The sequence below is a fragment of the Pedobacter sp. 22163 genome (genome assembly GCF_052045595.1).
Lineage (GTDB): Bacteria > Bacteroidota > Bacteroidia > Sphingobacteriales > Sphingobacteriaceae > Pedobacter.
In genome coordinates this window covers 403,700-461,370 of record NZ_JBQEPM010000005.1, presented here as the reverse complement: position 1 = coordinate 461,370, position 57,671 = coordinate 403,700, and the positions used below count along the sequence as shown (strand labels likewise).

The window sequence follows — 57,671 nt, the reverse complement described above, 5'->3', positions numbered from 1 at the left end:
AATGGATAAAGCCACGTTCTCTGTGGCAAAAAAATAATCAAAAAAAATCCCGATAACTTTCGCTATCGGGATTAATATGATCAGTTAAAAAGAACTAGCCTTTTTTAGCTTTGCTTTCTTCGCCTTCTAATTGCGATTTCAATTGAGCCAATACGTCTAAATCTCCTAAAGTAGATTTCTCTACAGAATCTTTAACTTTTTTAACAGCAGTTACAGCAGCTTTAGCTTCTTTTTTCTTAGTTGCTCTTTCTTCTGCTACAGCTTCAGCTTTAACTTCTTCCCAAATACGGGCGTGAGAAACAACGATGCGTTTAGCTTCTTTGTTAAACTCGATGATTTTGAAGTCGTTAGTTTCTTCAGCTTTAACTGAAGTACCGTCTTCTTTAACCATGTGTTTAGTTGGTACGAAACCTTCTACACCATATGGTAAAGCAATAACAGCACCTTTATCAGTTACTTTAACAACTGTACCTTGGTGAACCGAATCTAAAGTGAAGATCGTTTCGAAAGTATCCCAAGGGTTTTCTTCCAATTGTTTGTGACCTAAGCTTAATTTACGGTTATCAACATCAAGTTCTAAAACAACAACGTCTAATACATCACCAACTTTAGTGAATTCGTTAGGGTGGTTTACTTTCTTAGACCAAGATAAATCAGAGATGTGGATTAAACCATCAATACCTTCTTCGATTTCAACAAAAACACCGAAGTTAGTCATGTTTTTAACAGTTGCTTGGTGCTTGCTTCCAACTGGGAATTTAGCAGCAACTTCTTGCCATGGATCGTTAGATAATTGTTTAATACCTAAGCTCATTTTGCGCTCATCTCTGTCTAAAGTTAAAACTTCAGCTTCGATCTCATCACCAACTTTTAAGAATTCTTGTGGATTTCTTAAGTTTTGTGACCAGCTCATTTCAGAAACGTGGATTAAACCTTCAACACCTGGGATGATTTCTAAGAAAGCACCGTAATCTGCAACAGTTACGATTTTTCCTTTTACTTTAGAACCAACCTGGATGTCGGTGCTTAAGTTCTCCCAAGGGTGTGGAGTTAATTGTTTTAAACCTAAAGCGATACGTTTTTTCTCATCATCGAAATCTAAAACAACCACGTTGATTTTTTCATCTAATGATAATACTTCTTTTGGATGCTCTATGCGGCCCCAAGAAATATCAGTAATGTGAAGTAAACCATCAACACCACCTAAATCGATGAACACACCGAAATCAGTAATGTTTTTAACAGTACCTTCCAATACCTGACCTTTTTCTAATTTAGAAACGATCTCTACTTTTTGGCTTTCTAAATCGTCTTCGATTAACACTTTATGAGAAACGACTACGTTTTTAAACTCATGGTTAATTTTAACAACTTTGAATTCCATTGTTTTACCCACGTATACATCGTAATCGCGGATTGGTTTAATATCAATTTGAGATCCTGGTAAGAAAGCTTCAACGCCCATGATATCAACAATTAAACCACCTTTAGTACGGCTCTTAACGAAACCGTTGATGATTCTATCATTTTCAAGAGCCTCGTTAATTGCTTCCCATGATCTTTGGGTTTTTGCTCTTTTGCGAGAAAGGATCAATTGACCGTTAGCATCTTCCGGTGCTTCAACGAAAACGTCAACTGAATCGCCGATTTTAAGATCTGGTGTATCACGGAATTCAGAAGTAGAAACTAAACCGTCTGATTTGAAACCTACGTTTAATACTACATCTTTGTTGTTGATTGAAACAACGATACCGCTGATGATTTCACCTTTAGTGATCTGATTGAATGTTCCAGCATACATATCTTCAAACTTTTTACGGTCTGCATCATTGTAATTACCGAAAACTTTTTCATCTGCATCCCAATCGAAATCTTCCGATGGTGTAGCCAATGATGATTTGATCGATTCGATCGAAACTGAATCAGCTTCTGATTCAATAGTTTCTTTTTCAGTCAGGCGTCCGCCTTCTCCCTGAAGTTCAGCTGTTTTAGCTGCTAATTCTTTTTCTGCTACTTGTTTTTTAGCCATTAATTAATTATCTCCTTTTTTCCCTATTTAGGGACTGCAAAGGTAAAACTTTTTTTAATTATAGAAAAGATTTTTTTAATAAATCTTGCTGATTTTTAGCTCTTTATAATTTCCCTATCTTAGACGGGTGCCTGAAAGGTGGGGTGGTTATTTCAGTTTATCACATGTTTTTCCAAAATGTAGCTGTTTTATTTTAGCGTTTAATCGCTTAGTTATGCTAATTATTTGAAAATGAGCGTCCCGTATTTCTTCGGGAGCAGCAGCCCTGCTATCGCTTATAGTCCTCACTACGTTCCGGGCTATTCCGCTCTATCAGGTTTAAAAACAAGGGCTGTGCACAAATACCCACCAAACGTTCCTAAGGAACGAAACACAAATAACATCTGTTATTTGCTACCTAGCAAGCGTCCCGATGGGACGGCATGTAAAGTTGCTAAAGTTGCCGGCTCGGCTTCAATTTGCAAATCGACCAATTAGGAGGCGTGTGGTTATTTTTTAAGACTAAGCGTCCCATAGGGACGATTCATGGGTAGAAAAAAAAGGTTCCGTAGGAACGTTTGATATGTTTTTCGGAATTCTATTTTTTCGTAAAAGTCCCTCTTGTAAAACCTTCGCCAACTAATGTTTGATCATCTCTGATTAATAGCATTATGGTGTTCTGCTGATCGTAAAGTTTGATCATATCTCCCTCTATAACGTATTTAGAAGTGAAAATCGAATCAGTATAGGCATCGGTAACGGCTACTGAATCTTTCGATTTAAAATTGAAGGTTTTGTACTGTATATCTTCATTGCTTGCAAAGGTACCTGTTACTACTTTTAACTGTATAAAAGTAATGTAGCAAAAATACCCGGTTACCAGAATTACGATTACCGAAAAACCGATCCAAAATTTATTGCCGCTGGCATATTTGATCGAAAAGTATAAAATGGTAATCAGTATTAAGGCCACAACCGTAAAAAAGATAATGTTCGTATAATCTTTGTTTTCTTGGGGTACCGATGCCGAAATGTTTGTTTTTTCGGCTGCTGCCTTTACAGGAGAAACCCTGACCAAAAATTCTTTACTCACCCACCCCTCACCATTGGTAACCTTAATTTTATAGAAGCTTGTATTTGATGAATCAATCACGGCAACATTTTCATCTTTAGGCAGGTATCCAACAATTTTGCTTTTCGGGTCAGCTTGTTGCCTTACGCGTAAATCGTCTGCAGTTACGCGATACATGTCGGCACTTGCTGCCGTTTGAGGCGTAGTGGTAGGCTGTGCAGTATTTGCCTGAGGAGTTGCTGGCTTAACCGGAGGAGCAATTTTTTCGATAAAATCTTTGCTTACCCAACCTTCGCGGTTTTTAAACTTTACTTTGTAAAACTTGGCATTTTTGGCATCTAAAACCGTAATGTTTTCATTTTGAGCAATATTTCCAATAACCTTACTTTTCGGATCACTGCTTTCCCTTACACGCAATTTGTCCGCCTTAACACGATATGTTTCTTGTGCATTTAAACGGTTAGTAAAAATAAAAAGAGCGATGAGGAGGAAGAAAATTCTAGTCATAAGTATTGAATTCTGCGAAACAGTTTAATGGGTAATTGCAAACACGCTATAAGCAAAGACCGTGCTAAGTGTTTCAAAATTAGAAAATACTTTTAATAGGTGGGGATAAGATTGAAAAAAGGTGCTGCTCCTTTCCTGAAAATCTTCTTTCAGCAGCGTCAAAATATCTTATAAAACAGATAAGTGAGACTACCAGCTACCGCCAGTACCGCCACCGCTGCTACTGCCACCACCCCAGCTACTGCTTGATGAAGAAGAAGATGAGCTGCTGCTTGATGAAGAGGAGCCTGATGACGAACTCGATTTGACCAACATGGCCAATGTGATCCACTTTATAAATTCTGTTTTTTTACAAAAGCTACATTCGTTTATCACCTTCGCTTGCCCTTCGTGACTGTAAGTGGCCTGTTTAACTGTAACACGTTCATTCAGTTTATATGTCCTAAAAGCGCATTCGGGGCATTCAGTATAACTGTTGTATTTTTCCGCTGGCCATGCCTTAATAATATGTTCTTTATGGTCTGTGCTTTCCCAGATATCATAATCATAAGCTAAAACAACTTCTTCTTTACGTTGCCCCGCAGTTAAAAACGGTTTTCCTTCTATATTGATATCGCGGTCTACCCTGATCATTGGGTTGTTTTTACTATCCAAAACTGGTTTAAAACGATCAATCGTTTTAACGCGCTTGATAAGGTGGAGTATAATTGCAATTAAAATTATAGGAGAGAAAAGAACTAACCACCAGTTTTTTTTGTGGAAAGCCACAACCGCATCAAAGAAATTTTTGTCGTCCTGGTGTGCTTTTCTTAATGCCGACAGATAGAAAAGGTAACGAAAGAAAAGCAATATGGCCAGGATAGAAAAAAGAATGTAAGGGATATGTGCTAATTTTATCTTTTCGAACAGCTCAAAAGCACCAGTAAAAACAAAAATAAAAATAGAAACAAATACAATAAAAAAAGCCACTCCACAGCCTTTAGCTATCGTAGCGTCATAACTATTTTTCTTGTCAAAGCCTTTTAGATTTAAACCATTTTTGGCTTGCCTGTTCACAATTTTGAATACCCCCCAAAATACCAGTAGGATAATTCCCGTAGGAAGCCAAAAATTTTCGAGTGGACTGCTGCTTTCGTGTTGAGTAAAAAACTGATTGAGCTCTGATTTATGTTCAGGGTTTAAAATGATTACACCAATGGCATTGATGGTATTTGTTATCCCGGTGCTGAAATCATTCTGCCTGAAAGCTGGTAAGAGGTTCTGCTCGGCAATATGTTTAAGCTTTACATCTGGCAATACACCTTCAATTCCCGTTCCGGTAATGAACCGGTACTTTCTCCGATCTTTTGAAATAAATAACAATAAGCCATTATTGCTGGTTTTTGAACCAATTCCCCAAGTGTTAAAAAGCTCAAATGCAAAATCGAAATCTTCTTTATCATGGTCAAAATCGTTAACAACCACCACAGCTACCTGAACATTGGTTTCATGCTCGAACTGGGCAATGGTATTATTTAAGTCAGAAACCGCACTGCTTCCCAAAATGCTATCGGGATCACTTACATAACCTCCACCATTGTTTTTGGGGTCTGGTATGTCTTTTACTTTATAAGCAGTTTGCCCAAAAGTAATATTGGCAACTAAAAGAAAAAATAGCAGGGCAAGGGTTTTAAACAAATGGGTGTTGAGCATCGTATAAATTTAGGTGCGAGGTTTTTACATCATGATTTAACAACTAGGTAACAATATGTTTTACTCTTTTAATATTTTAGCCAATACCTTATCCAGTTTCGCTTTATCTTTCATGTACGCTTCCAAATCGTAAAGCTGCACGGCTTTAAATTCTATTGGGTGACTTTCGCTCTGTAAAGAAATATAACCAGATGTTAATGCTTTCCCGTCTATTTTAACTTTCGGGTCGAAATTAGAAACATTGCCTCCACCAATTTGAGGTTTAGTGTATTCTAAAACCACTTCGCCTGCTATAATGTGTTTTACAACCGAATCACCCAAAACTAAAAATTCTGCCGTTACCCATTGGTCGCCGGCATAGGTTTTCGATTTAGAATCTAAGCAGTGTCCGGTAAATAGTTTTCCATTATAATCAATTAGCGTTCCAGGTGTGCATACGTTACTGGTATGGCGTTCATGTTCACCATCTCCGCCAAGAATTTGGGCTTCAATCGAAATCGGGAAATCCTGATCTTTCAACATCGTTGCCGGATCCTGGCAATGTAACATGGCACCACTATTTCTGGTTGCCCAGCCTTCACCACCTTTAGCCTGATCGCCAATAAAGCGGTAGGTTACTTTTAAAAGATAGGCAGAAAAAGGTTTTTTGTAGAAAATATGTCCGTATTGTTGGTCAAATTCTTTATATCCATCATAACTCACCTTCATTAAGCCATTTTCTACACGAAAAGTATTGGCATAATTTTCTTTGTAGTCATGTTTGGCGATTTTAATGTTCCAATCTTTTAAATCTTTTCCATTAAAGAGATTGATCCAGCCTTTTTGGGCATTGGCATTGAGGATAGTGAGCGATAAAAATAATACCGCAAGATAAATTGATTTTAATTTCATAGTAACATTTGGGTTGGGTGCTAAAAATATGAAATTTTTTTGAAGTCAAAGGCCAATAGCCAGATAGTTCATGGTTGATAGTCTTGTAGCCCATAGCTTGGAACCAGTTAACCGGCTAACAATTAACCCTAAAGACACGTTATTTCGACTGGAGCGCCGCGGAATGGAGAAATCTATTTAGTCTGAAAATCCCTAGCCTTAAGACGATTAACTAAGCCATGCATTGGGATGCAGCGATAGATGTCGGTTAACCGATTTAAACAATTAACCATTAATTAATTTAACTAATGACTAGTGAACCAATGAACTAATGAGCCAAAAACGGTTGCACTCTTTCCAATGCAAAATCTAATTGTTCTTCCTGTGTAAGATCGGTATTATCTAAAATAATGGCATCATCAGCCCTAACCAACGGACTTTCCTTACGGGTAGTATCAGCATAATCGCGATGGGCAAGATTTTCAAAAACCTCTTCCAGCGTAGTTTCGTTATTGCCTTTGCTCTCCAGTTCCTTAAATCTGCGTTCAGCCCTGATTTTCGGATCGGCCGTCATAAAAAATTTCACAGGGGCAGCAGGAAAAACGGTAGTGCCAATATCACGACCATCCATGACGATGTTTTTCGATTTACCCATACGCTGCTGTTGCTTCACCATTTCATGACGCACAATTTTATGTGCCGAAACCTCGCTTACATTTTCAGAAACGGGCATTAAGCGGATTTCATCAGAAACTTCTTCACCATTAAGGGTGATATGGGATTCGTAATCACGGGAGTGGAAATTCAGTTCGATATGCTGTAAAGCATCAACAACTTTAGCATCATCAGTAATATCGATGTTATTTCTTAAGAAGTATAATGTAACGGCACGGTACATCGCTCCGCTGTCTACATAAATGAAGCCTAATTTTTTAGCCAGTGCTTTTGCTAAAGTACTTTTTCCGCAAGATGAGTAGCCATCTATTGCTATTACCAGGTTTTTCTTCATCGTAGCGCAAAGGTAAAAAATAGAAACAGAATGCTGAATTTTTTAAAGGTATAAAGATAGATTCTAAACAAGATGATGCTAAAACATTGATTTGCTGGATGTGTTTAATTATAAAATAAATACACGATTATGTTGTTATCTGAAAGAATGTTGGCGGCCCTGAATAACCAGGTTAAGCTGGAAGCCGAATCTTCACAAGTTTATCTGGGAATTGCTTCATGGTTAGAAACCCAGCCAGGTTTAGAAGGTTATACCGAATTTTTCTACCGTCAGAGTGAAGAAGAACGTCATCATATGCTTAAACTGATTCATTATATCAATGATCGTGATGGGCATGCGATGATTACTGCCCTTGAAATGCCCAAAAATTCTTTCGGACAGGTTATAGAGGTATTTCAGGATTTTCTGGATAATGAATTGTTGGTATCAAAAAGCATTAACGATTTGGTAGAGCTTTCGCTGAATGAGAAAGATTATCTCACATTTAAATTTTTGCAATGGTATTTAGATGAACAACTGGAAGAAGAAAAAATGGCGAAAACGATGTTAGAGAAACTTCAATTGGTGGGCAGCGATAGGGGAGGTATTTACCAATTGGATAAAGATATTGTAGGGTTACGTACCAAGGTAAGCGAATCGAAAGAGGGAGAATAACCTGTTTTTATTCTTGTTATTCAAAGTTATGATAATAAATTTAGACAAGGACAAAATAGGGAGAACAGATTTTTTAATATATTAGATGAAAATTAATGCACGACATTTAATATGCTAATAAAGCGCTACTCAATTATTTTTCAAGCGGTACTTACAATATTTTTATTATCCTGTTCAAAAAATAAAGTTACTCCGGAAGATGTAATTGCCGGTAATAATTCATGCCTGGCTGATCATGGAGTTTATAAATCTATTAATGAAAACGAAAGCTATGATTATTTTTATGATGTCGATGGTCGGTTAATAAAGATAAAGAATAATTCTTTTGGGATAGAAATCTCATATACTTACTCAACCTCAGAAATTATTGTAATTGAGCCAAATAATATTCAATATTATAAATTGGATGAAAAAGGCAGAATTAAGAATAAAACAAGTAATAAAGGTGAAAACATCGAATATAGCTATAATGTTGAAGGTTATTTAACTGAGGTAAAGTATATTGATAATTGCAATAGCAATTTAAATATTATAGAAAAATATAGCTATCTAAATGGAAATTTAACCTCTTACCAGATAAATGATGGTAAAGCAATAATTATTGAGTATGGATCAGAACTAGCTGTTGAGAATTTTTTTATTTATGAGAAAAAAATCAACCTTCCATTTGTGTTGTACAGTCCATTAAAAAGATTTTTTGGTAAACTTTCTAAAAATTTACCAAGTCAGAAAAAAATATCTTCAGGCGCTGAAACTTATAATTATGCAAAAGACGTTGGTGGAAATGTAAATAAATTGGTTGTGAAATCTACCGATGGCATTGACTTTACAATCGAAAAAAACTATACCTGTAAATAGAGCTAAAAAAGAATGACCTGTTTTTATTCCTGTTACAAATAGTTACTTTTGCGGCATGTTGCCTACAAGAGAAGAAATTTTACGGTCTGTTACTTTCAAAACTTCCAGAAGTGGGGGTAAGGGTGGACAAAATGTAAATAAAGTTTCGAGTAAGGTAGAATTAATTTTCGACCTGGGAACAGCTTTTTATTTAGACGAGGACGAAAAGACACGTTTAAAGGAAAAACTGGAAAATAGACTAGATACTGAAGGACTGTTACATATTGTTTCGCAAGAGGACAGGAGCCAGCTACTCAACAAAGAGAAAACAGTTGCCAAGTTGATAGAATTGTTAAAGCGATCGTTACACGTTCAGAAGAAGCGAAAAGCAACTAAAATCCCTAAAGCAGTTATTCAAAAAAGATTAAAGAATAAGGCCGTAAACGCCGATAAAAAGGAGAGTCGTAAAAGACCATCAATTGATTAAAGCCTACGGCCAGATTTCTATTTTAGTTCCAATATTTACAGCATAAAACAATTCGTCTACTTCGTTATTGGTTAGTGCCATACAGCCATTTGTCCAATCGAAAAATCGTTGAAACTTGCCGATAAATCCTAAATGGTTCCTGATCCCATGTATTTTAATATCACCACCGGGATCTTTACTAACTAGTTTTGCCTTTGCAATATCTTTTTTATTTGGGTAAGATACTCCAAGGTTTTTATAATAACCACTATTTGGGTTTTTGGCATTTATTACATAAACTCTCTCAGGTGTTTTCTCATCACCTTCGAATTCTTTATGCCCAACTGGGCTGTCTCCCAATGAAATCTGATAAGTTTTAATCAATTTCTGCTTTGAATAAGCCAATAATTGTCTGTTTGACTTTTTAACAATGATATAATCGATTTCGGTATTAGTTGGTAATTTATTTTCGGGGTATAGATTGTAAATAACGGCACCAATAATGAAGAACAAAATGATAAAAAAGATTGCTTTTTTCATACGCTGCAAATTCTCAATTAACCAATTTAAACAGTTAACCTATTAACCTAACTCTTCCCAAACCGATAATACAAACTTAAACCGCCATAATTCTGTGCTTTAGCCACACTTTTAACTTCTTTGGTTTTAAAAATAATATTGAAATCGGCAGTAAATCTTTTTGAGCTATAATTTACACCAAACTGTTGCTCAAAAACAATCGGTTTTACCCCAAAAGTTAACGGACTGTTATCGTTAAAAAGACTTCCCTGTATGGTGGCATCGTAAGCAACAAAGTTTAGCTGTGGTTTTACATAAAAGAAAAATTCCGAGCTGTTTAAGCTTTTGGTTTTTGAATTTCCGATCACCGCGTTGTGATAAGCACTGTTAAACAATTGATTTAGTTTGCCGGCCCTGAAAAGCACTGATGCACCCAAACCCGAAAAAGTTGTTCCTAAGTTGGCATAACCCTGGGCACTGATATCCACAATGGGATCTTCTGGTCTAAAAAGTAACTTGCTATAATTTGCGGCAAGGTTTACGGCCAGTTCATTTTTAATCTGGTAATCCCAACCTGCAGGGGTATAAAAACCTACGGTTTTATGTAGGAAACGTTGTGCTGTTTGGGCAAGCGAGTTAGGACCAACCGTTCCCAATTCTACACTGGTTTTTAAAACGCTCTCATTTTTATAGAAAACCGAATATGCTCCACCTGCATAAAGATAACCTGCAAAAGGCCTGTCCTGATCTTCTTTGTTAGGAACCTGGCCCCAATAAGGCGTATACATTTTCTGACCGGCAGAAATTTCGTAGGTTTTTTTCTCTATTTTATCTGAAAGCTTTTCTGTATTAATGGCACGGCGGAAATAGATAAATAATCCGTTGGTATAATATCGATCGTTTAAAGTAGCCAAATAAGCATCGTTTTCGGTTTTAAAACCAAATTCGTTTTTAAAAGATTGAGCGAAACTGGTTGAAACAACCAAACAAAAAACTATAGTGAATAAAAATGATCTCATAAAAAAGCCCAGGCAATTTACCTAGGCTATAAAAGTATTTATTGTAATTGGATTTTTGATTGTTAATCCAAAAGAATTAGCAATTAGTTTACAATCGGTGCAATTTTAACACTTAAATCCAAAGGTTTTTTAACCTTGTTTTTGGTTAAAGCCAATTCAATTACTTCACTCATTTCGGTTACATAATGGAATTTTAAATCCTTGATGTAACTTTCCTTAATTTCTAAAATATCCTTACGGTTGCTTTTGCAAAGGATAATTTCTTTAATGTTTGCTCTTTTTGCAGCTAGGATCTTTTCTTTGATACCACCAACCGGAAGTACTTTTCCACGTAAAGTAATCTCTCCAGTCATGGCTAAATGCTGTTTTACCTTACGTTGTGTAAATGCCGACGTTAGGGCAGTAAGCATTGTTACCCCAGCCGAAGGACCGTCTTTTGGTGTAGCACCTGCAGGTACGTGAACGTGAACATCCCAGTTGTCAAATAAACTGTAGTCTATATCAAATTCGGCTGCGTGGGCGCGTAAATACGCTAGCGCGATAACCGCCGATTCTTTCATTACATCACCAAGGTTACCGGTTAAGGTTAATTTTCCTTTTCCTGGGCTTAAACTCGATTCGATGAATAAAATATCACCTCCTACGCTTGTCCAGGCTAAACCTGTTACTACTCCAGCCACTTCATTGCCTTCGTATAAGTCTTTATCGTAAATTGGGGCACCTAAAATGCGCTCTACATCATCATTGCTTAAATTTGAATCGTAGGTTTCTTCCATCGCAATTTTGGTGGCCACACCACGTACCAAAGAACCTATTTTTTTCTCCAAACCACGTACGCCTGATTCTCTGGTATAATCTTCAATCACTTTTTCGATCAGTGGAGTTTTTAAATTAATATCCTTGGTTTGTAAACCATGGTTTTCTTTCTGTTTAGGCAACAGGTATTTTTTAGCGATTTCTATTTTCTCTTCAATCGTATATCCGTTTACTTCAATAATCTCCATACGATCTAACAACGCAGGTTGAATGGTACTTAAAGAGTTTGCTGTTGCAATAAACAGGATGTTGGATAAATCGTAATCCATTTCTACATAATGATCGTAGAAGGCGCTGTTTTGTTCAGGGTCTAATACTTCAAGCAGAGCTGATGATGGGTCGCCACGGTGGTCGGTTCCTACTTTATCAATCTCATCCAAAACAAAAACAGGATTATCTGCCCCCGCTTTTTTAATAGATGAAATAATACGACCTGGCATTGCCCCTATGTAAGTTTTGCGGTGTCCACGGATTTCTGCTTCGTCGCGGATACCGCCTAAAGCCATACGCACATACTTACGGCCTAAAGCTTTTGCAATAGATTTTCCCAAAGATGTTTTACCAACTCCCGGAGGGCCAACCAAACATAAGATTGGCGCTTTCATATTACGCTTTAATTTTAAAACGGCTAAGTATTCTATAATACGTTGCTTAACTTTTTCTAAACCAAAGTGATCTTTATCTAAGATACGTTGTGCTCTTTTTAGGTCGAAATTATCTTTTGTAAACTCGCTCCAGGGTAAATCTAAAAGAAGTTCCAAATAATTTAACTGAACAGAGTAATCCGGTGCAGCAGGGTTCATTCTACCCAATTTATCTAGTTCTTTATCAAAATGTTCGGCAACTGCTTTTGCCCATTTTTTCTTCTTGGCTTTTTCTTGTAAAGCGTCGAATTCTAAATCGGCAGAGCTGCCTCCCAACTCTTCCTGAATGGTTTTTAGCTGTTGATTTAAAAAATAATCACGTTGTTGCTTGTCTAAATCGGTACGTACTTTCGATTGGATCTGATTTCTCAGCTCCAGCATCTGCAATTCGACCATTAAAAGCTCCATTACCTTTTGTGCTCTTTCCTGCAATTTATCCATTTCAAGGATTTTCTGCTTATCGGCCATTTCGGCATTCATATTTGATGAAATGAAATTGATCAAAAATGAATTGCTCTCGATGTTTTTAAGCGCAATACTGGCTTCACTTGGAATATTCGGTGAAAGCTGGATAATCTGTGCAGACATTTCGCGGATAGAAGCGATTAATGTTTTAAACTCTTTATCTGCTTTGTGCTTTTGTTCTTCGAATTTTTTAACAACTGCTTTAATGTAAGGTTCGTTCTGCACCTCTTCAATTAAGCTGAAACGTTGTTTGCCCTGGATAATTACGGTAGTATTTCCATCAGGCATCTGCAACAACTTAATGATGTTTGCAACCGTACCAACCGTGTTAAGTTGCTCAAAAGTAGGGTCTTCAATAGAAACGTCTTTTTGAGAAACAACCCCAATAATCTTATTTCCTTTGTAAGCTTCCTTAATTAACTTAATTGATTTATCTCTTCCAACCGTAATAGGAATAACTACTCCTGGAAATAAAACTGTGTTTCGCAAAGGCAATATGGCCAATGTTTCGGGCGTTTCCTCATTATTCATTTCCTCTTCGTCTTGCTGAGACATTAAGGGAAAAAATTCGGTATCCTCATTTATGATTGGCATTGCTGTATGGAAATCAAATATATCTTGTTTACTCATTATCACATTTTCCGCTAACGACAAACTGGCAGTTTAATCGTATTCACTTTGTTTAATTTTGTTATTAAGTTAATAAATTCAACTCTTGTGCCAAAGTGAAAATAATATTAATCTTATGTTAAAAAGGCAGATTAATATAAATGTTTTCGCCAATATCATATAAAGCATATTTTAGCGTTTAAGCTAATGTTTAGGGCATTTGGTTTTGAATGAAAGAAAATTAAAAACTTTTAAATTATCAGAATAGGATTATATTGCAAAAAATTTCTCCTATAAATTTGGTTAGGCGTTAGATTTGTTAAACTTATTACTCATACATGAACTATTTTAAAAAGGCGATTTTAGGATTAATTATTTTTACATCAACTAGTAGTTTTGCACAAAACAATTACGAAAGAAGCATGCAGGCGATGATGAAAGGTGATTATAAAACAGCCGCGATACAATTAGAAAAAGCTGATACTAAAACTCCTGATAATGCAAACGTGCTTCAGATGCTTGGATATTCTTATTTCCAAAATCGCGAATATGAGAAGTGTATTGCAACTTACAGCCGTTTATTAACCATCAAACCATCTGAAGTTTCTGCATATTACTACCGTGGAATAGCAAGGTTAAAAATCGCTAACGATCCTAAAGAATCGTTAAATGCCATGCGCGAGAACTTTTATTTGGCATCTCTCAAAGATTTTACAAAAGCCATAGAAATTAATGGTGATGAGGATGCCCAAATGTTTCAGAACCGTGGCTTAGCTTATAAGGATTATGCAATTTTCAGATCTTTTAAAGCGAAGAAAAAAGAAGAAAAAGCGGCTTGTGTAGCTTTGTTCAATAATTCTATCGCTGATTTTCAGAAAGTATTAACCTTGCAGCCCTTAAGAAAAGATATTATTGATTGGGTAACCTACGATAAGGCGCAGATTGCAAGCCTAAAATAAAATATAACCTTTAAAGAAAAATGGGACTTAAATATTTTCAAGTCCCATTCTTTTATTTCAGCTTTCCAACAACTGAATATTTTTTTTCCTTTAACAATCTAATTTTCTGTTGTTTTTTGATTGTGTAAAGGCTATCCGGACAATAGGTTAAAGTATCTTGAGATTGGTATAAGATATTTTTATTATCGATAATGATCTCTATTTTGCCAGCTTTCTCACCATTCCAGGTTATAGAAACCTTCTTAATAGGGATTTTTTTATTATCGGAAGTATAAATATCAACGCCATCTTGTTCTTTTGTTTTAAAACTTCCTTTCCACGATGTTTTATTAATGTCGGCGTTAACGAAAATGGCTAATTCTTTTGCCCAGTCGGCAATTTTAGCTGTTTTGCTTTCAGCTCCCCCATTTATACTAACGGTTTTATTCACAATGGGATTCAGTTTTTGTAGGCGCGAAATTTCCTTTCCAAAATACCCTTTTATATCAAAATACAATAAATCTGTATTTGCTTCAGCTTCTTTTCGCTGATTGCAGGATAACAATGCCAAAGCAAATACCAGGATATGAAGTTTTTTAATCATTATACTAACACATTTCCTGTCATTTCTGCTGGAATAGCCACACCTAATATTTTTAGAATAGTAGGAGCAATGTCGCCTAATTTGCCATCTGCAATGGTTTTATAATCGTTATCAATTAAAATACAAGGAACCAGGTTGGTGGTGTGCGCAGTATTGGCAGAACCATCTCCATTTACCATAAATTCGGAGTTTCCATGATCGGCCAAAAGAATAAACGAGTAACCATGCTCCAAACCTTTACTTACCACAGTTTCTGCACATTTGTCTGCAGTTTCTACCGCTTTTACCACAGCTTCAAAAACACCTGTGTGGCCAACCATATCCGGATTGGCAAAGTTTAAGCAAATAAAATCAGCCCACCCGGTTTCCATTTCTTTGGTAATGGCCTCCGTAATCCCCGCGGCACTCATTTCAGGCTGAAGATCGTAGGTGGCTACTTTAGGTGAAGGAATTAAAAGGCGTTTTTCGTTTTTAAATTCGGCTTCCCTTCCGCCCGAGAAGAAGAAGGTTACATGTGGGTATTTCTCAGTTTCTGCAATGCGGATCTGATTCTTATTGTTGTCGGCCAGAACTTCACCAATGGTTTGAGCTAAATCATCTTTGGTGAAAATTACATTTACTTTTTCAAAACTCTCATCGTAGGTAGTCATGGTAACATAATACAACGGCAGCTTGTGCATCTGCTGTTCTGGGAAATCTTTTTGTGTTAATGCGGTAGTGATTTCACGACCTCTATCGGTACGGAAATTAAAACAGATTACTACATCATCATTTTGAATCGTCGCAACTGGTGCACCATTATCCTGTGTTAATACGATTGGTTTTAAAAACTCATCAGTTACGCCATCAGCGTATGATCTTTTGATCGCGGCCAAAGCATCCTTGGTTTTTTCGCCAATGCCGTTTACCATTACATCGTAAGCTTGTTTAACACGCTCCCAACGGTTATCGCGGTCCATTGCATAATAACGGCCAACCATGGTAGCCAGTTTAGCATTGGTGTTTTGGATATGGTTTTCCAGGTCAGTAATAAAGCCTAAACCAGAGTTTGGATCAGTATCGCGGCCATCTAAAAAAGCATGAACAAAAGTGTTTGGTACGTTTGCTTCATTTGCGGCATCACATAAAGCTTTTAAGTGTTCGATATGTGCATGCACACCACCGTTTGAAACCAGACCGATGAAGTGAACCGCTTTATTGTTCTGCTTAGCATAATCGAATGCACTTACCAAAACCGGGTTGCTGTGCAATTCTCTGTCGGTAATCGATTTGTTGATTCTTCCAAGTTCCTGGTAAACTACCCGACCTGCGCCTAAGTTCATGTGCCCAACCTCAGAGTTTCCCATCTGTCCGGCAGGCAAACCTACTGCTTCGCCAGATGCTTCAAGCTTAGAATTTGGATATTTCTGTAATAACGAATCGAAAAAAGGAGTGTTGGCAGCATAAGCAGCATCAGAATTATCTTGTTTTCCGTAGCCCCAACCATCTAGAATTATAAGTGCGAGTTTTTTATCGTTTACCATTTTTATTGTAAAATTTATTGATCCACATTAAAACATTTTCATGTATAACATGTTTTAGTGTTTTGTTTATATGGCAAATATAACTTTATTGATGCTTATACAAATGAAGAAATCCTTTTTTTGATACGCTAATGGCATAATTTTAGCTATAGGGTTCTGTATAAAATACAGAAATGATCCGGAGCTTATTTTTACTCATTATTAGTTTGTCATCATTATACCATCCTGCAGCTCTTCAGGCAGATATTATTGATGATTTATCCTCGTATTTTAAGGCTGGCAACTCAAAAGAAATTGCTAAAAGTTTCGCCTCAACTATCGAACTTATTATAGTTGATGAAGAAGATGTATACTCTAAAGCACAGGGTGAACAGATTTTAAGAGATTTTTTTGTTAAACATCCGCCGATAAAAACAAGTATTTTTCATAAAATTAATACGAATCCAAACTATCGTTTTGGTGTGATTATTCTAAATACCGCCAAAGAAACCTTTAGGGTTTCCATCACCATGAAAAAATTCAATACCAGCTTTTCGATTACTGAATTAAGGATCGAACCGGCAAAAGATTAATTGGCTAGGCAGGACTTACGAAGTTTTGCTACCGCTATGCCTGTGCCAACTTCGTAAACCGCGGAGGCTAGAAACTTCTGAAGTCAACAAATCACTTTAACGCTTCAGTAAATTGTCTGCTAACAAATATTTCTTATTTTTGCGGCATAAAATCTACATTTTGGATACTCAACTTATACATCACTTCATAAAAAATGCCCTTGCCGAAGATGTTGGTGACGGTGATCATACTTCACTTTCAACAATTCCACCCGGAACGCAGGGAAAAGCAAAACTGATTATCAAAGAAGATGGTATTTTGGCTGGGATTGAACTGGCTCTTGAGACTTTTAAGGAAGTCGATGATACTTTAAAAGTTGATGTACTGCTGCAGGATGGTGTAGCTGTAAAAGTAGGCGATATTGCCTTAACCGTTTCTGGAAGTACACATGCTATTTTAATTGCGGAGCGTTTGGTTTTAAACTGTATGCAACGCATGAGTGGCATTGCAACTAAAACCCATCGGATTGTTTCTTTATTAAAGACAACTAAGACCAAAATTTTAGATACCCGTAAAACCACTCCAGGACTTCGCTATTTAGAAAAATGGGCTGTAAGGATCGGGGGAGGTGTAAATCACCGCATTGGTTTATATGATATGATCTTAATTAAAGATAATCATGTAGATTATGCAGGAGGAATTTCAAACGCCATTACAGCCGCTAAAAAATATCTAGTAGATCAAAATAAATCACTTCAGATTGAAATCGAGGTGCGGAACCTGGAAGAGTTATCTCAAGTTTTGGCTATTGGTGGCGTAGACCGTATAATGCTTGATAATTTCAGTTTCGAAAACTTAAGGGCTGCGGTTAAATTAATCGACGGTAAATTCATTACGGAGGCTTCTGGAGGCATTACTGAAGAGAATGTTGCCGAATATGCTGCTTGCGGAGTAGATTTTATTTCGATGGGCGCACTTACACACTCTGTGAAAAGCCTGGATATGAGTTTAAAAGCATACTAAAGTGATTTGCTATAAAATTAAAAGCTTATTTTTTGTATCATTGTAGGCTATGGTTACGGTTTATTCTCTCAGCGCGTTATTAATCGCCTATCTTTTTGGATCTATACCAACAGCTGTATGGCTTGGTCAGGCCTTTTATGGGGTTGATGTAAGGGAGTATGGAAGTGGCAACGCTGGCGCAACCAATACTTTTAGGGTATTGGGCAAAAAAGCAGGGATTGCAGTAATGATCATCGATATTGCCAAAGGTTATACTGCAACCAATCTGGCCTATTTAATCGGCATGTCGGTAACCGGACCACAAAATTCAGTTGTTTTTGTCAATTATCAACTCGCACTCGGTGTAACCGCAGTAATGGGGCATTTATTTCCTGTTTTTGCAGGTTTTAGAGGCGGAAAAGGTGTTGCTACACTTTTTGGAATGATTTTGGCAGTTAACTTCGAAGCATCTATGCTTTGTGTTCTGGTTTTTGTGGTTGTATTGTTGTTAACTAAATACGTTTCATTAAGCTCCATTTGTGCAGGATTTACTTTTCCGCTCAGTGTGGTGTTTTTGTTTCAGGTTTCCATCAAATCGGAAGTGCTTTATGGCATGGTGGTTTGTATTTTAATCTTAGTTACGCACCAAAAAAACCTCGAAAGATTGCTGAAAGGCAAAGAATCTAAAGTGTATTTGTTTAGGAAGAAAACTAATTAATTAACAAAACACATTTCATTAAAACTTATTTATAGGCTTACTGTTTAATCTTCGGTTTTGCCTATCAGTATTTACTAATCATTTAAAATCGCATTATGAAAAAGTTATTTTTAACAGCAAGCGTTGCTGGAGTATTATTATTTAACTCCTGTTCTACCGTTCCTTTAACAGGCCGTAGTCGATTTGATTTAGTGAGTAACGACCAGGTTTTGCCAATGGCTTTCCAGGCTTATAGCACCTTTTTAACGGAGAATAAAAATACAGTTTTACCAGCCTCGAATGCGCAGGCTTTGAAGGTCAAAACCATTGGTAGCAGATTAATTACGGCTGTAAAATCGTATATGAACAGCAATAATTATGGCAACCTAATTGCAGATTACCAGTGGGAAGTTAATGTGGTACAGAATAACGAAAAAAATGCCTGGTGTATGCCAGGAGGGAAGATTGTAGTTTATACCGGCATTTTACCTGTAACACAAGATGATGCTGGTTTAGCCACCGTAATGGGCCACGAGATTGCCCACGCTATTGCAGGTCACTCAGCAGAACGGATGTCGCAGGAAATGGTTGCGCAGGGTATTGGTGCAGCAGCAGGTGTTGCATTATCTAAAAACCCAAAAACACAATCTATTTTTAATACGCTTTATGGTGTAGGTACACCAGTGGCGATGTTAAAATTCAGCCGTAATCAAGAATTAGAAGCCGATCGTTTAGGCTTGATTTTTATGGCCATGGCCGGATACAATCCACAAAATGCCACTGCTTTCTGGAATAGAATGTCGGCGGCATCGGCAGGTGCTCAAAAACCAGCCGAGTTTTTAAGTACCCACCCAAGCGATGCTACACGTATTGCACAGATCCAAAAATATTTACCTGAAGCACAGCAGTATTATAAGAAATAGGTTTAAGGTTTAAGATGCAAGGTTTTGCATGAGGCAGAATTTCTACCTTTTTTGCTTTCCGTCACCCTGAATTTATTTCAGGGTCTTTCTAACATTATTTGGTCTTAGCGTCGCGCTAAGATCTTTTTATGAATTAAGGTTTAAGATATTGGTAAGTCTTAGCGAGATGCTAAAACTAGAAAATTTTGGGTTAAAGATTTTTCACTGCGTTCAGAATGACATATTATATAAGAACAGATGAGAACAACTGAACAAATTAACTGCCCAGTACCTTCAAAATTGCACTGGCCTTCAGTAAACACTCTTCGTATTCTGAAACAGCATTGCTTTGGTAGGTAATGGCTCCTCCAACCTGAAAGGATAAATAACCAGCTTCAGCATTGTACAAAATACTCCTGATAACCACATTGAAATCGAAATCACCATCTGGACTGATGCAGCCAAAGGAACCGGAATAAATACCTCTTTTGGTTACTTCATAGTCTTCAATTAATTTCATTGCTTTAACCTTTGGTGCACCTGTCATAGAGCCCATTGGAAATGCATTTTTAATGGCGTCGATAAAGTGAATCGATGGATTTAGTTCACAGCAAATGGTAGAAATCATTTGATGGACCTGTGGGAAGCTGTAGATGCCAAATAACTCGTCGACGGTAACGGAACCCTTAACGGCCGATTTAGTGAGGTCGTGGCGTACCAGATCAACAATCATTACATTTTCTGCCTGCTCTTTAATATCATTCCTGAGTTGCAGCTTTATGGCTTCATCTTCTGCTAGATCAGAACTTCGTTTTGCAGTGCCCTTTATAGGTTGTGAAGTGAGTTTCGATCCACGTTTGCATAAAAAACGTTCTGGCGTAGCAGATAAAATATATTTACCCTGAACTTTAAAATAACCAGCAAATGGGGTAGGAGAAACCTGGTTTAACACCTCGAAAGTTTGAACGGGATCTATTTTTATATTTTCAGCAAAAAACTCCTGACAGAAGTTAACTTCATAAATATCGCCACGAATAATATGATCTCTTAAAGCTTCAACTTTTTGAATATACTGATTTTTCGACAAGCGTTGTGTTATCGTTATATTCTTAGATTGGATTTCTGTTTGATGCTGAAAGGAATCTATCTGAGCTAAAATCGATTCAGGGCCAATCAGAACCTCGGCCTTCCCATTTTTGAAGGCTATGAGGTACTTCGGAACAAAAAAGTATAGATCTGGGAAATTTAAATGATCCGAATTATTAGAGTGAAGGTCTTCTATTTCGTTTTTTAAATCGTAGCTGAAAAAACCGAAAACCCACTGCTTATGCGTAGCATAAAAGCTTTTTAGTTGATCAAACGCATCACCTACCGCGCATTTTAGTTCATGATGTGCATCAGCAGCGATAATGAAATCGTAGGCCGAGTAGGCATCTTTGTAGTTATTTGAATCTAAAAAGCAACAAACTTCGAACTGGTTGGCCCAATGCAAAGCTTTTTGTTTAAAATGGGATATGTTTTGTGTGGTTTTCAAGCTGCGGCAAAGGTAACTAAACGCTACATAAGTGGAAAGATACTCAGGATACAATATTCAATTTAATCCATTTCACTGGACAACGTTTGAAAACAAGTATAAATAGCAAAGAATTAATACTTTTTAGGATTCATTTTGGTGTGTCTGACCCTTAAGATCCTTATGGTTTGATTTTCGTTTCGATAAGAAACTCTAAAATGATGTTTTTCAAAAGCACGGTATGTTCCGTCATTGTCTTTTTTATGTTGATCAATTTTATGCTTTTCGGGATGGTCAGCAATATCGCCCACTCCTTTAGTTAGGTCGTTGATAACTTTTAGAGCACTTTGAATAGACTCCGTGCTGATGTATTCGTATATTTTCTTTAATTGATTCTGGGCTGGTTTAGTCCAGACAATTTTGAGACTATTTTTTACCAACTTTTAATCTCATTTAATAGTTGATTGTGGGTTATATAGTTTCCTTTCTTGAATTCTGTTTCTGCAGCTAAGAGTTCGTTATTGTAGTGTTCGATGGTAATGTTTGGGTCTTCACTTTTACGCTTTATAAATGCTTTAAGCATTTTAATAACAGAACTTTTTTCGACATTGTCTAGCTGAGTAAAATAATTAAGCATTTCGCTTTCTAAAATAGTTGCCATAATAAAATGTTTCTACTCAAAAATAACTAAATAGATGCTGATAAACAAGTTGCTAAGTTAATTTGCTATCAATTGATAAGAGTTGTCAACTTTCTGGCGCTTCTGTCATTAAAGTTGACAACTCTGAAATGAAAAAGCAACCCATTATGGATTGCTTTTTTTTATAGGTCGTCATGCTGAATTTATTTCAGCATCTAATAGACCCTGAAATAAATTCAGAGTGACGAAAATAGTATTTTAACGTAATTCTAAAGTTTGTGCTCTATCTGGTCCTACTGAAAGGAATTTGATCGGCACTTCTAATTCTTTTTCCAAGAACGCTATGTAATCAGTTAATTTAGCTGGGATTTCATCTACAGAAGTAATTTTAGTTACATCGGTAGCCCAACCGTCAATTGCTTTCAATACTGGTTTTGGTTCGATTGAAATGATGTCATACGGCATGTAATCAATTGTTTCGCCATTGTATTCGTAGTGTGTACAAGCATAAATGGTATCGAAAGTATCCAAAACATCAGCTTTCATCATAATTAACTCGGTTACACCGTTTAACATGATGGCATATTTTAATGCAGGAAGATCGATCCAGCCACAACGACGGGCACGGCCTGTAGTTGCACCAAATTCGTGGCCTAAAGCGCGTAAATTTTCGCCAACTTCGTTATCTAATTCAGTAGGGAAAGGACCACCACCAACACGTGTGCAATATGCTTTGAAGATACCATAAACAGCACCTACTTTATTAGGCGCAATACCTAAACCAGTACAGGCACCTGCAGTTGTAGTATTACTAGAAGTTACAAAAGGATATGAACCAAAATCTACGTCCAACAATGTTCCTTGTGCACCTTCGGCTAAAACCGCTTTTCCTTCTTTTAAGAAACCATTTACATAATGTTCGCTATCTACGTGAGGGATGGTTTTTAAGAATTCGATTGCTTCAAAGAATGATGCTTCTTTCTCCACTAATTCATATTCGAAACCTTCGTAATGAGAAAGGATTTCAGTATGTTTTTCTACCAATTTAGCATAACGCTCTTTAAAGTCAGGTAGTGTAGTATCGCCAACACGTAAACCGTTACGGCCGGTTTTATCCATATAAGTTGGACCAATACCTTTTAAGGTTGATCCAATTTTATTTTTACCCATGCGTGCCTCGTTAGCTGCATCCAATAATTGGTGGGTTGGTAAAATTAAGTGTGCTTTACGGGCAATCACCAATTTGCCATCGGCAACAGGGTCATGACCAGCTTTTTTTAAATTATCTAACTCTCTTTTTAGGATAATAGGGTCGATTACTACACCATTACCGATAAGATTCATGGTTTTTTCGTTAAAAATTCCTGAAGGGATTGTATTTAAAACGAATTTTTTGCCATCGAACTCTAAAGTATGTCCGGCATTTGGGCCACCCTGAAAACGGGCAATAAGATCATATTTTGGACTTAGTACATCAACGATTTTTCCCTTTCCTTCATCACCCCATTGCAGGCCGAGAAGTACATCTACTTGCGTCATTATTTAATAAATTAAGCTGGTTTTATTTGTATTTTGATTTAATTTTCTACAATCTTTGCGGCTGTTGCTGCGCTTTCGTTTACTTTTCTGGCCATACTGCAATCAGAGCAGAAACCATAAAGATTTAACGAATGGTGTTTCACATCAAATTTTAAAAGATCACCAACCATGGTTTGGATCTGGTGGATGCGTGGATCGCAGAATTCTACTACTTTACCACATTCGATACATATTACGTGATCGTGCTGGCGGTAACCATAAGATTTTTCGAATTGTGCCATATTTTTACCAAACTGGTGTTTGGTAACTAAATCGCATGAAACCAGTAACTCCAATGTATTATAAACCGTAGCACGACTTACGCGGTACTTTTGGTTTTTCATGTGGATATAAAGGGTTTCTACATCAAAGTGATCGTTTCTTGAATATATTTCTTCCAATATAGCGAAACGCTCTGGTGTTTTACGTAGATTTTTGTTTTCTAAATAAGCCTCAAAAATCTTGCGAACGAGCTCATTTGTTTTTTGTTCAGACATAGTTTTTAAACTCCATTCAAAGGTAGGTAAATTGTTTTGAAAAATGATTACACCGATGAAATGATTACATAGATTTGAATTGTTTGATTGTTATATTGTGACTTCGGACTCCGGACTAAAGACTTCGGACTAATTAGGCATCAAACCTCGTTACTCCGGTAACACCTCTAACTTTTAATAAATTTTTGATCAGGTTTTCCAGGTGTTCGGTATCATTTACAAAAATCATAATCGAACCATCAAAAATCCCTTCGTTGGTATCAACAGTAATCGATCTCATATTTACTTTAAAGTCGGTAGAAATAACCCTGGTGATGTTATTGATCAAACCTACATCATCAATGCCTACAATGCGTAAGCCGGTTAAGAAAGTTAATTCCTGCTGTTTGTTCCATTTGGCTTTCACTACGCGATAACCATAATTGGCCATTAGCTGCGCAGCGTTAGGGCAGTTGGTACGGTGTATTTTAATACCTTCACTCACGGTAATAAAGCCAAAAACATCATCGCCGGGAATTGGGTTACAACAGGCGGCCAAGGTATAATCGATGCGCTGCATATCTTCACCAATCAATAAAATATCAGATTCTCCACCTTTAATTTTACTCTTGATTCCGTCAACTGAAAGATTTTCCGGACGTTCTGGTCCACGGTTTTCAACTTCTTTCTCACTCGATAGATACTCTTTTATATCTTTTAGTTCGATCTTGCCAAGGGCTACATTTACAAAAAGCTCTTGTGTAGAAGGTAATTTAAAGAAATAACTTAGCTTTTGTAGATTATCAGTATTGTAGGTGATTTTTAATGATTTCAGTTTTCTTTCTAAGATTTCCTTGCCATTTTCGGCAATTTTCCGCTTTTCTTCTTTTAAAGATGACTTAATTTTCGATTTCGCCTTGGCCGTAACCACCACATTTAGCCAATCTTCTTTAGGCGTTTGTTTGCTCGAGGTGATAATCTCAACCTGATCGCCATTTTGAAGCTTATACGAAATAGGAACCAGTTTGTGATTCACTTTAGCGCCTATACAGGTTGCACCTACATCGGTATGGATCTCGAAAGCAAAATCTAATGCAGTAGCGCCTAAAGGCAACTGGATTAAGGCCCCTTTTGGCGTGAAAATAAAAATCTCATCCGAGAAAAGGTTCATCTTGAAATCGTCCAGGAAATCTAAAGCGTTGGCTTCCGGGTTGCTCAGCATTTCGCGAACTTTCTGGATCCACTGATCCAGACCATTATCATTACTCGATTCTTTATATTTCCAGTGTGCAGCAAAACCTTTCTCTGCAATTTCGTTCATGCGTTGTGTACGGATCTGTACCTCAACCCATTGTCCGCGTGGCCCCATTACCGTAGTATGCAAACTTTCGTAGCCATTTCCTTTTGGTGAGGAAACCCAATCGCGTAAACGATCTGGATTTGGGCGGTATAAATCGGTAACAATTGAATAGGCTTTCCAGCAATCGGCCTTTTCATTTTCAGGTGCCGAGTCCAAAATAATCCGGATGGCAAAAAGATCGTAAACCTCTTCGAAAGGAATATTTTTCTTTTTCATCTTGTTCCAGATGGAGTGGATTGATTTCGGCCTGCCGTAAACATCTGCCACTAAACCCTGTTCGTGAACAATTTCATCAATCGGTTCGACGAATTTTTTGATGAAAAGCGCACGTTCGGCCTTTTTCTCATTTAATTTTTTTGCAATGAATTTGTAAGTGTCAGGGTCGAGATATTTCATCGAAAGATCTTCCAACTCTGATTTAATGGCATATAAACCCAATCTATGGGCTAATGGTGCGTATAAATAAATGGTTTCTGAAGCGATTTTAAGCTGCTTGTGGCGGGGCATAAAATCCATAGTACGCATATTATGCAAACGATCGGCAAGTTTGATCAGGATTACCCTTACATCATCAGCCAGGGTAAGCAGCATTTTACGGAAATTTTCGGCCTGTAACGAACTGTTGGTATCAAAAACGCCTGATATTTTGGTTAAACCGTCGATAATTTTAGCGGTTTTCTTACCAAATTCGCGTTCAATATCTTCTAAGGTGATATCGGTATCTTCTACCACATCGTGCAATAAGGCACATACAATAGAAGTTGTTCCAAGGCCAATTTCTTCAGCAGCAATCTGCGCCACCGCTATTGGATGGTAAATGTATGGTTCGCCAGATTTTCGACGCATGTCTTTATGGCTCTCCAGTGCCATATCGAAAGCTTTCCTGATTTCTTTTTTATCGCCCTTTTGTAAAGTAGATTTGCTTGCCCGTAGTAATGCCCTATATCTTTTTAGAATCTCTTGCTTTTCCGCCTCTAAATCAATCACTAACTCTGTTTTCATTTGTATTTTTTGCGTAAAAATTGCGTCTTATTTATGAATAAAACTTATATTAGTTTTGTGAAACACCTAATATATGAAATAACACCTAACTTTGTAAAAGTATAAATTTATGAAAATTAAAGGGCTCTTTTTTCTTTGTATTGTAATGATTTGTAGCATTTCGCTATGGGCCCAGGATCCTACTGCCCCTGTATTTCCTAAAATGGGTAAAAGCGATACGATTAGAGTAGCCTCAACAAATGACAATGGTGTAATGATTCCATGGATGCAGCTTAACGAAGTATCTATTTACGCAGCTAGGATCTGGAAATCCCCGGCAGAACAGGCTGCATATAATCGCTTAAGGTATAATGTATTAAAAGTAATGCCATATGCACTGTTTGCAAAGCGCAGATATGAGCAATTAGAGCAGGATATTGCCCGTACGCCAGAGAAAAAAGAACAGAAACAACTGGTTAAACAATGTGATAAAGAAATTAAAGACATGTTTAACCGCGAAATAAAGGAATTAACCATTACTCAAGGTCAGATTTTAACGAAACTGATTGACCGTGAAGTGGGCAGAACAACATACGATATTGTAAAGCAGACCAAAGGTGGTTTCGCTGCATTTTCTTATCAGATTGTGGCCCGCGTGGTAGGACATAATTTAAAAAGCACTTACGATCCGAATGAGGATAAGGATATAGAATCTATTATCCGTACTTCAGGATTTTATCAATAACATATAATGCAGGAACGCATTCCGAATATTTATTCATTTAAGGTTAAAAAAATTAATGGCGAAGAGCAGCCGTTATCAGCCTACCGCAATAAAGTTATTTTAATTGTAAATACCGCATCAGAATGTGGTTTTACACCACAATTAAAGGAATTACAGCAGCTAAAAGACGAGATTAATAGTCCTGATTTTGAAATTCTGGGCTTTCCTACCAACGATTTTGGAAAACAGGAACCGCTTAATGGATCTGATATTGCATCTTTCTGTGAGATTAACCATGGCGTAAAGTTTCCGGTTTTTGATAAGATTATGGTACGTGGTGCACATGCCCACCCACTTTATCAATTTCTGAGCGATAAAAAACAAAACTCAAAATTAAGTTCGAAACCCCGTTGGAACTTTCATAAATACATCGTAAATAAAAATGGAGAGTTGGAAGATTATTTCTTACCCTTCACCAAGCCATTGAGTTCGAAAATTAAAAAGAAAATTCAGCAACTGCTGAGTCAAAATACCCAATAATTACATCATGAAGTTAGATATTTTAGTTATAGCCGTGCATCCTGATGATGCAGAGCTTTGCTGTTCAGGTACTATTTTAAAACATATTGCCCTTGGTAAAAAAGTTGGAATTGTAGATTTAACCAGAGGCGAGCTGGGTACGCGTGGTACTGCAGAAACAAGAGATGAAGAGGCTGCAGACTCTGCGAAAATTTTGGGTTTGCATGTTCGCGAGAATTTGAGAATGAGGGATGGGTTTTTTCAGAATGATGAATCTCATCGTTTAGAAGTAATTAAAGCCATCAGAAAATACCAGCCAGAAATTATTTTAAGCAATGCGCTGGAAGATCGTCACCCCGATCATGGCAGAGCTGGAGACCTGGTGTACGATTCAGTTTTTTTATCAGGTTTGCCAAAAATAGAAACGTCGATAGATGGTGTTAAACAAGAAGCGCACCGCCCGAGGTTATTATTGCAATATATTCAAGACAGGTACTTAAAACCTGATATCATTGTGGATATATCTGACCACATGGATAAGAAAATCGAATCGATCAAAGCTTTTAAAACCCAGTTTTATAATCCTGATGTAGATGGCTTGCAAACCTATATTTCTTCTCCAGAGTTTTTTGAAAGCGTAATTGGCCGTTCGAGAGAATTTGGTAAAAGCATCGGCACCACTTTTGGTGAGGGCTTTACCTCAAGGAAATTGTTGGGGGTTGATAATTTGTTTGATTTAAGGTAGAGAATTTCTTGAGATTAGTCCCTTTATGAGATCGTCACCCTGAATTTAGTTCAGGGTCTTTCTTGTATAAACTTTCTTTTTAAGACCCTGAAATAAATTCAGGGTGACGACTGGCGGTTAGAAAAATCCGCAGTCCAACAAAACCGCCCTTCGTTTGTTATTCTCAAAACGAATAATAATGGCGAATATATTCTCTTCTCTCAAAAACGCGTACAATCTTTTTAAACATGTAGATTTCGATAAGTTAGAAGCTTTATCGAAAAAAGTCGATTTACCCAAAATGGTCGAAACCATATCCAATCTGGATGATAAACAGATTCAGGGGATGATGAAAATGATGGGTGGATCGGGTAAAAAGCGAGAATTACCCCCAATTGAAGGTGATTTTTATCATTTGGGCGACGAAGCGCTCAAGGATGAGGATCGCGAACTCCAGTTAAAAGTGCGTGCTTTTTTAGAAAAAGAAGTAAAACCCATTGTAAACCATTACTGGAACAAAGCCGAGTTTCCTTTCGAAATTATCCCAAAACTTGCTGAGCTTAATATCTGTGGCTTAACCTATAAAGGTTATGGCTGTCCTGGGAAATCGAATTTGATGGAAGGGATTTTAGCGATGGAAATGGCTCGGATAGATACCTCAATTTCAACTTTTTTTGGCGTACAGAGTGGTTTGGCTATGGGATCGATCTATTTATGTGGATCGGAAGAGCAAAAACAGCAGTGGTTGCCATTAATGCAGCAATTTAAAATTATTGGTGCATTTGGGCTAACCGAGCCGGAAGTTGGCTCAGCAGCGGCTGGAGGCTTAACCACAACCTGTAAAAAAATAGATGGTAAATGGATTTTAAATGGTCAGAAAAAATGGATCGGTAACGCCACTTTCGCCGATATCTTAATTATTTGGGCACGAGATGAAGAGAGTGGAGAAGTGAAGGGCTTTATTGTAAAAAAAGATAATCCGGGTTTTGCCGTAGAAAAAATGCAGGATAAAATGGCTCTTAGGATTGTGCAGAATGGAATTATCACCTTAACCAACTGTGAGGTAGAAGAAACAGACCGCCTGCAAAATGCAAACTCATTTAAAGATACAGCAAAGGTGTTGCAAATGACAAGGGCAGGGGTAGCCTGGCAGGCTGTTGGTTGCGCCCGTGGTGCTTACGAAAATGCATTGGATTATACCCGCACCCGAAAACAGTTTGGTAAACCTATTGCATCTTTTCAATTGATTCAAAACCATTTAGTTGAGATGTTGTCTAATTTGACGGCCATGCAAACATTATGTTTTAGGCTGTCACAATTGCAGGATCAGGGCTTGTTGAAAGACGAACACGCTTCGTTAGCAAAGGTATTCTGTTCGTTACGTACACGTGATGTGGTCAGTAAAGCAAGAGAGGTGATGGGTGGAAATGGTATTTTACTGGAATATAATGTAGCGCGTTTTGTGGCCGATGCTGAAGCAATTTATTCGTACGAAGGCACAAAAGAGATAAATACCTTGATTGTAGGTAGAGCTATAACGGGATTTTCTGCTTTCGTTTAGAGCAGGAGAAACTCACGAAGTTTAAAGGGCTAATGTGCATGGGAAACTTCGTGAGTTTTGAGCTGGGGTAATTAGTTGCTTGCCATTCTGGGCGTAGTCGAAGGCTGATATAGTATGATAAATAGCAGGATTTTTAGGGTTAGGAAACGAATGTCAGCATTTCATAGGTGCTGTAGTCCTGCCATTCGCTGTAGTCCCGACGAAAAGTCGGGAGCTGCCGCTGCTGTCAGGTTTACTGAACAGCGGTTTCTTTTCAAGGCACAAAACATTGTTCATAAACCCGATTGGAATGGATGCCGATTTCCTTCAAATTGGCAGGAGGGAAAGCGGGACTGAAAATGCCAAGTACACAGAACCCTTCATTTCCAAATCAATAAGACTAAATATTTTTGGATATCCCTTTCAAGTTTTACACTTCTATTGATACGGATATTTATTAAACGCTGTCTGGCTCATTGCACTTTTTTCAAATAAAGCAATACAGTTTTTGTTAAAAGATGGATCGAAGTTTATTGCTCCAGGCTGTAATGTATTTGGAATATTTCCGTTTTGCATAAAGAAATAAACTTTCGTATTGCCGTATTTGGTATGGGGCATTAAATTGCCATAATCTTCCATTTCTTTCCATACCGAATCTTTAACCGTAACGATATAAATCCGCTGTACCGGACCAGTATTGTTTGCATTTCTATACTTGGTAACTTCTTTAAAACCGGCTTTCATGTCCTCAATCCCAGGCTGATCAAAAACAGCCTTAACCATGAAAAAAATCAATACTAAAATACCTGCAACTAAGAAATAAACGAACGATTTTCTATTCATGCCTACAATAAAGGCAATATTTTTTTCATAACCGTCAAGCCTTCGTCAATATGTTTTTGCTCAATGCAAAGTGCCGGGCGAAAGCGTATCGTTTTTTCACCACAACCTAAAAACATCACATTGTTTTCCAATCCTTTGCCAATAAATGCATTGCGCATTTCTTTTGTAGGGAAATCAAAAGAACACAACAAACCTCTGCCACGAACATTTGTCATTTGATCAAATTTATGCGATAGGTTTTCTAGTTGATCTCTCAAGTAAGTACCCACTTTTTCAGCATTCTCACAAAGCTGATCTTCTTCTACAATTTGTAAGATCTGCGTTGAACGAACCATATCAACCAAATTGCCTCCCCATGTTGAGTTAATACGACTTGGCACTTTAAATACATTAGTTTCAATTTCGTCTACCTTATTGCCGACAAGGATACCGCAAACCTGCATTTTTTTTCCAAAAGCGATGATATCTGGTCGAGCTTTTTCACTAAAATGTTGATGGCACCAGAATTTACCTGTTAACCCAACGCCGGTTTGTACTTCGTCATAAATCAAAAAGGCATCATTTTCATCGGCCAAAGCCTTAAGTTGGATCAAAAATTCTTCACGCAGGTGATTATCTCCACCTTCAGATTGGATTGGCTCTACAATTATAGCACAGATATCGTCTTTATTATCTGCAAAGGCTTTTTTGATCTGTGCTAAAGATGTTTCTTCGGTTTGAATGGCATGATTTAAATTATTTCCCGAAAGTGGAAATTTAACTTCCGGAACAGCCACTCTTGGCCAATCGAATTTGGCAAACCACTTGGTTTTATCGGGTAGGGTATTGGTTAAGCTTAAAGTATAGCCGGTTCTGCCATGAAAAGCCCTTTCGAAGTGTAAAACCTTAAAACCTTTTTCTTCAGTATATCCTTTTGCAAAGTTTTTTTGAACTTTCCAGTCCATGGCTACCTTAATTGCATTTTCTACTGCTAAGCCTCCACCTGCAATAAAAAAAGCATGTGGCAGGTAATCAGGAATACCGACTTTAGAAAATGTTTCAACAAATTGTGCATACTGCTGGGTGTAAACATCAGAGTTCGATGGATTGGCTAATGCAGCGAGAAGAAGATTTTTTTTAAACGCTTCATCATTGATCATTTTAGGGTGGTTATAACCTAAAGGAACGGAAGCAAAACAAGTGAAAAAATCGAGTAAAGTTCTGTTGTGTTTAGCATCGTAAATGTAAGCACCATGACTTTTTTCCATATCATAAGTCAGGTCGAAACCATCGGCCAAAATGTGCTTACTTAACGATTCGTTAACGCGATCTGCAGGTACTGTTAATTGATACATAAATTTGGTTTTGGTATAATTCAAATTTAGTTAAATGTGCCTAAAATCAAAATTTAAGCACTTTTTGAGCATTTTACATAAAAAATAGGTTTAAAACGTTTATTGTATGATTTATAAAAAATACCCCATTATTTGCTATTTATATACATATTTTTTAACTTAGGGGAAAAACAAGGGGAAAAACTAATGTGCGTTTAAATGAAATCAACGAAGGTTTTGAAAACATGGAACGATATCGAGTTCAAGCTATATGTTCCGAAGAAAATAGACTCAAATAACAAGATAGAGGTGCATTTTTCATTTTTGAACCCGGAAACGGGAAAAAACAAGAACATAAAAAAAAGCACAGGAATTGACAGATATGCGTCAAAAAAAATCTATACCGAGCAGGCTAACACCTTAATTGAAGCAATGATTGAACTTTTGACGGCAGGTTGGAATCCCATAAGTGACACCTATCCAGACTATATCAAACTTACCAGTCAGAGCAAAACAGGGGAGTGTATTAGGTCCTGGATACAACTGCGGACTCTTGATCTTGAAAACGGAATAATTGGTCAAGAAGAACTCAAAACAACTGTCTTCTTGTTTAACTTCTATTCCGACTTTCTTAAAAAGAACAATGTGTATATGCAGAAGCCTTCACATTTTACCGTTAACGATATTAATCTCTTTATGCGTACTATGGAAAGGAAAAGAGGCTTATCACCAGTTACCTACAATTCCTATCTGTATCGGCTGAATTTTTTCTATAAATTCCTTTATCATGAACGGGTTATTACCTACAATCCATGTTCAGTCGCATTTAAATATAAAACCAAAAACTTAAAAACACGATTTGAAATATTTGAACCTGAGGAACTGCAAATGGTGAGGGAATTATTGGTGAGTACTCCCAATTATCGTGATCTTCTAATAGCATGTAAGTTTCTCTTTGAATATAATATCCGCGAAGCTGAACAGTTGAGAATTAAAATTAGCTGGATAAACTGGGAAAAGGGTGAGCTAACAATTCCTGAAAAGGTCATAGAAAGGGAACGGACCATAAATGGTACAAAAAATGGACTAATGGCAAAGTTTCAGCTAAGAACAGACATGCTTGATCTTTTGGAACAATATATCGGAGATAAAGGCGATGAATCCAATTTTCTTTTCGGCGGACACTACAAGCCGGGTGCAGTACAGAGAGGCAAGCAATTCCTGAGCAACCGATGGTGGAGATTCAGGGAGGATTTTAAACTTTCAAAGAACCTTAAACTTTACGCGCTAAAGCATACTGGTAATTACGAGAGCCTGGAAGCAGTAGGTATAGAGAAGCTTTCCAAGATGGCGAGACATGCCTCTATAACCCAAACCCAGGATTATGTCAAATCAAAGCTTAACAGGGAGGTGATCAAAATAGATGGAAAGGTTGGGTTTTAATCCAGTTTCCGTTTTCTGGTCAAAAGTTTGTGTTTAACTGAAGCCTTTCGATCTTCTCTGTTAGTATCTTGTTTCTTTGATCTCTTCGGGGTTGTGTACAATTTCTTTAAAAAGCCAACATCACATTGAAGGATCTCGGTAACTCCCCAGATTCGAAATAGTAATTTTTTTAACAATTCGATTTCTCCAGTTTGGATTTGTTCATCTTCGCATTTTTCTGACATTGTTGAATTTTGTCCCCTGTCATCGTATTTTTTTCTCATTACGAAATATTTTGGTATAAAAATAGTGGCTTTGTTCTCGATTTTTTGACAACATCAAAAAAGTGTGAAGTTTTTATTGAGAATCGAGTTCGGTGGAAAAGCATCAAAAGAGGGATCAATTGCGGCTTGCATTACCAGTCAAGGCATATGGTTGTTTTAAATTGCGATATCATCTTAGCAATCGCAGTTCGTTGGGTAACTGGGAGAAGTAAATGTATACACCTGCGGCACGCATTACCTTTACCGGGAGAGCGACCATGAAAGACAAAAACGATTTTCTGAATGCATCTCAGTCTGTTACCCGGTCTCTCATCCATTAAGGAAAAGTCCAATTGTAAAATAGCTTTTTTACCATAATAGCTTTGACCTATTCATCCTTCGGTAAATTGCAGGCTATAGATTATTTTAAAGGGGGGAATCTTTTTCAGTCATGTATAATCATCCCCACCTACAAAATCATATACAGAGATTCCAGAAATGAAAATGATTTGGTGATACCAATTTTTGATTTCTTGATGAACCGCTAACAATATGTCACCCAATTTAATTTCTCTGGAATTCATTGTGTTTTTTATTTTAAGTATCGTTATTTGAGAAAATAATAAGATGGGTTTTTAATATAAATTGCATTTTCAGTAATAATACCTTCTATACTGGCACGTGCTCGAAGTTACGGGTGCCGTGAAAATTCTTGCACTGAAGTAACAATGTTAAAGGTATCATAAACTACCTTTGTTATGGACTTATGATACTAGCAACTTAGATTAGGATGATTAGCTCGGAAATTAATATGTTTTATAATCAATACGTTAATGGACACCATCCTACTGAAGATGGCTTTCTAGGACATTTTGATTTCTTATTATGGAAAGATCTCCAAAAAGATCTTTCTGCTTGTGAACGGCTTCAAAGGAAACCTTTTTATAAAATTGCCCTTGTAAGTGGAAATGCCGTTTACCAATCCAAAGCAATCCAAATCCCTATCTCAGGATGTAATATTATTTTTAGTGACCCATTCTCAAGGTTTTCATTTACGACGAGTGATGAGAAATTTGAAGGGCAGTATTGTGTCTTTAGCGATACTTTTCTTAGGGGGACGAGCAAGTTTAGTTTAGCCACACTACCTATTTTTCAAAGCAATGACATTTATGTAAAGCCGCTATCCAAACTCCGATATGATGATTTGATGATTTTATTTGAACAGATACAAAATGAGCACGGATCAGCCTATCCATACAAAGAACAATTAATCAGAAACCGCATTTTAGATGTAATTCATTATGTACAGAAACTCGATGAGAATTTTTATAATTTTGGGCCTACAGGTGAGGAACGCCTTAATGAACGTTTTCTAAAAACCCTGGAAAATGCGTTCTATGACATCAATTTGGATAATATACTTGAAAGTAAATCTCCTTCCTATTATGCAGAACTACTCAACACCACCGTAGACAATCTTAATAAAGTATTAAAAGCTTCAATGGGTAGGACTACGCAAGCTATCATTCAGGATAGAATCATAGAGGAGGCCAATGTGCTTCTGAGACATACTAGTCTCAGTGTCAAGGAAATTGGCTGGTGCATGCGTTTTCTGGAGACTTCACATTTCCAAAACTTTTATAAGAGACTAACGGGTTATACCCCTGTCCAATACAGGACCAGATAGTTTTTTTGCAACTTTTTGCCGTTTTTTTGTACATAAACATCTTCGCCGCTACTATAGCTTTGTGCAAAATTTAATATAGCTATGGAAAAATCATTTTTAGTTATCGGTACGGGCGAAGTAGGAATCGCCATGTTAGACAGTCTTTATAACTATATAGCAACAACCCAACAACAGTTCACTATTGGTGCATTGGTTCAGTCTTCGAGTGCCGGTAATGGAAGCACGCTCCAGTCAAGATTTATCGGTCTCGCCATTGAAGCAGTGGATTTGGTGTCGGAAAGCATTGAAAATCTAGCAAGCATTTTTGGGAAATATGATACAGTAATATGTTGCAGTGGATTTTCAATCGGGGCCGGTATGCAGGTAAAAATTACAAAAGCGGTCTTGGAGGGTGGAATAAGAAGATATGTACCTTGGCAATTTGGCGCTGATTACGATAAGATTGGCCGTGGGAGTGCACAGCCGGTTTTTGATGAACAGCTTGATGTTAGGGATCTGCTTAGAGCACAAAATAAAACAAGTTGGGTAATTGTGTCTACAGGGATGATCACTAGCTTCTTGTTTCGTGAAGAGTTCGGCGTGATTAACTTATCTAAAAAGGTTATCCACGCGCTGGGTGATTGGCAACATTCCTTAACTTTAACTTCGTGTGAGGATATCGGTACCGTTACAGTTGCGATCTTGTTCCATCAACCAGAAGTATTGGACCAAGTCGTATTTGTTTCTGGTGATACAGTAACCTTTCAGGAAATCGCAGATAAAATGGAAAGCTTGTTCGAGACAGGCTTTGAGCGTGTATTGTGGAGTCGCACTTACCTTGAGCAGAAGGTGAATGATGATCCGGATGATGTATTCAACCGCTATCGTTTAGTATTTACACATCCTGGAGTGACTTGGCCTATGAACGATACGTTCAATCACCGTAACAACATACCCACAACTGGAATTGTACAATGGGCTAACACGCATGTTGCAATTATTTAAAATCCCAAATTCTGCTCACGAAAGCTTTATTGAATCTCGAAGCATTATAAGTGTTCAAAGCTGTTGTGCTACATGAGTTTGTACGGGTTTAGGATTAATTTAAAAATAAAGGCCTGGTTCATTATTTGATCCAGGTCTCGAATATTTAATATTACTTTGTGGCTTAAAAGACTATAAATCTGTAAAGTTGAAGGCTGCTTCAATATGGAGCGAAAAGTGTAATGAAGATATGTATGGCAATGGCGCTGGGATTCCGCTAAAAGCATACACTTAATAAATCCAACTTTAACCTTGCGGCTTGGAGGATTTTTCATTTGAGCAAATGCTCGACTGTAACAGTTGTAATTGCAAAAATCAAAATACTTGCCGGTACGCTGATTAAAAATTGCATTTATCAACAATTCAAATATTCTAATTTGACTTATTTATTTTGCATATCAGCTTAAGCCTGCCCTGAATTCCAATGGCGTCTGGTTGGTTTTGGATTTGAATAAACTACTGAATGATTGTGGGTATTGAAAACCTAGTGCATAAGCAATTTCACTTATGGATAAAGCAGTAGAGGAAAGTTTTTCTTTGGCTTTGTCAATGAGCTTTTCGTGGATATGCTGCTGAGCTGTTAGGCCTGAGTGTTGTTTTAACACATCTGAAAAATATTTATCGGAAAGATTCAGCGCGCTTGCAAACCCATGAACTGTTGGTAAGCCGTTTATTGCAATTTCATGCTCAAAATAATCATTTAAGAGTTTTTTAAACTTTGAAAGCAAGGTGTCATTTGCAGGCTTTCTCACCACAAACTGGCGATTGTAATACCTGTTGCTATAGGTAAGCAACAGTTCCAGGTTAGCAATAACCAAGTCCTGACTGAACCTATCTATGGGCAGACGGTATTCGTTCCAAATCTGGAGAAGAATATTTTCCATTACTTTCTCTTCATCTTCTGACAGGATTAAGGCCTCATTTACTTCATATTCAAAAAAACCATAACTTTGAACTCCTTGATGAAGTCCATACCCGCCCAAAAAATCTGGGCTGATGTTTATTGACCATCCCGATACAGGCAATAAAACACCGGGCTCGGCAATGCTTACCTGCCGGGGAGAAAAATAAGACATTACACCTTCATCAAAATCATAGGCTGTTTGACCATATTGTATCTTGTTGGGGCAGTTTTTCTTAAATACGATCTGGTAATAATCAAAAATTAGTTTCGTCCTTTCTGTTATGTGTACCTGAGGTATATCTTCAAATTTATAAATGCTGAATAATGGATGTTTCGGTTTTTCTATATGGAGACTTTGGTGGCATTGGGTTATTGATTTAATATGAACAGTTTCCATCTTATATATGTGCCTTTAAAGTTAATTAATTAATCCCATCTGTTTACGTTTTTGCCTACCCATAGTTTTTGCTATAAATCTTTGAGGCAAAATCGCGGATATTTTTTGAAATAATCTGTTTTTACTTCCAGATACCCAAAATTCCTTCTTTTTTTCAAAAGCCGTTATTAATTCCCCAGCCACTTGCTCGGGTGTTTGCGTGTTGCTATTACTCGTAACAGCCTTACCCCACTCATTATTATTTTCTTTTGTATTCATGAAATTGGATGTTGTGAGCCCTGGACTGAACAACATTACATTTACATTATATGGTCGGCATTCTTCCGCCAAAGCATAAGTGAATGTTTTTACAAAATGCTTGGAACCTGCATATACTGCCATATAAGGGCTCGCTATAAATGCAATCATCGACGCTATATTTATGATCGTTCCAGACTTTTTAGCAATCATATCTTTTATAAAATAGTGAGATAGCGAAACCAAACAAGAATTGTTTAACTGGATAATTTCCAACTCACCCCCTAAGTCGTTTTGATAAAATTCTCCGCTTGACCCTTTTCCTGCATTGTTTATGAGCACATCTATGTTTATCCCACGCTTCATAGTTTCTTCATAAATAAACCGCGGCGTTTCAGTCTTATACAGATCTGCCACTATATACTGGGCTGTGATAGCATACTTCAAGTGAAGTTCAATACAAAGCTCGGCTAATTTTTTTTCGTTTCTCGCTACAAGCATTAAGTTATGGTTTTTTGCTGCGAATTGATAGGCTATTGCCTTACCAATTCCGTCTGAGGCACCTGTGATCAAAGTCGCGTTCATATCGTTTCTATTTTTATGAGACAAAGTTCAATTTTTAAAAGTTCCAAAGTGTAAGCGAAAGACGGAATCTTGTATTCAAAACTCGGAATAAGGAAGTAACACACATTAAAGAGCCAAGCTTCTACTGCGCCAAAACCTTATAAAATTTTTAATTTTACAAGGTAGATTATCTGCACATGGATAAACGGCTTTGCAAACCATAAAAGAAAGTCCTTTTTGGCAATCTGTTTCTGGTGATAATTACTCCTTTAGTCAATCATGCTGCCTTATGGAAATAACATATTCGGATGGAGTCATTTTAAACTGTTTCGCAAAACTTCTTGAAAACTGCGTTTGAGAACTAAATCCTGTAATCGCAGCAATTTTAAGAATCTTGAACTGCCCTTCACTTAGTAATAATGCAGCATGTTTAAGCCGGGTTATGTTCACTAGCTCGTGTGGTGAAAGATTTGATATGGCCTTTGTTTTTCGGTAAAGCGTCGGCCTGGACATATTCATAGCATCGGCCAGAAAATCAACATCCAGTGTGGTATCGGACATATTTTTTACAATCGTATCATTTAGCTTGTCGAGAAAAGCTTCATCAGCCTTATTATAGGCCATGCTTTTCAGATGGACCAACGGAGACTGGGCAAAGTGTGTTCGGATTTTTTCTCTTACATTTAATAGGTTTGATATTTGGGTTAACAGATGATTGGGTGAAAATGGCTTCTCAATATATGCGTCTGCGCCAGCCTCGAGCCCTTCAATTTTTGTCTGCAGATTACTTTTAGCTGTTAGCATTATTAAAGGAATATGGGCATAATCAACATTATCTTTTATCGTTTTACATAATTCCAACCCATCCATTACAGGCATGATGATGTCGCTAATAATTAACTGCACACTCGTTTGCCTTAATAGGTCCATAGCCATCAATCCATTTTCAACTGCAAACACATTAAACTCCTCATTTAAGATATTTACTATGAACTTTCGAAGGTCTGCATTGTCTTCAACAACCAACACGTTGGGAGCATCAGAAGCTAACTTTTTAGATCCTGTCCCGCTTGATTCAGGGAAGGCCCCATTTTTATAAGTCATTGTATATTCTTGATTATGGCGTTTGGGCAGCTTGAGTTCAAAATGAGTATAATTATCATTTTGTAGAACAAGAGATAAACTGCCATCATGTAATTCAGCAAGCGACCTTGCCAGGGAAAGCCCAATTCCTGAACCTCTTATGCCCTTAACATCTTCTATGCGGTAAAAAGGCTCAAATATCTTTTCTCTGTATTTTTCAGCTATAGGAAGGCCATCATTGATGAATTGTATGTTGAATGTTTCTTGATCGGATAGGATTTTGATCCAAACAGCTTTGGACGCATATTTCAGGGCGTTATCAAGCAAATTACTAATGATTTTATTTAAAGCTTCGGCATCGGCATAGACTACCAATGCATTTGTATCCAGATCAAGATTCAACGATATTTTTTTTTCGTCGATTATGGGCTGAAACCTTGTGCAGGTCTGTCTCATCAGCTGATTTACATCTAGGCTTACAAAACTGAGGTTAAAACCTTCCTGTTCTGTTTTTCTAAAATCGAGAAGCTGATTACATAATTCAATGAGACGATGGGTATTTTGCTTCATGATCTGGAGATTGGAGCTAATTTCAGCAGACCGCCCCGATATTCTGATCACTTCTTCCAAAGGACCATGAATGAGGCTAAGTGGAGTTCTTATTTCATGGGTTACCTGGGTGAAAAAATTAATCTTTGCATGGTATAGCTCCTTATCATTTTCCACTTCCCAACGCTCAATTTTTCTCTGATAGCGCGACAACAGCCTTTTGTGATTGGCTTTGATAAGTACGATCACTATTGATGTAACAATCAATCCGTAGAAGGTTAAAGCGATCGTAGAGAGCCAAAAAGGAGGGGTAATGATGATTTTTAATGATTTTACTTGGTTGTTCCACGTTCTGCCATTATTAGAGGCTTTTACTAAAAACTCGTATTTTCCGGGTGGAAGACTGGTGAAATAAACCTTTCTGTTTCTCTTTAGGTATGTCCATTTATCATCAAGACCTTTCAACATAAATGCATATTCAGTCATAGCCGGTGAGGTAAAACCCAGCGCAGCAAAATCAATGCTGAAATTAGATTGATTGTGATTCAGTTTAATCTCCTCTGTAAAATCGATAGGCCTAACTAAAGGTGAGTTTTTTTCTCCGGAGGTAAGTTCCTCATTATCCACCTGAAATCCAGTAATAAATATTTTTGAAACAGTTTTGTTTTCCCGGAAATGTTCAGGCATAAAAGAAATCATTCCTTTTACACTTCCAAAATACATCTGACCTGCAGGATTCTTGAAGGCAGAATTATAATTAAATTGGTCTCCTAACAGGCCGCTAGATCTGGTATAAGTAATAATCTTTCCACTTTTTTGGTTAAATGATACCAAGCCTTTCGAGGTACTGATCCATAAATTTCTGTTTTTATCCTCCAAAATCTTGTAAAAAATATTAGATGGGAAGCCATCTGCCGTGGTATAACGTTTGAAAATTTTCTCCCCCTTTTTCAGCACGCAGAGCCCATCTTCGGTCGTTACCCAGAGATTGTGCATCGAATCCTGAAAAAGTCCGTTAATTTCATTGCTACTTAAACTGTTTTTATCCTGACTGTTGAAAGAATAATTTCCGGATTGATTATTTTTTCTATTATAGAACCAAAGACCGTCGCGTAATGTACCTGCCCATAATATACCTTCTTTGCTTTCCAGTAATGCGGCATAATGCCTGTTGCCAGGGAATTCATTTAATAAAATAAAATCATCACTTCTTTCCCGATATTTGTATAAACCTGTTGCAGTTCCAACCAGGAGTTCTCCATTGCTATCTACAAGCAGGCTTTCGATAAAGTTACTTTTTAGCTGATTCGGTGCAGGCCCTGCTTTATATTTTTTAATTATACGGTTTGTATTGATATCCATAACATCCAGCCCTTGTTCAAAAGTGCCTATCCAGAGTCTGTTGCCTTTAACTGCAAGGCCGTGTATATTGGAATGCGAAATACCCTGACCATCATCCTGAGGAATAAAATTGTGAAAAATCCCTGTTTTTGGATCGAACCTGTTCAGTCCGGCGTCCTCGGAGCCTATCCAGAGTTTTCCGTTTTTATCCTGTAGAATTTCCCTAACCGCGTTACCCTTAAGGTTATTTCCAGCACTTCCGGGATAGAATTTATCAAATGAGGTGTATTGCTGAGGGTAATAGCTTAGCCCACCAAAATAAGTTCCACACCATATTCCTCCTTCCTTATCACGGGTAATTGTATACACGGCATTGTCTGAAATGGTATAAAAGTCATTTATCTTATTGCGCAACTGATCATATTTTTTTGTGCGAATGTTATAGATGAATATTCCCGATTCGCTAGCGATCCAATATTCTTCCGGGCTTCTTTGCAAAAAATCCCTGGCAAAAACATTTGTCCCATCTGTATTCCGCATAGGTAGCTGCTTTGTCGTGTGATCAGTTATACTAAAAAGTTTTACCCCATCATTTGATGTTCCTATAATAATATGGCCATCTCCCGTGTCCTTAATCTTTTCGATCCATTTTGATAATGGGGAAGACGTCCCATCAAATGTGCTATAGACTTTATGTCCATCAGAGTCCATTCCATATTTTTGAAGATATCCCTGAGCTGTGGATACCCATATATCACCTTCTCTGGTAATAGTCAATGAGGTTGCTCCTCCATATTGCTCTCCAGTGAAGTCATTTATTTTTTTTGAATGGATATCATACCGCAATAATGTGTTGTTAGCAATAAACCACACCCGGCCCTTAACATCAACTGATATCGTACTGATATCTTTCTCCCCGGTCTCATCGATCAAATGAAAAGTGTCCTTTATTGGGTTATATCTATACAAACCTTTTCGGGTTCCCACCCATAACATACCCCGGTTGTCTTCAAATAAGGAATGGATGAAATTATGCCCAAGGCTTTCAGGTTTTGATGGATCATTACGGAAAATCTTAAACCGGTATCCATCAAACCGGTTTAAACCATTTTTGGTGCCAAACCACATAAAGCCATTCATGTCCTGAAGGCTGCAGATTACCGAGTTGTAAGAAAGACCTGATTCTACCTGATAATGCCTGAAAGTGTATGCCTGTCCAAAAAGTTGTTGGTGGATACACAAAAACGTAATACAGACAAATATTTGGTTAAGCTGTTTGAAAAAAAACATCATTAAATATAACTCAAATTCCGAACAATAAACTTAGACAGCATAAAAACGGGCTTTAAAGATGATAATTGATACGTAATGAACATAAATTGAACTAAAGTATCTAAATGTATCACCTTATTTAGCACTACCAAATATAAACTTATAGTGTATGAACAAAAAGCTTCCACAAGGCAGGGACACCAATATCCCTCCCAAATCGATCTTGAAGATCAAGGATCGAATTTTTAAAGTTGTCCTAATCGTGCTATTGATCAGCTTAACAATAAGTGTTCAGGCGCAGGAAAAAATTACCGGTCTTGTTAGAGATTCCAGCGGCCCACTTGCAGGAGTAGGGGTGCAGATAAAAGGTACAAAGGTTTCTACTCTTACTGATGGCAACGGTAAGTTTATGATTGCACTTTCAGGCACATCAAAAGCAGTGCTTGTTTTTTCATTTATTGGATACCAGACCCAGGAACTTCCAGCTGTCGGCAACCAAGTACTAGAGGTGACCATGTTGGAATCTACTTCGGACTTAAATGAAGTAGTGGTGGTTGGTTACGGTACACAGCGAAAACAGGATCTTACAGGAGCGGTATCAGTAGTGAAGGCCTCAGATGTTAAAAAACGACAGGCTACCACAGTTGCAGAATCCCTTCAGGGACTTGCAACAGGGATCCGAGTGAGGAGTGGCGGGCAGCCAGGTTCCGAAGCGCAGATCCAGATACGCGGGCTGAAGAATTTTTCAGGTACAAATCCATTATATGTCATTGACGGACTGGTTACCACTGCAAACCGCGATTTCAATCCCGCGGATATAGAATCTATACAGATTCTTAAGGATGCGTCAGCCGCCGCAATATACGGAACACGTGCAGCAAATGGGGTTATCATTATTACCACTAAAAAAGGGGCAGAGGGGCCGACAAAAATCGACGTTTCGGCAAAAACTACATTTCAGACTATCCCCAGATATTCACTTGCAGAGACCAGCGAATTCGCAACGCTTAACAATATGGCCTACGACAATGCAAATGTTAAAAAGCAGAATCTTGATTTGTCTGTGAATACCGACTGGCAGGATGAAACTTACAGAACCGGGATGGTACAGGATTATTCACTTAGTTTTTCAGGTGGTGGAAAAGACAACAGTTATTTCATATCCGGGGGCTATTTTACAAATAAAGGTGCGGTAATCAGTACCGGTTTCGACCGCGTAAACTTCAGGGTTAATACAAAAACAACAAAGGGAATATTCACTATCGGTGAGAACCTTGCGATAAGTAATGCCAAAGCCGATGAAATGTCCGGCAATCCTATCGTGAGTGTAGTCCGCCTGCTTCCGACAATCCCTGTTTACAATCCGGCAAACCCAGGTGGATACGGTTACGGTGACGAGGCTCGTGCAAGGACATTTGGTACCAACCCGGTTGCAATTGCTGACCTTGAGGATAGAACAAATGAAAATTTAAGGATACGTGGTAATCTGTTTTCAGAACTGCAGATCTTGCCCTCATTGAAATATAAAATCAATGTTGGGTATGAAACCAGCCGAGACCATTATTCCTATTTAAGAAAGCCAGGAAACTGGACACTCAACCAGGCGTTTGATCCTGCAATTATTAATGAAAACAGGGGCGAGTCTTCGACGGTATTGATTGAAAACACGCTGTCCTTTGATAAAGACTTTGGTAAGCACAAACTAAATGTGTTAGCGGGTCAATCCTATCAAAGAGACAAATATGCCCAGATATGGGGCACCAAAAGGAATATTCTGGCAAATCCCTCCGGAGGATATTATGACGTACTTGATCAGGGAAATGAACCACAGACCGGTGGTTTCAAGAACCGCACCGATCTAATTTCCTATTTTGGAAGATTTGAATATAACTATGCCGATAAATATCTTTTGAATGGGGTAGTTAGGACTGATGGTGTTTCAAGATTTGGTAAGGACCACAAGTTTGGTGTCTTTCCGTCAATATCCGGTGCATGGAGGATCAGTAAGGAAGATTTTTTTAAAGCTTCATGGATAGACGATCTTAAATTACGAGCCAACTATGGAACACTTGGAAGCAGCAATATCGGACCATACGATTATATTGCTTTTATAAACACTTTCCCAACGATCGTACTGGGCCCCGGACAAACCGTGCTTCCAGGAGCGACACAAGTAAAACTGGCCAATCCGGATCTGAGATGGGAAGAGGTTACCCAACAGAATTATGGACTGGATGCCGCCTTCCTTAAAAATAAACTGACCATCAGCGCAGAATATTTTATTTCAAAAACCAAAGATGTACTCTTGCAGTATCCCTTGCTCCTCTCTACAGGAAATGATGGCGGCAATCCTTATGTGAACGGTGCGACCCTGGGAAATAAAGGATTTGAATTTACCGTTTCTTATCAGGAAAATAAAAATGCCTTTAAATATGGGGCAACTGCAAACCTGACCACTTTACGTAATAAGGTACTTGATCTTGGCTATGGTAAAAACAGAACTTTTGTAGGCAACACCGTAACCGAAGTGGGGCAGCCCATAGGCATGTGGTATGTATTGCAAACCGATGGGTTATTCCAGACTGCGCAGGAAGTGGCCGGTTACAAAAATGCCGCTGGCAAAGTTATCCAGCCTACTGCCCAACCTGGAGATATCCGTTTCAAAGACAACAATGGAGATGGCGAGATCAATAATTCTGATAAGTTAGTGGTTGGCAGTCCCTGGGCTGATTACGAAATAGGACTGAATTTGAATGCTTCATATAAGAACTTTTCATTTAACATGGACTGGTTCGGTTCTTTTGGTTCAACCGTATTTAACGGACCAAGAAGCGTTACTGATGCCTTTTCTGATAACAGCAATTATCGCGCAGGTATACAGCCATGGACACCACAAAACACGAACACCGATGTGCCAAGGGCCTATTATGGAAGCACGATCAATTCGAGGGGAGATACAGACCGTTGGCTGGAAAATGGAAGTTTTGCGCGTTTAAAGTATATTGGCATATCCTATAATGTTCCAGAAAAAATGATGAAAAAGATCGGTTTCCGGAATGCACAGATCAGCGTATCCGGGCAGAACCTGATCACGATCACCAAATACACAGGACTTGATCCAGAATTCAGCAACAACAGCATTTTTGAAAAAGGTTTTGACTTTGGCGCATTCCCAAATCTTCGAATGGTTTCAGTTGGTTTACAGTTTGGATTTTAAAATAATGAACATGAAAAAAATATTATTAACTCTACTGATAACAGGAACCTTTGTAATATCGTCCTGTAAAAAAAGCCTGCTCGATCAGGATAATCCGAATACGCTGACCCAGGAGCAGTTCTGGAAAACAGAATCAGATGCTCAAAAAGGTGTAAATGCCATTTATCATATGTTCTATCAGCCCGGTGGTTGGTCAAGGTGGATTTATTTTCGTTTGGATTTGACTTCCGACGAAGGTTTTAGCAAAAGCCCCTGGATCGAACTGGCTGATTGGACACGCTTTCAGTATATCAACTATAATTTTTTTGAAGGCAACCAGGTAAGCTACCGCGATACTTATAAAGCCATCTTCAGGTGCAACCAGGTACTCACATATGTACCTGAAATACCCTTTGCGGACCAGAATAAAAAAGCACAGATTTTGGCTGAAGCTAAGTTTTTGCGTGGTTTGTATTATTATTATGCAGCACTATTGTGGGAAAATTTTCCAATTGTTACAACAATTCAAAGTCCTACAGATATGCCCCAACAGAGTAGCCTTGCACAGGTTTGGGCACAGGTAGAAAAAGACCTTTCAGAAGCAGCAGCCGTTCTGCCAGCGCAGTGGAACGGAAATGATATCGGACGGCCTACAAAAGGTGCTGCATTTGCCCTGCTTGGTAAAACCTATATGCAGCAACGCAAATGGGCCGAGGCAAAAACAGCTTTTGATTATCTGATTACCGGTGCAGGTGCAGGTTTTTATGATCTGGTGGATTATAAGGATAACTTCCGGGCGGAGAATGAAAATAACAAGGAATCTGTTTTTGAAATCCAGTTTTCTGATGCCAATAAAACGGCTGAGGGAGATGGCCCAAGTTCAAATATGGGCAATAACAGGGCCCAGTTTTTTGCACCGAGATCTATTGGATGGTCCGACGGTCAGGCTCGGAACTGGATGGTTGCTGAATTCAAAAAAGAAAAGACTTTAGATGGTAAGATTGATCCCCGTTTAAGATATAGCCTATTTTACCCTGGCCTTGAAGCCGATTTCGGTGATAAAACTTATGGAAGAAGCTGGCAATGGGATGCTGATGAAGCATGGTTCAGAAAATATTCGCGGGATTATATACGGACCAACGAGGATTATTTCAGCCAGGTGAACACCCGAATGATCCGTTTTGCAGATATTCTTTTAATGTACGCCGAGGCAAATAACGAACTTGGACAGACTGCTGTAGCTTATCAGTATGTAAACAGGGTAAGGCAACGGGTTAATCTTGCACCCCTGGCAACAGCTTATCCTGGGATTGGAAATGATCAGTCACTTTTTAGGGAACGTTTAAAAATGGAAAGGGCACTTGAACTTTGTGGAGAAAGTGTACGATGGGCAGACTTAAAACGCTGGGGAGATTTAGAAACCCAGGCCGGCGTTTCAAAAGTAGCTCAGCGCGATCCGGATTTCAATAACTTTGTTCCCGGTAAGCACATCCGTCTTCCCTTGCCACAGATCGAGGTGGAGAACAATAGAAATCTTAAACAAAATCCAAATTACTAATACATATTTTAATGATACATCACAACTTTATTAGACTGCTGCTGATTAATATTTTAGCCATTACCTATTGCTCAGGTTGTTCAAAGGGAGGCAAACCTGTTCCCGAGGTTCCCGTGGCCAAACAGGAAACGATATCAATTAGTTGGGACCAGAACAGCAGAAGAAGGGTTTCATCACCAGCATTGAATGCTCGTTATTCAGGATATGCAAGAATAATACAGTTAGCTGATGCATCATTGCTTGCAGTATATGAAGCTGATGGTAGTATTGTATCGGTTAAGAGCGCTGATGGGGGTAATACCTGGTCTTCGGCAACGGTTATTGCCCCGCGTGCCAATGGATCGAATACGAGCGTTCCAGATCTATTGCTGTTAAAGGACAACAAAATTCTAGTCTTTTATAATGCCAGACCATACGATATTGCTCCTTCCAGAAAATTTGGGATTCTGGTTAAACAGAGCATTAATGGTGGACAGAGCTGGGAAAATGAAAAACTTTTGTATGAAGCGGGATACCAGTTCGAAAATGGTTGTTGGGAACCTTCTGCCCTTCAACTACCAAGTGGGGAGATACAGATGTACTTCGCCAACGAAGGGCCATATACTAATTCCAATGAACAGAATATTTCAATGCTCAGATCAAAGGACAATGCCGGGAGTTGGACTGCAGTTCCCGAAATTGTCAGCTTCAGGCCTGGGAAAAGAGATGGGATGCCGGTACCACTTCTATTAAAGGATGGAAAAGATATCCTGATCTCTATTGAAGATAATGCAATTAATACATTTAAGCCATATGTGCTGAGAAATAGCCTGCTGGAAAACTGGGCAGTTACAATCGGGGCAGAAAGTGCAAACAGAAATTATGCATTAGCAGATAGAATAGGTGATGAGCTGTACGCAGGCGCCCCATTTATCAGGCAACTGAGAACAGGAGAAACCTTACTTTCCTACCAAGGAACAGAGGACCGTACAAATGACCTGAATTTTGCCGATATGAAAGTTGTGATTGGGGATGAGAGGGGTCAGAATTTTAAGAGTAAATCTGTGCCCTTTCTGATTCCCAATAATAAATCATGTTTATGGAACAGTTTAACTGTGCTAAATGATGGCAGTGTACTTGCCATAACCAGTACCAATGCATACGCTAATGCTACAGAAGTATGGATGATCAAAGGAACTGTTATCAAGAGCACAAATTAATAATATTAATACTTATAGATTATGCAGAAAAAAATATTTTCCTATGCCCTAATATTGTGCCTCGGCGTATTTTTGGCCTGTTCGGGAGAAAAGAAAAAGGCTGAAACGCCCCGAGCAATATGGACTAATCAGCAGGCTAACAATTGGTATAAAAAACAGCCATGGCTGATTGGGGCCAATTTTATCCCCAGTAATGCCATCAACCAATTGGAAATGTGGCAGGCAGAAACATTTGATACCGTTACCATTGACAGGGAGCTTGGATGGGCAAGCGGCTTGGGTATGAATACCGTGCGGGTGTATCTTCATGATGCACTGTATCAGCAAGATTCGGTTGGTTTTCTTAGACGTATTGATACTTTTTTGACTATTGCGCAGAAACATAAAATAAAGCCACTCCTAGTGATTTTTGACTCTTGCTGGGACCCTTTTTATAAACTTGGCAAACAGAGGGAACCAATGCCTTTCAAACATAATTCCGGTTGGGTTCAAAGTCCCGGGCAACTGGCACTAAAGGATTCCCTTGAGTATCCTAGGCTGGAGAAATACGTAAAGGGAACTATCAAAGGATTCGCCAACGATGAAAGGATTCTCGGTTGGGATCTGTGGAATGAACCCGATAATATGACTGGTCCATCCTATGAAAAAGTAGAACTACCTAACAAGGTAGCTCTCGTATTGCCGCTGCTTAAAAAAGTATTTAGCTGGGCCCGTGCCGTAAATCCCTCACAGCCCCTGACTTCAGGTGTTTGGGTTGGCGATTGGTCCGATGCTACAAAAATGAAGCCCATCGAAAAACTTCAACTAGAACAGAGCGATATCATAACTTTCCATAACTACGACAGTCCTGCTGAATTTGAAAAACGCATAAAATGGCTTTCAAGATACGGAAAGCCCCTTGTCTGTACAGAATATATGGCTAGGCCAAACGGTAGTACTTTCGCTGGTTTTCTTCCTGTTGCAAAAAAGTATAACGTGGGAATGATCAATTGGGGCTTCGTTGATGGTAAAACCCAGACCAAATACCCTTGGGATTCCTGGACGAAAAATTACAGTTCGCCGCCCCCTGTCTGGTTTCACGAAATCTTGCGAACAGACGGAACGCCATATAATCAAGATGAGAAGGATATTATTTTATTAATGACGCAGAATAGGCAGAAAAATTGAAATGCGAATACTGACTACAAAGTAAGAGCTCTTTACTGAATTGTTATTTATGGTAGTATCACACTAATATGATTTTAATAATCTTTCTAAAATGCATTTATTTTAATGCATTTTAGAAAGATTAACTGATTACAATTAACCTCCAGTAACTTCAATTCTCTCTCCGGTCACCCACCCAAATCTTCAGAAGCAAGGAATACAACGACTTTAGCAATATTTATTGAAAGGCCGATCCTGCCTAGGGCGTCTGATCCAGAAAATACTTTTGATAAATTCAGATTCGCTGTAGAAAAGGAAGGAAAAAGGCTTTTAGGTACTAGGGAAAATAGATAGGTCTTTTAATATATTGTTATAACCATCCATTAGTTAGTAAGTGTTTTGTTTGACTTATGAGGGACGAGCTAAATCTCGCTCGTTTCAATGGTCAGATCTTTATTTTTGTGACGGCTAAATTTCCATTACACAAAATCAGTTTAATATTTATTACATCAAGAAAAAACTAATTGTTAGGATCTACTAATGTCAATATAATTAACCTACTTTCTGCTAATCAGTATGTCCTATGAGAGGTAACTCCGGTCGTCAATGGAACACTGTATCTTACGATAATCGCTGGGGTTGTAGCCAGAGCACTGTTTGATAAATCGACTGAAATGAGAACCTGTGTCGAAGTCAAGCCTGTCGGAAATCTCCTTGATTGAGAGCTCTGTTCTACAGAGCATAGAACGTGCCTCGGCGAAGACTTTGTTGTGGATCACATTTAGTGCAGTAAGGCCGGTTTCTTCCTTAACGACCTCACTCAGATGTTTTGCCGTAACGAACAGCATATCGGCATATCTCTGGACACTCTTATATTTGTCAAAGTGTAGATTGACTAGCGCGGTAAACTTATTTGTCAACTGTTTGTTTCGGCTATGGTCAATACGCATTGCTAACAGGTCTACAAAATGTTCATCGCTCCGGATAATCTCCAGTACCATCTCCATAAACAATAACCGGATCATCTGTTCATGCATTGGTTGGTCGCTATTGAACTCGATCTGAATCCGTTCAAACATTTTTCGCATGACCTGCCCGCGCTCTACATTAAGTTTGAATATTGGTACATAAAGCGGATACATCTCCCTTGAGGTATTGAACAGGTTCTCTATTAAGGTTTCCTTCAACATACCCTGAGATAAAAAATCTTTCGAAAAATCGATTTTATAATATTCGGTCGCTTTGTCGTAAGCGATCAGGTGCAGTCCCTGGTCCGGCCGCAGAAATTGCAACTGATTGGGCAAAAGCTCGAAGTTGCTAACATCTGAGCGAAGCCTCATGCTCCCTCGAATGCAAAACAGTAGCTTATACCGATCCTCTTCCATAATTTGATGGATACCGCTGGGCGATATAAGGTTAACCCTGAGACTAGGGGATAAGAGTCCCGAATTCAAAAAATGCTCGTTGTTATTAACTTGCAGATCAGTTTTGTATGTGAACTTATCTTCAATAAGCTCTTTAGTAAATCTTGTCAATTGTGGTACTTTTATTTTTCTGCAAATCAATAAAAGATAAATGTTAGATCCGTTTGGCGAATCTCATATTCGCGTCCGTATATTGTCAACAAAGCTCTTTATAATGTTTTGTTTTTTAGTTAGATGGTTGCCGCTTATAAGATTCTAAACATTGGGGTGAATGTTGTTTTATTAATATTTTTCTACAAAATCCATCCATTTAGAGCTCATTTGTATTGATATTCTGTAGATATCTAAACCGCGCCGTAAGGTAGAAGGCATAAAGATCACTCTACGCTTCCAGCACTCGTTCTAATTGTTTCCTGTGGTGGGTGTTATAGTGATAATTCTAGAACAGCAGCTAGATCGAGCGCAACAGAGGAGAAAGATATCTCTATATCAGAACTGAAGACTTCTACCGGCAGTGTGGTTTGTTTGAGAAGATATTGCTTCTGAAACAGAGATAGTGGCTCATTTGAATAGAAATCCAAAAAATAATATGATTCTCTTAATTAATAGGATTTTCGAAGATTAAAGCCAGACAAAGAAAAAGCCTTTCCAAAGTGGAAAGGCCTCGCTAATATAATTAATTAACCTAAAGTCCGAATGAGTAAGCAACCCTTAGACCAAAGAAGTTATTACTTTTTCCAAGATCAGTAAATTTTGAATTTCCTTCAAAACGAACGCCCGCATCAAGGTAGTTGCTTCCGCCAAGACCAAATTGATAGCCAATTTGCGGTGCATACACAAAAGAAGCAGAATTGGTAGCACCAATGTCTGATTTATTGGCCAGGAAAGAAGCTCCCGCCTCTCCTTGTAGGTAAAAGTTTTTAACAGGGAAGTATTTTAGACCAGCTTTCACAGGAATAAGCTGTAAATCATTTCCCACGTTCGAATTGTCCTTGAAAAAGTTTAGGTAGCCTGCATTCACTGTGATAAATAATTGATCTTTAACTACAGGGAAGTCAGCCTGCACTGATCCACCGAAACCTACGCTATAGGCATTGCTTAATCCGCCAACTGGTAAAGCCAGGTCCGGACCAACACTAAGCTTTATTCTTGAGCTATTAGTAGTTTTTGTAGGTTCTGTACCTCTGTTGTCTTGTGCTTTAACATTCAATGTAAATAGAGCGGTTAATGAAAGTGCAATTGCACTAATTTTAAGTGATGTTTTCATTTTATTAATTTTTGTTAACTGTATATGATAAAATAGATCTCTTTCTAAGGCTTGGTCGGTTATTGAACATAATTGTCAAGCTGAACACTGAACCTTTAAGAGAACATTTTATCTGATTTGATAATTCAAAGGTAGGCTCACCGATGATGTTGATCAATCCCAAAACTTCGGAAAGATGAACCAATTTCTCCTTAAATCGATTTTGGTTCTTATAGCATGTTTGCATTTTTTGATCTGACCTGTTTTAGAAAATATAGGTTTATATTATTCGCTTATTCGTGGACCATAAATCGCCACAATCCGAAGTACATCACAATATTATGGATGCTAAATTGAAATGAACCAGAACCTACCCGTAAAGTATGCTAAGGTGGTTGCTGTTCGTTTTTGGAAGTATATTTTTAACGAGCTTAGAGGGCTATTGTTGACTGTTCAGCCGATAATCCCTTTAAATGAAACTCTTGCTGGAGTATTCCTAACAGTTGAGCTTCAATTTCTAGCAAAGCTTTTTATAGCTTTAATGGTCTTTGGTTTGAATTATAAATTCCAGGTAATATTACCTGTATCGAATGGTGCTGTTTATTGAACTGTTGTCTAAAGCAGTTTAGAGAGATAATTTACTATAAATAGTCTCTCTAAACTTCATCACCATAAAAACATTTAAAAGATTAATCAATTACAATAAACCTCCAGCAACAGTGATTCTCTCTCCAGTCACCCAGCCGGCATCTTCAGAAGCTAGAAAAACTGCAACTTTTGCAATATCTATTGGAAGGCCGATCCTGCCTAAGGGTGTCTGATCAAGGAAGAATTTTTCCATCGCACTTCCAGGCCTACCATCTGCAGTCGATCCTTCTGATTCTGTCATGCCAGGAGCAATTGTATTTACTCTGATGTTTTTAGGACCAAGTTCTTTTGCCAATGTTTTTGCTATACTATCAACTCCTGCTTTAACAGCGCAGTAAATCAATGTGCCTGGGATAGGGTTCAAACTGATAGTCGAACTTAAATTGATAATATTTCCACCATTTTCGCCGAACAGAGCTACGGCTTGTTGCGCGCAAAAAATATGTGCCATTAGGCCTGTAGTTACCTGCAACTGAAAGGTTTCTTCACTAACATCCTCTAACATTTCATACCTCCAGACACTTGCGTTATTGACTAAGATATCTAACCGGCCATAAGCTTTATTAACCTCCTCGAAAAGTCTTTTTATATCAGCAATCTTTGAAATATCTGCTTGTACAGCTATGGCTGTTCCACCATTTTGGATAATCTCTTCAACTACACGGTCTGCGTATTCTTTACTTGATGAGTAATTTACCACTACCTTAGCACCTTCTCTGGCGTATTCTTTTGCAATTCCAGCGCCGATACCTTTTGACGATCCCGTAATGACCGCTACTTTGTCTTTTAATTTCATAATAATTATTTTATTTTATAACTGTCCACCAGAAACCTGGATTCTTTCTCCTGTTACCCATGATGCATTATCCGAAGCTAAAAAAACTGCTACTTTAGCAATATCTAGAGGTTGGGCTATGCGGCCTAAGGGAGTGAGTTGAATATTTTGCTTTTCGAGCTCGCTGCCCATGATGCCTTTTTCATGTGAACCGTCTGTTTCGGTCATTCCAGGCGCAATTGTATTGACCCTAATATTTTTTTTGCCCAATTCTTTTGAGAGTACTTTAGTTATATTATCAATTGCAGCTTTCGTCGCAGAAAACACAAGTGTTCCAGGTAAAGGATTAATACTTGTAGTTGCACTGATGTTGATGATACTTCCACCATCATTTACCATTAATTCTGCAGCTTTTTTGGTAGAAAGGATGGTTCCTATCAAATTGGTATTGATTTGGGCCTGCATATTTTCATGAGTTATGGATTCAAGTAGTTCGAATTCCAAAATGCCCGCATTATTGACGAGAATATCCACCTTTCCGAATGTATCGACTGCCTCTTTAAAAAGCCTCTCAATATCTAATGGGTCAGAGATATTAGCCTTGACTGCGACTGCTTTTCCTCCATGTGCAGCAATCTCATCCACAAGCTGATCTGCCTTAAGATGATTGGAGATATAATTTATGACAACCTTTGCACCCTGCCTAGCAAATGCCCTTGCTATTCCCGCACCAATACCCTGAGACGATCCTGTAATGACCGCGACTTTGTCTTCCAATAATAATTTCATTCCACTATAGAATTTAAACTTGACCGCCTGCTACTTGAATTCTTTCACCTGTAACCCATCCAGCTTCATCGGAGGCTAAGAAAACGGCAACTTTCGCTATATCTTCCGGCTGTCCTATCCTGCCTAGAGGAACCTGAGCCACTAGTTGCGCTTCCCATTCACCGCCCATAAATCCCTGCTCATGAGATCCTTCTGTTTCGGTTATCCCAGGCGATATCGTATTAACCCTGATATTTTTTGATCCCAGCTCCTTCGCAAGTACTTTGGTTACGTTGTCTACAGCCGCTTTTGTGGCCGCATAAATCAGTGTGCCGGGTATAGGATTTAAACTTACCGTAGAACTAATATTAATAATATTACCACCAACATTTTCCATTAACTCAACAGCTTTTTGCGCACAGAGAATAGTGCCGATCAGATTTGTATTTATATTATCCCGCAGGACATCTATAGTCAGCGCTTCGAGCATAACCACATCATAAACGCCAGCATTGTTGACAAGGATATCCACTTTATCAAATGCCCTAACAGCTTCAACAAACAATCTTTCAACTTCTGCCGGTTTTGATACATCGGCTTGAACGGCTATTGCTTTTCCGCCAAGTTCAATAATATGATTAACAACTTTTTCAGCTCTTATTTTGTCTTTGGCGTAGTTCACAACAACTTTAGCGCCCTCTATTGCATATGCTTTGGCGATACCTGCGCCGATTCCTTTTGATGCCCCAGTTACTATAGCAACCTTGTCTTTTAATTTAAATGTCATTTGCTTAAATTTTAGTTGGTCACAAATTTATATTGTATATATATTTGTAGAAAGTACCTACTTATTTGTAGCCTAGCTACTAAAAAGTATGTATGCTGATTATCAAATTGTTAATATAGCTGTGATGGGAAAAATGACGAGAAAATGTTCTGATTCACCTACTTGCTCGGTTGATTATGCATTTAGAAGAATTGGGGGGAAATATAAGGGCAGGATTTTATGGTCTTTAAATGAACATAAAATTATACGTTTTGGAGAGTTGGGAAGAATTTTAGCAGATGTAACCACTAAAATGTTAACACAAACGCTCAGGGAACTGGAAAAGGACGATTTGATTATTAGAAAAGTGTATCCTCAAGTACCGCCTATGGTGGAATATTCTTTGTCGGAAACTGGATTGGAACTCATTCCATTTATCACTCATTTAAAAGAATGGGGAGATAGGAAAATTCAAAAGAAGAAAAGTGTAGAAACTAAACTCTTAATTTAATTTATTAGAATAGATGTTTAGAAAAAACTTTGTCAGCTTTGTAAGCATATAAATGAATTTGGCGAAGCACTTAAGTAATTAAATAATTTTTCAAATCGTCGAATAGCACTCGCTAGGGTCCTTAGGTAACACATAACAGATCATTAATTATGTAAATGAATTTAAGAATAATCTATAGTCAGTGCAATGTTCAGGTGAGCCTGTTAATCTTCATTTGGCATTTGAAATCATAGATATGGTTTTAATGTCTAACCCGTTTATTGCTGTAGTTCACGCTCGCCCCAGCTGGTGATTGTCTCTAATACGGCCTTTAATGATTTACCTTTATCGCTTAGTTGGTATTCTACTTTTGGTGGTACGACCGGATATATTATGCGCTCGACCAAGCCATCAGCTTCTAATTCGCGCAATTGCAAAACCAGCATCCTTTCAGTAGCGCATGGGATTATTTTTCTTAATTCGTTGTATCGAAGCTTATCTTTCAAGGTGAGATTCCATAATATTGTTGGCTTCCACCTGCCACCAATCAGACTTATTGCGTAGGTGATTCCACATTTTTCTTTTAAACCTTTTTCATTTATGGAATTGGTTGAATTTTCTTTTTTCATACTTACAATTATGTTAGTACCTAACAACTTTAACCGTACTTTTAAATGTAAAGGTATGGACTTAAATTTGGAAACTAATATCAACACCTAAAAATTGTTATTTCTCCATCCTATTCTGATGATTACGTTGGAGCCTGTTTACTTTAAAATCAATAGATATGAATACAGAAGAAAATTTAAATACCGAAATACAGCAGGACCTTTTCCCATGGTTTGAAACCAAAATAGTATCCATTGGTGATGTAGATTATTTTATGAGAATGGGAGGTGGTCGAACGGCACCGCCGCTTTTGCTTTTGCATGGCTTTCCACAGACACATGCAATATGGCATCATATCGCACCTGAACTTTCTAAGAAATACCGGGTGATCTGTTTGGACTTAAAAGGGTACGGTGCGACATCTGTATCAGATGGGGGCGATAGAAGTATTGGGTATTCTAAAAGAAATATGGGGAAAGATTGTATTGAAATTATGAATAGCCTCGGCTACGATAAATTTTCAGTCATCGGCCATGATAGGGGGGCGCTTATCGGTTACCGGCTGGCATTAGATATTCCTGAACGGATTACCTCCCTTGCCATCTTGGATAATTTACCAACCTTCGTACTCTGGGAATGGATTGAATCAGATCCAGCTTTTATACCACATTGGAGGAAGATGGCGCAGCCTTCTCCGCTTGCGGAAGCCTATCTCACTGAAGAAAATATTTCCATAATGGTCACCGGCCACAATGAAGATTTTGCAATAGATATGTTTAATCCGAGGGCAATGGCACAATATAGGGCAAGCTGGATCAATCCGGCTAAGGTTTACGCTTTTGCTGAAGATTATCGAGCAGGAGCAGGAATTGACCTTGAACATGATTTAGAGGATTTTCATCATGGGAAAAAGATTACCTGTCCAGCTATTGTGATATGGGGTAAAGATTTTTTAGGGTCATTGGGGGAAGATCCCCTCTCTGTATGGAAACGTACATTCATTCCTGGTTGTATAGGTAAAGAGGTTCCCGGCGGCCATTTCGTAGCAGAAGAAAGTCCGTTGGAAGTTTTGAACGCACTTCAAGGGTTTTTGCAACAAATCAAATAAGATTTTTTCTAGGTTAAAATCCTTTTACAGCATAAGATCAGCTATGCACAATTAAGCTGAGCATCTAGATATCTGAGTACAATATTAACAAAGGTTAAAAGCATTTTCTCCTTTCTCCAATAGCTTGTAAAGGAGAAAATGTTTATTCAGCAGGCAACTAGAAACCAATGTACTTTGGAACAACTTCGCGCGAGGTCCTACTACTTAGGGTTAATAAGGAAACTCCTATTTACAGATTATCGATCGACAACCAGACAGGGAGCCTTTAACTGTCATACGAAGCCTTTTTCCTACTACTGGGTACAGGCTGTATGGTATTAAAGCGGTAGGAAAGGAATAAATTTCTGAAATTCAGTTAAGCGCGCGATATGCTTTGGGAG

Annotated in this window: 51 protein-coding genes (1 of these 51 cut by a window edge); 22 read left to right on the top strand and 29 right to left on the bottom strand. The window is 38.1% G+C overall.

Features of this window, described 5'->3' with window-relative positions; genetic code table 11:
* Positions 1–94 precede the first annotated feature (94 nt).
* The 5 genes from rpsA to cmk form a co-directional block, all read right to left on the bottom strand.
* Positions 95–2,029: a 30S ribosomal protein S1 gene (gene rpsA / locus ACTJKN_RS15900; RefSeq protein WP_029279370.1), complete on the bottom strand. Its 1,935-nt coding sequence runs from the start codon at positions 2,027–2,029 to the stop codon at positions 95–97.
* A gap of 577 nt (positions 2,030–2,606) precedes the next feature.
* Positions 2,607–3,587: an SH3 domain-containing protein gene (locus ACTJKN_RS15895; protein ID WP_440826513.1), complete on the bottom strand. Its 981-nt coding sequence runs from the start codon at positions 3,585–3,587 to the stop codon at positions 2,607–2,609.
* A 189-nt stretch (positions 3,588–3,776) separates the two neighbouring features.
* On the bottom strand, positions 3,777–5,279 hold the full coding sequence (locus ACTJKN_RS15890; RefSeq protein ID WP_440826511.1) for a TPM domain-containing protein: 1,503 nt from the start codon (positions 5,277–5,279) through the stop codon (positions 3,777–3,779).
* 60 nt (positions 5,280–5,339) lie between these two features.
* Entirely contained in the window at positions 5,340–6,170 is an 831-nt protein-coding gene (locus ACTJKN_RS15885; protein ID WP_440826509.1) for a 3-keto-disaccharide hydrolase, read from the bottom strand.
* Between the two features lie 307 nt (positions 6,171–6,477).
* The gene (gene cmk, locus ACTJKN_RS15880) at positions 6,478–7,158 is read right to left on the bottom strand and encodes a (d)CMP kinase (protein ID WP_440826507.1); all 681 of its coding nucleotides are present in this window, start codon (positions 7,156–7,158) and stop codon (positions 6,478–6,480) included.
* Positions 7,159–7,287: 129 nt separating this feature from the next.
* On the opposite strand from cmk, the gene ACTJKN_RS15875 reads away from it, so the two are divergent.
* The 3 genes from ACTJKN_RS15875 to arfB all read left to right on the top strand — a co-directional run bounded on the left by ACTJKN_RS15875 (position 7,288) and on the right by arfB (position 9,136).
* Positions 7,288–7,812, top strand: a complete 525-nt coding sequence (locus tag ACTJKN_RS15875; RefSeq protein ID WP_209435013.1) for a ferritin — start codon at positions 7,288–7,290, stop codon at positions 7,810–7,812.
* Positions 7,813–7,923: 111 nt separating this feature from the next.
* Positions 7,924–8,670 carry a hypothetical protein gene (locus ACTJKN_RS15870; RefSeq protein ID WP_440826505.1) on the top strand — a complete coding sequence of 249 codons (747 nt, stop codon included), beginning with the start codon at positions 7,924–7,926 and terminating at the stop codon, positions 8,668–8,670.
* Positions 8,671–8,725: 55 nt separating this feature from the next.
* Positions 8,726–9,136: an alternative ribosome rescue aminoacyl-tRNA hydrolase ArfB gene (arfB, locus tag ACTJKN_RS15865; protein ID WP_440826503.1), complete on the top strand. Its 411-nt coding sequence runs from the start codon at positions 8,726–8,728 to the stop codon at positions 9,134–9,136.
* Positions 9,137–9,139: 3 nt separating this feature from the next.
* Here the strand turns inward: arfB and ACTJKN_RS15860 are convergent, their stop codons facing one another.
* The 3 genes from ACTJKN_RS15860 to lon form a co-directional block, all read right to left on the bottom strand.
* Positions 9,140–9,655, bottom strand: a complete 516-nt coding sequence (locus ACTJKN_RS15860; protein WP_440826501.1) for a L,D-transpeptidase family protein — start codon at positions 9,653–9,655, stop codon at positions 9,140–9,142.
* Positions 9,656–9,702: 47 nt separating this feature from the next.
* Positions 9,703–10,653, bottom strand: a complete 951-nt coding sequence (locus ACTJKN_RS15855; protein ID WP_440826499.1) for a lipid A deacylase LpxR family protein — start codon at positions 10,651–10,653, stop codon at positions 9,703–9,705.
* Positions 10,654–10,736: 83 nt separating this feature from the next.
* Positions 10,737–13,208, bottom strand: a complete 2,472-nt coding sequence (lon, locus tag ACTJKN_RS15850) for an endopeptidase La (protein ID WP_029279390.1) — start codon at positions 13,206–13,208, stop codon at positions 10,737–10,739.
* 317 nt (positions 13,209–13,525) lie between these two features.
* On the opposite strand from lon, the gene ACTJKN_RS15845 reads away from it, so the two are divergent.
* Positions 13,526–14,146, top strand: a complete 621-nt coding sequence (locus ACTJKN_RS15845) for a tetratricopeptide repeat protein (protein ID WP_440826498.1) — start codon at positions 13,526–13,528, stop codon at positions 14,144–14,146.
* Between the two features lie 52 nt (positions 14,147–14,198).
* On the opposite strand, the gene ACTJKN_RS15840 is transcribed toward ACTJKN_RS15845, so the two are convergent.
* Positions 14,199–14,729, bottom strand: a complete 531-nt coding sequence (locus ACTJKN_RS15840; RefSeq protein ID WP_440826497.1) for a hypothetical protein — start codon at positions 14,727–14,729, stop codon at positions 14,199–14,201.
* Positions 14,729–16,252, bottom strand: a complete 1,524-nt coding sequence (gpmI, locus tag ACTJKN_RS15835) for a 2,3-bisphosphoglycerate-independent phosphoglycerate mutase (RefSeq protein ID WP_440826495.1) — start codon at positions 16,250–16,252, stop codon at positions 14,729–14,731. Before gpmI ends, ACTJKN_RS15840 begins: the two co-directional genes overlap by 1 nt.
* Positions 16,253–16,425: 173 nt before the next feature.
* On the opposite strand from gpmI, the gene ACTJKN_RS15830 reads away from it, so the two are divergent.
* The 4 genes from ACTJKN_RS15830 (at position 16,426) to ACTJKN_RS15815 (ending at position 19,426) form a co-directional block, all read left to right on the top strand.
* Positions 16,426–16,824: a DUF4783 domain-containing protein gene (locus tag ACTJKN_RS15830; RefSeq protein WP_440826493.1), complete on the top strand. Its 399-nt coding sequence runs from the start codon at positions 16,426–16,428 to the stop codon at positions 16,822–16,824.
* A gap of 160 nt (positions 16,825–16,984) precedes the next feature.
* Positions 16,985–17,827: a carboxylating nicotinate-nucleotide diphosphorylase gene (nadC, locus tag ACTJKN_RS15825; RefSeq protein WP_440826491.1), complete on the top strand. Its 843-nt coding sequence runs from the start codon at positions 16,985–16,987 to the stop codon at positions 17,825–17,827.
* Positions 17,828–17,876: 49 nt separating this feature from the next.
* Positions 17,877–18,524 carry a glycerol-3-phosphate 1-O-acyltransferase PlsY gene (gene plsY, locus ACTJKN_RS15820; RefSeq protein WP_029279402.1) on the top strand — a complete coding sequence of 216 codons (648 nt, stop codon included), beginning with the start codon at positions 17,877–17,879 and terminating at the stop codon, positions 18,522–18,524.
* Between the two features lie 95 nt (positions 18,525–18,619).
* Positions 18,620–19,426, top strand: a complete 807-nt coding sequence (locus tag ACTJKN_RS15815; RefSeq protein ID WP_440826489.1) for a M48 family metallopeptidase — start codon at positions 18,620–18,622, stop codon at positions 19,424–19,426.
* 256 nt (positions 19,427–19,682) lie between these two features.
* Here the strand turns inward: ACTJKN_RS15815 and ACTJKN_RS15810 are convergent, their stop codons facing one another.
* The 6 genes from ACTJKN_RS15810 to ACTJKN_RS15785 all read right to left on the bottom strand — a co-directional run bounded on the left by ACTJKN_RS15810 (position 19,683) and on the right by ACTJKN_RS15785 (position 25,974).
* Positions 19,683–20,897 (bottom strand): anthranilate synthase component I family protein, encoded by a 1,215-nt coding sequence (locus ACTJKN_RS15810; protein ID WP_440826487.1) that lies wholly within the window; start codon positions 20,895–20,897, stop codon positions 19,683–19,685.
* A gap of 155 nt (positions 20,898–21,052) precedes the next feature.
* Positions 21,053–21,358 (bottom strand): type II toxin-antitoxin system RelE/ParE family toxin, encoded by a 306-nt coding sequence (locus ACTJKN_RS15805; protein WP_440826485.1) that lies wholly within the window; start codon positions 21,356–21,358, stop codon positions 21,053–21,055.
* Positions 21,352–21,579: a hypothetical protein gene (locus tag ACTJKN_RS15800; protein WP_440826484.1), complete on the bottom strand. Its 228-nt coding sequence runs from the start codon at positions 21,577–21,579 to the stop codon at positions 21,352–21,354. The genes ACTJKN_RS15805 and ACTJKN_RS15800 overlap by 7 nt, the downstream gene beginning before the upstream one ends.
* Before the next feature lie 237 nt (positions 21,580–21,816).
* Complete coding sequence (locus tag ACTJKN_RS15795; protein ID WP_440826482.1) at positions 21,817–23,097, bottom strand: adenylosuccinate synthase; 1,281 nt, start codon at positions 23,095–23,097, stop codon at positions 21,817–21,819.
* 38 nt (positions 23,098–23,135) lie between these two features.
* The gene (locus ACTJKN_RS15790) at positions 23,136–23,633 is read right to left on the bottom strand and encodes a Fur family transcriptional regulator (RefSeq protein ID WP_057933641.1); all 498 of its coding nucleotides are present in this window, start codon (positions 23,631–23,633) and stop codon (positions 23,136–23,138) included.
* Between the two features lie 133 nt (positions 23,634–23,766).
* A complete protein-coding gene (locus ACTJKN_RS15785) occupies positions 23,767–25,974 on the bottom strand; it encodes a RelA/SpoT family protein (protein ID WP_055906427.1) in 2,208 nt (735 codons plus the stop codon).
* A gap of 109 nt (positions 25,975–26,083) precedes the next feature.
* On the opposite strand from ACTJKN_RS15785, the gene ACTJKN_RS15780 reads away from it, so the two are divergent.
* The 4 genes from ACTJKN_RS15780 to ACTJKN_RS15765 all read left to right on the top strand — a co-directional run bounded on the left by ACTJKN_RS15780 (position 26,084) and on the right by ACTJKN_RS15765 (position 29,481).
* On the top strand, positions 26,084–26,698 hold the full coding sequence (locus ACTJKN_RS15780; RefSeq protein WP_440826479.1) for a DUF4294 domain-containing protein: 615 nt from the start codon (positions 26,084–26,086) through the stop codon (positions 26,696–26,698).
* A 6-nt stretch (positions 26,699–26,704) separates the two neighbouring features.
* Positions 26,705–27,217 (top strand): glutathione peroxidase, encoded by a 513-nt coding sequence (locus tag ACTJKN_RS15775; RefSeq protein WP_440826477.1) that lies wholly within the window; start codon positions 26,705–26,707, stop codon positions 27,215–27,217.
* A 7-nt stretch (positions 27,218–27,224) separates the two neighbouring features.
* Entirely contained in the window at positions 27,225–27,941 is a 717-nt protein-coding gene (bshB1, locus tag ACTJKN_RS15770) for a bacillithiol biosynthesis deacetylase BshB1 (RefSeq protein WP_440826475.1), read from the top strand.
* Between the two features lie 178 nt (positions 27,942–28,119).
* Entirely contained in the window at positions 28,120–29,481 is a 1,362-nt protein-coding gene (locus tag ACTJKN_RS15765) for an acyl-CoA dehydrogenase family protein (protein WP_440826474.1), read from the top strand.
* A 417-nt stretch (positions 29,482–29,898) separates the two neighbouring features.
* Here the strand turns inward: ACTJKN_RS15765 and ACTJKN_RS15760 are convergent, their stop codons facing one another.
* Positions 29,899–30,303 (bottom strand): hypothetical protein, encoded by a 405-nt coding sequence (locus tag ACTJKN_RS15760; protein ID WP_440826472.1) that lies wholly within the window; start codon positions 30,301–30,303, stop codon positions 29,899–29,901.
* Between the two features lie 2 nt (positions 30,304–30,305).
* Complete coding sequence (lat, locus tag ACTJKN_RS15755; protein WP_440826470.1) at positions 30,306–31,637, bottom strand: L-lysine 6-transaminase; 1,332 nt, start codon at positions 31,635–31,637, stop codon at positions 30,306–30,308.
* Positions 31,638–31,835: 198 nt separating this feature from the next.
* On the opposite strand from lat, the gene ACTJKN_RS15750 reads away from it, so the two are divergent.
* Positions 31,836–33,059, top strand: coding sequence for a tyrosine-type recombinase/integrase (locus tag ACTJKN_RS15750; protein WP_440826468.1), 1,224 nt, complete (start codon positions 31,836–31,838; stop codon positions 33,057–33,059).
* Here ACTJKN_RS15750 and ACTJKN_RS15745 read toward each other — a convergent pair.
* Positions 33,056–33,322, bottom strand: a complete 267-nt coding sequence (locus ACTJKN_RS15745; protein WP_440826466.1) for a hypothetical protein — start codon at positions 33,320–33,322, stop codon at positions 33,056–33,058. The genes ACTJKN_RS15750 and ACTJKN_RS15745 overlap by 4 nt on opposite strands.
* Before the next feature lie 790 nt (positions 33,323–34,112).
* Here ACTJKN_RS15745 and ACTJKN_RS15740 point away from each other — a divergent pair.
* Both ACTJKN_RS15740 and ACTJKN_RS15735 read left to right on the top strand, forming a co-directional pair.
* Complete coding sequence (locus tag ACTJKN_RS15740) at positions 34,113–34,988, top strand: helix-turn-helix transcriptional regulator (RefSeq protein WP_440826464.1); 876 nt, start codon at positions 34,113–34,115, stop codon at positions 34,986–34,988.
* 81 nt (positions 34,989–35,069) lie between these two features.
* Entirely contained in the window at positions 35,070–35,972 is a 903-nt protein-coding gene (locus ACTJKN_RS15735; protein ID WP_440826463.1) for an aromatic alcohol reductase, read from the top strand.
* A 437-nt stretch (positions 35,973–36,409) separates the two neighbouring features.
* Here ACTJKN_RS15735 and ACTJKN_RS15730 read toward each other — a convergent pair whose 3' ends face one another.
* The 3 genes from ACTJKN_RS15730 to ACTJKN_RS15720 form a co-directional block, all read right to left on the bottom strand.
* Positions 36,410–37,312: a helix-turn-helix domain-containing protein gene (locus tag ACTJKN_RS15730; RefSeq protein WP_440826461.1), complete on the bottom strand. Its 903-nt coding sequence runs from the start codon at positions 37,310–37,312 to the stop codon at positions 36,410–36,412.
* Positions 37,313–37,333: 21 nt separating this feature from the next.
* A complete protein-coding gene (locus ACTJKN_RS15725; protein ID WP_440826459.1) occupies positions 37,334–38,134 on the bottom strand; it encodes an SDR family NAD(P)-dependent oxidoreductase in 801 nt (266 codons plus the stop codon).
* Positions 38,135–38,386: 252 nt separating this feature from the next.
* Positions 38,387–42,379, bottom strand: a complete 3,993-nt coding sequence (locus ACTJKN_RS15720; RefSeq protein WP_440826457.1) for a hybrid sensor histidine kinase/response regulator transcription factor — start codon at positions 42,377–42,379, stop codon at positions 38,387–38,389.
* Between the two features lie 148 nt (positions 42,380–42,527).
* Here ACTJKN_RS15720 and ACTJKN_RS15715 point away from each other — a divergent pair, with 148 nt between their 5' ends.
* The 4 genes from ACTJKN_RS15715 to ACTJKN_RS15700 are packed head-to-tail and all read left to right on the top strand — an operon-like array spanning position 42,528 to position 49,478.
* Positions 42,528–45,575, top strand: a complete 3,048-nt coding sequence (locus tag ACTJKN_RS15715; RefSeq protein ID WP_440826455.1) for a SusC/RagA family TonB-linked outer membrane protein — start codon at positions 42,528–42,530, stop codon at positions 45,573–45,575.
* 10 nt (positions 45,576–45,585) lie between these two features.
* Complete coding sequence (locus ACTJKN_RS15710; RefSeq protein WP_440826452.1) at positions 45,586–47,112, top strand: RagB/SusD family nutrient uptake outer membrane protein; 1,527 nt, start codon at positions 45,586–45,588, stop codon at positions 47,110–47,112.
* Between the two features lie 11 nt (positions 47,113–47,123).
* Positions 47,124–48,311 (top strand): sialidase family protein, encoded by a 1,188-nt coding sequence (locus tag ACTJKN_RS15705; RefSeq protein WP_440826450.1) that lies wholly within the window; start codon positions 47,124–47,126, stop codon positions 48,309–48,311.
* Between the two features lie 21 nt (positions 48,312–48,332).
* Complete coding sequence (locus ACTJKN_RS15700; protein WP_440826448.1) at positions 48,333–49,478, top strand: cellulase family glycosylhydrolase; 1,146 nt, start codon at positions 48,333–48,335, stop codon at positions 49,476–49,478.
* 560 nt (positions 49,479–50,038) lie between these two features.
* Here the strand turns inward: ACTJKN_RS15700 and ACTJKN_RS15695 are convergent.
* Both ACTJKN_RS15695 and ACTJKN_RS15690 read right to left on the bottom strand, forming a co-directional pair.
* Entirely contained in the window at positions 50,039–50,797 is a 759-nt protein-coding gene (locus ACTJKN_RS15695) for a helix-turn-helix domain-containing protein (protein WP_440826446.1), read from the bottom strand.
* Between the two features lie 769 nt (positions 50,798–51,566).
* Complete coding sequence (locus ACTJKN_RS15690; RefSeq protein ID WP_440826444.1) at positions 51,567–52,148, bottom strand: outer membrane beta-barrel protein; 582 nt, start codon at positions 52,146–52,148, stop codon at positions 51,567–51,569.
* A 337-nt stretch (positions 52,149–52,485) separates the two neighbouring features.
* On the opposite strand from ACTJKN_RS15690, the gene ACTJKN_RS15685 reads away from it, so the two are divergent.
* Positions 52,486–52,734 (top strand): hypothetical protein, encoded by a 249-nt coding sequence (locus tag ACTJKN_RS15685; protein ID WP_440826442.1) that lies wholly within the window; start codon positions 52,486–52,488, stop codon positions 52,732–52,734.
* 90 nt (positions 52,735–52,824) lie between these two features.
* Here the strand turns inward: ACTJKN_RS15685 and ACTJKN_RS15680 are convergent, their stop codons facing one another.
* From ACTJKN_RS15680 to ACTJKN_RS15670, 3 genes are read right to left on the bottom strand one after another with little or no spacing between them, the layout of a single operon-like run.
* A complete protein-coding gene (locus ACTJKN_RS15680; RefSeq protein ID WP_440826441.1) occupies positions 52,825–53,571 on the bottom strand; it encodes an SDR family NAD(P)-dependent oxidoreductase in 747 nt (248 codons plus the stop codon).
* A 15-nt stretch (positions 53,572–53,586) separates the two neighbouring features.
* Positions 53,587–54,339, bottom strand: coding sequence for an SDR family NAD(P)-dependent oxidoreductase (locus tag ACTJKN_RS15675; protein ID WP_440826439.1), 753 nt, complete (start codon positions 54,337–54,339; stop codon positions 53,587–53,589).
* Between the two features lie 13 nt (positions 54,340–54,352).
* The gene (locus ACTJKN_RS15670; RefSeq protein WP_440826437.1) at positions 54,353–55,105 is read right to left on the bottom strand and encodes an SDR family NAD(P)-dependent oxidoreductase; all 753 of its coding nucleotides are present in this window, start codon (positions 55,103–55,105) and stop codon (positions 54,353–54,355) included.
* An 88-nt stretch (positions 55,106–55,193) separates the two neighbouring features.
* On the opposite strand from ACTJKN_RS15670, the gene ACTJKN_RS15665 reads away from it, so the two are divergent.
* Entirely contained in the window at positions 55,194–55,595 is a 402-nt protein-coding gene (locus ACTJKN_RS15665) for a winged helix-turn-helix transcriptional regulator (protein WP_440826436.1), read from the top strand.
* A 257-nt stretch (positions 55,596–55,852) separates the two neighbouring features.
* Here the strand turns inward: ACTJKN_RS15665 and ACTJKN_RS15660 are convergent, their stop codons facing one another.
* A complete protein-coding gene (locus tag ACTJKN_RS15660; RefSeq protein WP_440826434.1) occupies positions 55,853–56,203 on the bottom strand; it encodes a winged helix-turn-helix transcriptional regulator in 351 nt (116 codons plus the stop codon).
* A 158-nt stretch (positions 56,204–56,361) separates the two neighbouring features.
* On the opposite strand from ACTJKN_RS15660, the gene ACTJKN_RS15655 reads away from it, so the two are divergent.
* Positions 56,362–57,291, top strand: coding sequence for an alpha/beta fold hydrolase (locus ACTJKN_RS15655; protein WP_440826432.1), 930 nt, complete (start codon positions 56,362–56,364; stop codon positions 57,289–57,291).
* Positions 57,292–57,642: 351 nt separating this feature from the next.
* On the opposite strand, the gene ACTJKN_RS15650 is transcribed toward ACTJKN_RS15655, so the two are convergent.
* Positions 57,643–57,671: the 3' end of a helix-turn-helix domain-containing protein gene (locus ACTJKN_RS15650; protein ID WP_440826430.1), read on the bottom strand. The gene runs 865 nt beyond the window's last position; 29 of the gene's 894 nt are visible here — the last part of the coding sequence; its start codon lies beyond the right edge, outside the window; the stop codon is at positions 57,643–57,645.

Coding starts and splice junctions, on each gene's coding strand:
- ACTJKN_RS15730 (WP_440826461.1), bottom strand. CDS start 37,312: ATGGAAACTGTTCATATTAAATCAATAACCCAATGCCACCAAAGTCTC.
- ACTJKN_RS15885 (WP_440826509.1), bottom strand. CDS start 6,170: ATGAAATTAAAATCAATTTATCTTGCGGTATTATTTTTATCGCTCACT.
- ACTJKN_RS15845 (WP_440826498.1), top strand. CDS start 13,526: ATGAACTATTTTAAAAAGGCGATTTTAGGATTAATTATTTTTACATCA.
- lat (WP_440826470.1), bottom strand. CDS start 31,637: ATGTATCAATTAACAGTACCTGCAGATCGCGTTAACGAATCGTTAAGT.
- ACTJKN_RS15660 (WP_440826434.1), bottom strand. CDS start 56,203: ATGAAAAAAGAAAATTCAACCAATTCCATAAATGAAAAAGGTTTAAAA.
- ACTJKN_RS15700 (WP_440826448.1), top strand. CDS start 48,333: ATGCAGAAAAAAATATTTTCCTATGCCCTAATATTGTGCCTCGGCGTA.
- rpsA (WP_029279370.1), bottom strand. CDS start 2,029: ATGGCTAAAAAACAAGTAGCAGAAAAAGAATTAGCAGCTAAAACAGCT.
- ACTJKN_RS15705 (WP_440826450.1), top strand. CDS start 47,124: ATGATACATCACAACTTTATTAGACTGCTGCTGATTAATATTTTAGCC.
- ACTJKN_RS15860 (WP_440826501.1), bottom strand. CDS start 9,655: ATGAAAAAAGCAATCTTTTTTATCATTTTGTTCTTCATTATTGGTGCC.
- ACTJKN_RS15855 (WP_440826499.1), bottom strand. CDS start 10,653: ATGAGATCATTTTTATTCACTATAGTTTTTTGTTTGGTTGTTTCAACC.
- ACTJKN_RS15690 (WP_440826444.1), bottom strand. CDS start 52,148: ATGAAAACATCACTTAAAATTAGTGCAATTGCACTTTCATTAACCGCT.
- ACTJKN_RS15740 (WP_440826464.1), top strand. CDS start 34,113: ATGTTTTATAATCAATACGTTAATGGACACCATCCTACTGAAGATGGC.
- ACTJKN_RS15750 (WP_440826468.1), top strand. CDS start 31,836: ATGAAATCAACGAAGGTTTTGAAAACATGGAACGATATCGAGTTCAAG.
- gpmI (WP_440826495.1), bottom strand. CDS start 16,252: ATGGTAAACGATAAAAAACTCGCACTTATAATTCTAGATGGTTGGGGC.
- cmk (WP_440826507.1), bottom strand. CDS start 7,158: ATGAAGAAAAACCTGGTAATAGCAATAGATGGCTACTCATCTTGCGGA.
- ACTJKN_RS15815 (WP_440826489.1), top strand. CDS start 18,620: ATGAAAAAGTTATTTTTAACAGCAAGCGTTGCTGGAGTATTATTATTT.
- ACTJKN_RS15745 (WP_440826466.1), bottom strand. CDS start 33,322: ATGAGAAAAAAATACGATGACAGGGGACAAAATTCAACAATGTCAGAA.
- ACTJKN_RS15895 (WP_440826513.1), bottom strand. CDS start 3,587: ATGACTAGAATTTTCTTCCTCCTCATCGCTCTTTTTATTTTTACTAAC.
- ACTJKN_RS15735 (WP_440826463.1), top strand. CDS start 35,070: ATGGAAAAATCATTTTTAGTTATCGGTACGGGCGAAGTAGGAATCGCC.
- ACTJKN_RS15875 (WP_209435013.1), top strand. CDS start 7,288: ATGTTGTTATCTGAAAGAATGTTGGCGGCCCTGAATAACCAGGTTAAG.
- ACTJKN_RS15765 (WP_440826474.1), top strand. CDS start 28,120: ATGGCGAATATATTCTCTTCTCTCAAAAACGCGTACAATCTTTTTAAA.
- ACTJKN_RS15680 (WP_440826441.1), bottom strand. CDS start 53,571: ATGAAATTAAAAGACAAAGTAGCGGTCATTACGGGATCGTCAAAAGGT.
- ACTJKN_RS15715 (WP_440826455.1), top strand. CDS start 42,528: ATGAACAAAAAGCTTCCACAAGGCAGGGACACCAATATCCCTCCCAAA.
- ACTJKN_RS15685 (WP_440826442.1), top strand. CDS start 52,486: ATGAACCAGAACCTACCCGTAAAGTATGCTAAGGTGGTTGCTGTTCGT.
- plsY (WP_029279402.1), top strand. CDS start 17,877: ATGGTTACGGTTTATTCTCTCAGCGCGTTATTAATCGCCTATCTTTTT.
- ACTJKN_RS15760 (WP_440826472.1), bottom strand. CDS start 30,303: ATGAATAGAAAATCGTTCGTTTATTTCTTAGTTGCAGGTATTTTAGTA.
- ACTJKN_RS15775 (WP_440826477.1), top strand. CDS start 26,705: ATGCAGGAACGCATTCCGAATATTTATTCATTTAAGGTTAAAAAAATT.
- ACTJKN_RS15785 (WP_055906427.1), bottom strand. CDS start 25,974: ATGAAAACAGAGTTAGTGATTGATTTAGAGGCGGAAAAGCAAGAGATT.
- ACTJKN_RS15655 (WP_440826432.1), top strand. CDS start 56,362: ATGAATACAGAAGAAAATTTAAATACCGAAATACAGCAGGACCTTTTC.
- ACTJKN_RS15675 (WP_440826439.1), bottom strand. CDS start 54,339: ATGAAATTATTATTGGAAGACAAAGTCGCGGTCATTACAGGATCGTCT.
- ACTJKN_RS15830 (WP_440826493.1), top strand. CDS start 16,426: ATGATCCGGAGCTTATTTTTACTCATTATTAGTTTGTCATCATTATAC.
- ACTJKN_RS15670 (WP_440826437.1), bottom strand. CDS start 55,105: ATGACATTTAAATTAAAAGACAAGGTTGCTATAGTAACTGGGGCATCA.
- ACTJKN_RS15795 (WP_440826482.1), bottom strand. CDS start 23,097: ATGACGCAAGTAGATGTACTTCTCGGCCTGCAATGGGGTGATGAAGGA.
- ACTJKN_RS15840 (WP_440826497.1), bottom strand. CDS start 14,729: ATGATTAAAAAACTTCATATCCTGGTATTTGCTTTGGCATTGTTATCC.
- ACTJKN_RS15870 (WP_440826505.1), top strand. CDS start 7,924: ATGCTAATAAAGCGCTACTCAATTATTTTTCAAGCGGTACTTACAATA.
- bshB1 (WP_440826475.1), top strand. CDS start 27,225: ATGAAGTTAGATATTTTAGTTATAGCCGTGCATCCTGATGATGCAGAG.
- ACTJKN_RS15780 (WP_440826479.1), top strand. CDS start 26,084: ATGAAAATTAAAGGGCTCTTTTTTCTTTGTATTGTAATGATTTGTAGC.
- ACTJKN_RS15790 (WP_057933641.1), bottom strand. CDS start 23,633: ATGTCTGAACAAAAAACAAATGAGCTCGTTCGCAAGATTTTTGAGGCT.
- ACTJKN_RS15720 (WP_440826457.1), bottom strand. CDS start 42,379: ATGATGTTTTTTTTCAAACAGCTTAACCAAATATTTGTCTGTATTACG.
- ACTJKN_RS15665 (WP_440826436.1), top strand. CDS start 55,194: ATGTATGCTGATTATCAAATTGTTAATATAGCTGTGATGGGAAAAATG.
- ACTJKN_RS15710 (WP_440826452.1), top strand. CDS start 45,586: ATGAAAAAAATATTATTAACTCTACTGATAACAGGAACCTTTGTAATA.
- ACTJKN_RS15890 (WP_440826511.1), bottom strand. CDS start 5,279: ATGCTCAACACCCATTTGTTTAAAACCCTTGCCCTGCTATTTTTTCTT.
- arfB (WP_440826503.1), top strand. CDS start 8,726: ATGTTGCCTACAAGAGAAGAAATTTTACGGTCTGTTACTTTCAAAACT.
- ACTJKN_RS15800 (WP_440826484.1), bottom strand. CDS start 21,579: ATGGCAACTATTTTAGAAAGCGAAATGCTTAATTATTTTACTCAGCTA.
- ACTJKN_RS15725 (WP_440826459.1), bottom strand. CDS start 38,134: ATGAACGCGACTTTGATCACAGGTGCCTCAGACGGAATTGGTAAGGCA.
- lon (WP_029279390.1), bottom strand. CDS start 13,208: ATGAGTAAACAAGATATATTTGATTTCCATACAGCAATGCCAATCATA.
- ACTJKN_RS15695 (WP_440826446.1), bottom strand. CDS start 50,797: ATGAGGCTTCGCTCAGATGTTAGCAACTTCGAGCTTTTGCCCAATCAG.